Here is a 57671-nt window from a genome sequence, read left to right as displayed (position 1 = left end):
GACCCCCATGGGAATGCCGATGACGAGCGCCATCAGCGCCGAGACCATGGAAAGCTCGAAGGTGGCGGGAAAGCGCTGGGCGATGAGCTCCGAGACCGGCTGGCGCAGCTGGTAGGACTGGCCGAAATCGCCCTGCACCGCATGGCCGACGAAGCGGGCGAACTGCACGAAGAAGGGATCGTTCAGCCCGAGCGTCTGGCGCAGCTCCTGGCGCTGCTCGAAGGTGGTGTCCTGGCCGACCATGTTGTTGATCGGATCGCCGACATAGCGAAACAGGGCGAAGGCGATCAGGGCGACGACGAGCATCACCAGGACGGCCTGCGCGGCGCGCTTCGCGATGAAAAGGATCATGGCGTCATCTCAAGCAACGGGGCGCCCGCGCAAAAAGCTGCGGGCCATGGGGCAGGATCGGCCGAAAGCCTCGCACCCGGCCGGGCACCCGGAATGCGGCCGGGTGATCGTCCCGGGAAAAGCGGCGGGGCCGGGAAAAAGGCGGGGCCGGCTCACCTTGCGGCGAGCCGACCGGACGCTCACTTGGCCTTTTCGATCACCACGTCGCGCAGATCGATGACGTCGTCGGCGCGCTGGGCGACGCTCACCCCGTCACGCACGCCCCAGGACAAAGGCTGCTGGTGGATCGGCAGATAGCCGACATCGTCCTTCAGAAGCGTCATCGCCTCGGTGATCATCTCCTGGCGCTTGGCCTGGTCGGTCTCCGAGACGATCTTGTCGGTCAGTTCGTCGATCTTCGGATTGGAATAGTGGCCGTAATTGAACTGGCCCTGGTTCTTTTCCGTGTCGAAGGTGGCGACCAGATTGAACAGCGCATTGTGCGCGTCGAAGGTCGAGGGCGTCCAGCCTAGCAGGTAGAAGGAGGTGTCGTTGCCGCTCTGGGGCGAGACCTTGGCGAAATACTTCGATTTCGGCTGGGCGTTGAGATCGATCCTGATGCCGACGCGGGCGAGCAGCCCGGCGACTGCCTGACAGATCAGCGCGTCGTTGACATAGCGGTTGTTCGGGCAGTCCATGCCGAGCTCGAAACCGTCCGGATAGCCGGCTTCCTCAAGCAGCTTCTTGGACTTTTCCGGATCGTATTCGTAGGGCGTGTTGAGCGATTTGACGAAACCGTTGATCTGCGGGCCGATGAGTTCGCCCGCCGGCTCGGCGGCGCCGCGCATGATCTTCTGGTCGATGACTTTGAGATCGATCGCGTGGGCCATCGCCTCGCGCACCTTCTTGTCCTTGAGCGGGTTCTTGCCCTTGACGCTGGAATACAGGAGCTCGTCGCGGAACTGATCCATGCCGAGGAAGATGGTGCGCGCGTCCGGCGCGTGCAGGATCTTCACGCCCTTGGCGTTTTCGAGCCGGTTCCAGTCCTGAAGCGGGATCGGCCAGGCCATGTCGAGTTCACCCGAGATCAGCGCCGCGGTGCGCGTGGCGTCCTGGCTGATCGGCGTGAAGGTGACGTCGGTGACGTTGGTCGGAATGTCCTTGTCCCAATAGCCGTCGAAGCGTTTCAGCGTCGATTTCACGTCCGGCTGGCGCGAGACGAGCTCGAACGGGCCCGTGCCGTTGGCGTGCTGGGCGGCGTAGGTGGAGTTGTCGTCGCCGGCCTTGGGGCTCGTCGCCTTGGTGGCGTTGTGCTCCTCGGCCCAACCCTTGTCCATGATGTAGAGATAGACGACCTCGCGCGGGAAGATCGGGTTCGGTTCGGGCGTGGTGATGTCGATCGTGTGGTCGTCGATGACCTTGATGTCCTTGATCTTCTGGCCGTAGCCCTTGAAGTCCGAGCCTTCCGTCAGCGAGCGCTTCCAGGAAAACACCACGTCCTCGGCCGTGAAGTCCTGGCCGCCGTGAAACTTGACGTTCTTGCGCAGGTTGAAGCGCCAGGTGTCCGGCCCGGTCTGCTTCCAGTCGGTCGCAAGGCCCGGCTCGATCTTCATGTCCTTGTCGTAATGGGTGAGGCCCTCGTAGATATTGCCGAGATAGCCGATGGTGAAGGTCTCGTTGAGGCCCATCGGGTCGAGGGACTGGACGTCGCCCTGGAAGGCGTAATGGAACGGCTCGGCCCGCGCCGCGCCTGAGGCGGCAAGAGCGAGAGCTGCGGTTCCGGCCAGGAGGAACAGGGTCTTCATCGGCAATCTCCGTTGCTTCAAGGGGTCGGTGTCAGGTCGTCCAGTCGGGCCCGTTTGCGGGGCCTTCGTCAGGGGCATTTTCCTTCGGACATCGGTTCGGGAATCCCGTGTGCGATCCCTGTTCGGAAGCAGGGGGCGGCGCGTCAGCGCGCGATCGGCATGGCGGTCTCGACGAGTCTCGCCCAGTAGGAGCAGCCGATGGGAATGAGCGCGTCGTTGAAGTCGTAGTCGGGATGATGGACGGGGGCCGTGTCGCCCTGTCCGGCGAAGATGAAGGCGCCAGGGCGGGCCTCCAGCATGAAGGCGAAGTCCTCGCCGCCCATCACCGGCGGCGTATCGCGCTTCACATTGGCCGGCGAGACGATTTCGCCGGCGATCTCGGCAGCGAAATCGGTCTCGGCCGGGTGATTGACCACCACGGGATAATGGCGCTGATAATTGACCTTCGCCTTCGCGCCGAGGGCTGCAGCCGTCATTTCGGCGACCTCGGTGACGCGCTTTTCCATGAGATCGCGGATCGCGGGCTTCAAAGTGCGCACGGTGCCGCCGAGGGTGGCGGTCTGGGGGATGACGTTGAACGCCTTGCCGGCATGCATGGTGGTGACGGACAGGACCGCCGATTCCACCGGATCGACATTGCGCGCGACGACCGTCTGCAGCATCACCATGATCTGCGCGGCGACGAGGGTGGCGTCCACCGCCTTGTGCGGCTTCGCGGCATGGCCGCCGAAACCCTCCACGGTGATCTCGAACTCGTCGGCCGAGGCCATCATCGCGCCATGGCGGATCTCGAAGGTGCCGAGTGCCATGCCGGGCTGGTTGTGGAGGCCATAGACCTCCTGGATGCCGAAACGCTCCATCATGCCGTCATCGACCATCGCCTTGCCGCCGGCGCCGCCCTCTTCCGCGGGCTGGAAGATGAGGGCGACCTTGCCGTCGAAATTGCGGGTCTCGGTCAGATATTTCGCCGCGCCGAGCAGCATCGCCGTATGGCCGTCATGGCCGCAGGCATGCATGGCGCCGTCCGTCTTCGAGGCGTGGGGCAGGCCCGTGGTCTCGTGGATCGGCAGGGCGTCCATGTCGGCGCGCAGGCCGACGACGCGGCCGGAGCCCGTCTCGCGCCCGTTCACCACGGCGACGACGCCGGTCCGCCCGACGCCCGTCACCACCTCGTCGCAGCCAAACTCCGCCAGCTTTTCGGCGACGAGGGCGGCGGTGCGATGCACCTCATATTGCAGCTCGGGATGCTCGTGAATGTCGCGCCGCCAGGCGGCGATCTCGTCGGTGAAATCGGCGATCCGGTTTACGATCGGCATGCAAGGTCCCTGTTCTAGCGCGAGAGTTCGGCGATCAGGCGGCGCTGGAACGCCTCGCCCGCGCGCAATTGCGAGATTTCGATGAATTCGTCGGGCGTGTGCCCCTGCGCCATGTCGCCGGGGCCGCAGACGATGGTGGAAAGACCGGCCGCCTGAAACTGCCCTGCTTCGGTGCCGAAGGCGACGACTTCGGCGGTCTCGGTGTCTGTGGCCTCGGTCAGCCGGTGCGCCAGCGCCTCGGCGGCGCCGTTCTCCTCGCCGCGGCAGGGCGGCACGTCGGCATCGACGGTGATCTCGATGCCGCAGGTCGGATCGACGGCCCGCATCAGCTGCGAAAGACGTTCGGCCTCGGCGCGGAAGGCCGCGAGATGAGTACGGGGATCGTCCCCCGGCAGGGCGCGGATGTCCGAGCGCAGCATGGCCTCGCCTGCCGTGATGTTGAGGGCGGTTCCGCCCTTGAGGATGCCGGAATGCAGCGTCGTGTAGGGCGGGTCGAAGCGCGGGTCGCTCGCGCCCTGGCCGGCGGCAAGCGTGGCCATCCGCTCGTCCAGCCAGACGGCGAGCCGCGCCGCATAGGCGGTGGCCGAAACGCCCTTGTGAACGACGCTGGAATGGACCGGCAGGCCGGTGACCCGCGTCGTCAGCGCCAGAACCCCCTTATGGGCGTTGCAGACCGCCATCTTGGTCGGCTCGCCGACGATGACGGCGGAAGGTTCGGGGATCGCCTCGCCCATGGCCGCGATCAGCGCCGGCGCGCCGAGACAGCCGATCTCTTCGTCATATGACAGAGCGAGATGGATCGGCCGTTTCAGATCCGCCGCCAGCATGTCGGGAACGAGGCCGAGCGCGATGGCGAGAAAGCTCTTCATGTCGGTCGTGCCGCGGCCGTAGAGCCGCTCGCCCCGGTGCGTCAGACAAAAGGGATCGTATGTCCAGCTCTGCCCGGCCGCCGGAACCACATCCGTATGTCCGGACAGGACGACGCCGCCCGGCACCTTCGGCCCGATCGTGGCGAACAGGCTGGCCTTCCGGCCGTCGGCGGAGGCAACCCGGGTCGCAGCGATGCCGGACCCCGAAAGCGTCTCCTCGACATAGGCGATGAGATCGAGATTGCTGGCCTCGGAGACCGAAGCGAAGCCGACCAGCCTTTCCAGATGGGATTGTGTCGGCGGTGCCGTCGTCAAGCGGTCGTGCCTCCCTGGCAAGGCGCCGCCATCACGCGAACGCGCATAACGGCGCAAACCGTCCGTAAGAGACTGATATGGTTGCGTCGAAGCGCTGCGATGTCAACTGCCTCATTGGTGTGCCAACATTAAATCTGCCTTCCTTGAAGGCATTCCCCAGCGGCATTCGCTTGGCAAGGCAGGCGGCGGCGCGGTGAAGGCGTTCGCCGCGCTCGAACGGGCCCCGCCGCTGCCGGATGCAGCGGGCGAGCCGGGGTTTTCCGGCTTGCCGGCGAGGGCTCAACCGTCCTTGTAGTAATAGCTGTAGCCGTTGAGCGCCGGGGCGCCGCCGAGATGGGCATAGAGGACCTTCGAGCCCTCGGGAAAGAAGCCCTTCCTCGCCAGGTCGATCATGCCCTGCATGGATTTTCCCTCATAGACCGGATCGGTCATCATCGCCTCGGTGCGGGCGGCAAGGCGGATTGCGTCGTTGGTCTCTTCGCTGGGCACGCCATAGGCGGGATAGGCGTAATCGGGATTGATGACGATCTCGGCGTCCTCGACCTTGCGGCCGAGTTCGACCAGCTCGGCGGTGTTGTCGACGATCTGGCGCACCTGCGCACGGGTCTGATGGGGCGTTCCCGACGCGTCGATGCCGATCACCTTGTCGGCGCGACCATCTGCGGCAAAGCCCACGACCATGCCGCCGAAGGTCGAGCCGGTGACGACGCAGACGACCACATAGTCGAACTTGAAGCCGAGCTCGGCTTCCTGGGCGCGCACTTCCTCGGCAAAGCCGACATAGCCGAGACCGCCATATTTGTGGACGGAGGCGCCGGCTGGAATGCCATAGGGCTTGCCGCCGGCATCGCGAACCGATTGCAGCGCGTTTTCCCAGCTTTGCCGGATGCCGATGTCGAACTCGTCTTCGACGAGGCGGGAGTCCGCGCCCATCAGGCGCGTCAGCAGGATATTGCCGACCCGGTCGTAGACGGCGTCGTAATGGGGGACCCATTTTTCCTGGACGACCACACATTTCAGCCCGAGCTTGGCCGCCGTCGCCGCGACCATGCGCGTGTGGTTGGACTGGACGCCACCGATGGAAACCAGCGTGTCGGCCCCCGAGGCGAGAATGTCGGGCACGATGTATTCGAGCTTGCGCAGCTTGTTGCCGCCAAAGGCAAGGCCGGAATTGCAGTCGTCGCGCTTGGCATAGACGTCGATCTTGCCGCCGATCGCCTGGCTGAGGCGCGGCAGATGCTCGATCGGGCTCGGCCCGAATGTCAGGGGATAGCGCTCGAATTTTTCCAGCATGGCAGCGTCTTTCGGATTGCGGGAGAACGATCCCCGGAGGCTAGCATTACCGGCCCGAAAGGTGCTTTCGTATTTGCGCGTGATATTGTCATAATCAGCGCCTGATCCGGCTGTAATTCATCAACATCCTCGCACTCGCCGTCCCGTTAAGAAAGAATCTTTCATGGACGCCATCGACCGCATCGATCTGAACATCCTGCGGGCCCTGCAGGCCGACGGGCGCCTTTCGAACGCCGATCTGGCGGCGCGGGTGAATGTCAGCCCGGCAACCTGCCACCGCCGGACCCAGCGATTGTTCGAAGAGGGCTGGATCGCCTCCGTGCGCGCCGAGGTCGATCCCGAACGCGTCGGACTCGGCGCTGTGGTGATGGTCGGCGTCGTTCTCGACCGATCGACGCCTGAAAGCTTCGCGGCATTCGAGGCCGCGATCGGGGAACTGTCCGTCGTCCTCGACTGCCATCTCGTGGCCGGCGACTTCGACTATCTCCTGAAGATAAGGGTCCGCGACATGGCCGACTTCAACAGGCTGCACGGCAATACGCTGATCGCCCTGCCGGGGGTGCGGCAGACCCGGACGTTCTTCGTCATGAAGGTCGTCAAGGATTCCCACCCTCTGGCATTTTAGCAAAGCGTCAGACGTCGCCCCATGCGGTCTTTATCCCCCCTGTCGGAGCGAGGCCGATCGCCTTGCTTGTTCGGGGCCGTGATGGATGCTTTGCGCGAGGAGCGACGCCGCGGGGATACGGAAGGGCGATATGCTCGTTGCATGACCGCAAACGGCGCGTCATCGGGGAAGCGTCGAGGCCGGCTCTTTCCCTGCGGCGCAAAACCGTGAGAACCCGGCGAGCCGGTCACGATCCTGATGGCGTTGGATTGTCGGTGGGAGGAGCCCACCACCGGATCGACGGCGATCCAAACGCGGGGACCGCTAAGCGCACCCGGCTCATTTCGAATCTTCGCTGAAGACAGTTTCGCAAGCTTCAGGGGGGATAAATGGTACTTTTCTGACTGCGACGCTCCAAAGCGAATGAATCGCTTCTAAGCCCCAAGCGGGCGCGCCTTCGGCAGCTAAGGGTGGTTTGCGGACTGTCCGCTTGCGAATGGAGATGGCAGATTGCTGACGTTCAGTCCGCCCTTGCCCCACAGCAGTTTCCTTTGATATTCCGATCTCGGCTCGCGTGACTGACGCTGAAGATGGAACACCATCGGGGAGCACGAGCAGATCGCGCCGCGCGTCTGGGCATAATTCTCTGGCCCCTGGAGGATGCAAATGCCCGAACTCCATTCCCTGCTCGGTTTCGCGCTGATCTCGCTCGGCATGGTCCTGACGCCCGGACCCAACATGGTCTATCTGATTTCGCGCTCGATCTGCCAGGGACAGGTGGCGGGGCTGATCTCACTCGGCGGCGTCGTGCTCGGCTTCGTCTTCTACATGGTCTGCGCGGCTTTCGGCATCACCGCTCTCCTGCTTGCTGTGCCCTACGCCTATGACGCGATCCGCTTTGCGGGCGCTCTCTACCTCCTGTGGCTCGCCTGGCAGGCGGTCCGCCCTGGCGGACGCTCGCCGTTCCAGGTCAAAAATCTGCCCGAGGACAGCCCACGTAAACTGTTCCTGATAGGCTTCCTAACCAACCTCTTGAACCCCAAAATCGCGGTCATGTACCTGTCGCTCCTGCCGCAGTTCATTGATCCGGCAAGCGGAAGCGTTCTGGCGCAGTCGCTCGTCCTCGGCGCGACGCAGATCGTCATCAGCATGTCCGTCAACGCGATGATCGCTATCTCAGCCGGGTCGATCGCTGTGTTCCTCATACGTCGTCCGTCCTTCGCGGTCGTCCAGCGTTGGGTCATGGGAACCGTGTTGGCCGCCTTGGCTGTCAAAATGGCAACGGAAGCTCGTCGATAGGCTGCTTTCACGAAAGTCCGAATCTAGTCTGATCGTCCTGGAAGGGTCGACAGGCGACATAGGTCGCGTGAAGAACCGTATTTTCGATCTGCGGCGAAAGCTTCTCAGCGGATATGTTCGAGCTTGAGCCCGTTGATCTTCACCTTCTTCCATTCCCGGTCTGCGGTCAGAACCGTCGCGCCCAAACTGAGACCGAGCGCCATGCAACTGCGATCGCCAAGACCTCGCCCGTACTGCGTTGTTCGCGGGGCAAGCATGCCGGAGGCGTAAGCCGCAGCCTCGTCGTGACCGCGAACATCGAGGCGAAGATCGTCGAGAATCTCGTGGATTTCATCGCCGGTCATCCCGACCAGCGCCAGTTCCTTGACCACCTCCTGCAGGTTCACTGCAGAGACCACCCCATTGCCGATGTGAGGCAGAACCTGATCGGCACCTTTCTCATTCCGGATAAAAGCGAGGATGGCCGATGCATCGAGAACGACGACTGCCATTAGCTGTTCTTCGTCCCGCTGGCCGCTTCCTCGGTAGCAGCTTCGGATCGCCGTTCAGCGAGGAAATCGTCGACCGTCCGCTCCGACTTGGCATAACGCTTATAAAGCTCCTGCGCGCGCAATGCTCCGTGCTGAATCGGCGTCAGACGAAGTTCGTCACCTTCGACGGTCGCGATCACTTTCGTGTCTCCGGACAATCCCATAGCTTGGCGTATCGCCTTCGGAAGAACCATCCGCCCATTGGCCCCAACTCGAAGATCGACTGATTTGCTCATTTTGAACCTATCTCAGAATCGCAAACAGAAAAAATGGCAGAATGGTTATAATGTCAAAAACGCGAGATACAGACAATTTCAAACTGCCACGGGCATAAGTGACCGTTTATGAGCGGCTACTCGGACGATCGCGCATAAAACAGCCCTTCAAGATTTTGAGCTTGCGCAATAGATTGCAGGCCGTTTTTGATGCAGTCTTGCCTCTCCATCGCGCTCCTTTTCGAGGGCCTTCAGGCTCTCGCTCGCGGCACCCGCGGCAACGGCGCTCCGGCGGGCCTCGCTCTTGGCGGTGGCCAGGGCTTCGTCCCGGGACATGTTCGAGAAGACCTGATCGACCTCGCCGGAAACCTGCGCCATGGCGGCCGAGGGCGTTGGTGACGCCTGCATTCTCGACCCGCAGCGCCGCCGGGCCCGCATGTCGAAGAGCAGATGCGCGCCCTCGAACGCCACCCGAAGCAGACTTAGCGCGAGGCGATCGCGCTAAGCTGTGGCGCGCGCATCTGGCCCACAAGCAGCGCAACACATCCGCCGCCCGCAGCCATCTGCAGGCGGAGCTAGAGCGGGATATGATGAGCTTCACTCACCCTCCCGCTCTCTCCTTCTGTCGGGGCATGATCTTTTCCGAAAACCGGTTCCCGCTTTTCGCGATCATGCTCTTGACCCGCCGCCATTCGCGTCGGGCTTGCCGGGGGTCTGTCTGGCGTCGTGGCTCCGTGGGTGGCCGATCAGGCGCTACAAACGGCGCAAAGGCCGATCACACGTCCTGACGCGCTCTCGCCTCACAGCCCCTCGGGCCGGGGCTGCAGCGGCGGCTCGACCTCCGGCGGGATGGGGCAGATATACGGCTTCTTCGCCAGCCGCGCCCGGTGGTCGGCCTGGGCCCGTTCGAGGAGTTCCGGGTCCCGAAGCAGGTCGACGGCGGTGCCGGCCATCACCTTGGCCGCCCAGGTCAGGCCCTTATAGGCAGCGCCCGCCTTGCCCTGGGCGGTGATCTGCCAGGAATGGCCGGGGGTGCCGATGGCGTGGGTCGCGACCCGCGCCTGCACCGTTGGCACTTTCCATGACACGTCGCCGACATCGGTGGAGCCGATCATCGGCTCGCCGATCTGGTCGAGCGGCACGATGAAGTCGCAGAGCGGCTGGTTCTCTTTCGGCTCGACGCCGCAGCGATTGTAGTCGCTGACGATGTCCTCTTCCGACAAGGTCGCCTGGATCTTCGCGGCGAATTCGCGGTCGGCCTCGTCGAAGGCCACCGGGCCGAGCCGTTCCATGTTGGCGTGCATCGCCTCCTCCATCGGCGTGTTGCCGAGGAGGTTGGAGACCGCCGAGAGGATCTTCACCTCGACCTCGGTCTCGGTCATCATCGCCGCGCCCTTGGCGACCTTGATCACCCGCTCGTTCAAAGCCTTCATGCCGTGAATGTCGAGGGCGCGGACCGCATAGCGCACCTTCGCCCGGCCCTGGACGACGTTCGGCGCGATGCCGCCGGCATCGATCATCGCGTAATGGATGCGCGCCGAGGACGGCATGTGCTCGCGCATGTAGTTGACGCCGACATTCATCAGCTCCACGGCATCGAGGGCGGAGCGCCCGAGATGCGGCGCGGCGGCGGCGTGGCTCGACCGGCCGGTGAAGGTGAAGTCGATCCGCGTGTTGGCGAGCGACAGCGCCTCGTCGACGCGGGTGAGCGAGGCCGGATGCCAGGTGATCGCGGCATCGACGTCGTCGAAGATGCCGGCGCGCACCATGAAGGCCTTGGCGGCGCCGCCCTCTTCGGCAGGGCAGCCGTAATAGCGTACCGTGCCGGGCTGGCCGGTTTCCTTCAGGTAGTTCTTGAAGGCGGTCGCGGCGAGAAGCGCGGCCGAGCCGAGCATGTTGTGGCCGCAGCCATGGCCCTGGCCGTTGCCGGGAAGCGGCCGGAACTCTGCGACATTGGCTTCCTGGGAAAGGCCCGGCAACGCGTCGTATTCGCCGAGAAAGGCGATGACGGGACCGCCTTCGCCCGCCTCGCCCATGACGGCGGTCGGGATCCCCGCCGGCCCTTCGGTGACGGTGAAGCCCTCCTCCTGCAGCATCTTCAGATGCTCGGCCGAGGAGCGGTATTCGGTATAGGCGATTTCGGGCATGCCCCAGATACGGTCGCTCAGCGCCTCATAGGCTTCGCGGCGGGCTTCGACGTGATCCCAGATCGGTTCGGAATTGGCCATTCTCAATGTCCTGCGGGTTTGATGATGCGGAGGCTCGCCCCGCGACTTGAAAGGGGGCGGTTCAGGCAGCGGTGCTGGCCGCGCCCTCGTCGTTGAGGTGACAGGCGGAGAAGCGGCCCGGCGCGACTTCGCGCAGCGTCGGCCGCTCCGCCTTGCAGCGGGGATGAGCATGCGGGCAGCGGGGGTGGAAATGACAGCCCGGCGGCGGGTTCATCGGCGAGGGAATTTCGCCCTTGATCGCCGAATACTGCTTCTTCTTCGTCTCGAAAGTCGGAATCTCGGCGACCAGCGCTTGGGTATAGGGGTGGTTCGGCCGGGCCATCAGATCCTCGGCCGTGCCGAGTTCGACGAGACGGCCGAGATACATCACGGCGATACGGTCGGAGATGTGCTCGACGACGCCGAGATCATGGCTGATGAAGAGATAGGTGAGGTTGAGCTCTTCCCGCAGCCGCATGAAGAGGTTGAGAACCTGGGCCTGGATCGAGACGTCGAGGGCGGCGACCGACTCGTCGCAGACGATGAAGTCGGGTTTCACGGCAAGCGCCCGGGCAATGCCGATGCGGGCGCGCTGACCGCCGGAAAACTGGTGCGGGTAGCGCCGCCGGACGCTCGGATCGAGGCCGCAGCGCGACAGGATGTCGTCGACATAGGCCGCCGTCTCCTTGCGCGGGACGATGCCATGGACGCGCGGCGCCTCGCCGACGATCTCGTCGACCCTGAGGCGCGGGTTCAGCGAGGACATCGGGTCCTGAAACACCATCTGGATCTTCAAGGCCGCCTCGCGCGCCGCGGCGCCGGTGAGTGACGCGACGTCCGCGTCACGGAAGCGGATGTGGCCCTCGCTCGGCGTCGTCAGGCCGGCGACCATGCGCCCGAGGGTGGACTTGCCGCAGCCGGACTCGCCGACGAGGCCGAGCACCTCGCCACGCCCGATCGAGAGGCTGACGCCGTCGACGGCATGGATCGCCAAAGGCTCGATCTTCGAGCCGAGGAAGCGCGCGGTGCGCTCGGCGACGTCGAGCTCCTTGACGAAGCGCTTCGAGACGGCATCGATTTCAAGGATGGGGGTCACGAGGCCAGCGCCTCCCGTCGCTCATCGAGGTGCGGATGAAAGCACCGTGCCGCGCGACCCGGCAGAAGCGCCCCAAGCGGCGGCTCCTCCTGGCAGGCGGCGTCGGCCCGCGGGCAGCGCGGACGGAAGCTGCATCCTTCCGGGAGATTGAGCAGCGACGGCGTCGTTCCGGGGATCTGCGCCAGCAACGCGCCGTGCTTCTGGCCCTGGGGCACGCTGGCGATCAGCCCCTTGGTGTAGGGGTGAAGCGGCGCCTCGATGACCCTGCCGGTCTCGCCGGTCTCGATGATCTTGCCGGCATACATCACCGCCAGCTGGTCGGCGAGGCCGGAGACGACGGCGAGGTCATGGGTGATCCAGATCATCGCCAGGCCGGTGTCGGCGCACAGCTTCTGCACTTCCGAAAGGATCTGCGCCTGGATGGTGACGTCGAGGGCCGTCGTCGGCTCGTCGGCGATGATCAGATCCGGCTCGTGCAGCAGCGCAATTGCAATGGCGACGCGCTGGCGCATGCCGCCGGAAAACTGATGCGGATAGCTCTTCAGCCTCTCGTCCGGAGAGGCGATGCCGACCCGCGCCAGCGCCTCGCGGCACCGCTCCAGCGCGCTCTTGCGCGAAATGCGCTCATGCGCCAGCACCGTCTCGACCATCTGGGTGTCGATGCGCAGAACCGGATTGAGCGTCATCATCGGATCCTGAAAGATCATCGCGATGCGCTTGCCGCGAAGGGTGCGCATCATCGGCTCGCCGCCCTTCACCAGATCCTCGCCGTCAAAGACGATCTTTCCCGAGACGATGCGGCCGGGCGGATCGACGAGACCGAGCAGCGAGAAGCCGGTCACCGACTTGCCCGATCCGCTCTCGCCGACGAGACCGAGGATCTCGCCGCGATCGAGCGAGAAGGAAACGCCGTCGACCGCCTTGGCGACACCGTCGCGGGTGAAGAAATGGGTGGCGAGATCTTCCACCTGAAGCAGCGTCATGTCTGGAGCCTCGGATTGAGGACGTCGCGCAGCCGATCGCCCACGAGATTGATGGCGATGATGGTGGCGACGAGGGCGATGCCGGGGAAGATGCTCACCCAGTAGCGGCCCGAAAGGAGGTAGTCGTAGCCATTGGCGATGAGAAGGCCGAGCGAGGGCTCGGTGATCGGCACGCCGACGCCGAGAAAGGAGAGCGTCGCCTCGAGCGCGATCGCCTGGGCGATCTGCACGGTGCCGACGACGATGAGCGGCGGCACGCAGTTCGGCAGAAGGTGGCGGAACATGATCCGCCGGTGCGACAGCGCCAGGCAACGGGCGGCGTCGATATAGTCCTTGCGCGTCTCGACGATCGCCGAGGATCGCACGGTGCGGGCGTAATAGGCCCATTGCACGATGATCAGCGCGATGATCACCTTGTCGATGCCGCGGCCGAAAAGCGCCAGCAGGATCAGCGCGATGAGGATCGAGGGAAAGGACAGCTGCAGATCCACGACGCGCATGATCAGCGTGTCGACCTTGCCACCGAGATAGGCGGCGGTCGTTCCCGCGGCGACGCCGATGGCAATGGCGAAGGCAAGCGACACGGTGGCGACGAGAAGGCTGATCCTCAGGCCATAGGCGATCGCCGAAAGCATGTCGCGGCCCTGTTCGTCGGTGCCGAGCCAATAGGTGCCGCCGGTCGCAAAGGATTCCGAGCCGGGCGGCAGACCGCCGTCCATGATGTCGAGCTGGGCGAGGTCGTAGGGGTTCTGCGGCGTGATCCAGGGGGCGAGGATTGCGATCGCGGCAATGGCGAGGAACAGGACCAGGCCGAGGACCGCCAGTCGGTCCTCGCAGAACTCCCGGGCGATCCGCATCGCCGGGCTCTCGAGAGCCGGCGCGCGCTTTGCTTCTGCCGGCTGCTTCACCGGCGGCTCGGCCTTTTCAGAAAGGCCCATGGCGGCTTCGTCACTCATGCGTCGACCTCCGACAGGCGCACCCGCGGGTCGAGCAGCGAATAGATGACATCAACGACGAGGTTGATGGTGACGATGATCAGAACGGTCAGCATCAGATAGGCGACGATGACCGGCCGATCGAGAAGATTGATGGAATCGATCAGGAGCTTGCCCATGCCCGGCCAGGCGAAGACGGTTTCGGTGACGATGGCAAACGCCACCATCGAGCCGAGCTCCAGGCCGATGATCGTCACCACCGGGATCAGGATGTTCTTGAGGATGTGGACGAGAACGATCCGGCGCGACGAGAGGCCCTTTGCCCGGGCATATTTCACGTAATCCTGCAGGCAGACCTCCCGGGTATTGGCGCGGGCGAGGCGGATGACCAGCGACATCTTGAACAAGGCGAGATTCATCGCCGGCAGGATGAGGTGCTTCAGGCCGTCGAGGGTGAGGAAGCTGACGCGGATGCCCAGAACCTCCACCGTCTCGCCGCGCCCGCCCGCCGGCAGCCAGCCGAGCAGAACGGCGAAGATCAGGATCAAAAGCATGCCCTGCCAGAAGTTCGGGAGAGAGAAGCCGAGGATCGAGCCCGCCATGATCGATCGCCCGCCGATCGAATTGGGCTTCAGACCCGCGAGGACGCCGAGGGGGATGCCGATGGAGACCGACAGGACGAGGGCGACCAGCGCCAGTTCCATCGTCGCCGGCAGTCGTTCCAGGATGATCTGCATCGCGGGTCGGCCGTAGACGAAGGAGATCCCGAGATCACCGTGCAGCGCATTCCAGACGAAGATGCCGAACTGTTCCCACAAAGGCCGGTCGAGGCCGAGCCGCTGCATGGTCGCGGCGATCTGGGCCTGGGTGGATTCCGGGTTGATCAGGATGTCGACGGGGTTGCCGATGGCATAGACGCCGACGAAAACCAACACCGCCATCGCAGCGATGGCGACGAGGCTCTGTCCGAGGCGTCGCACGAGATAGACGATCATCCCGCTCTCCGATCTGCGCCGCAATCCGGCGTCTGCGAATGCACTGCAAACTCATGGGAGCCGGCGCCCGGAAAACCGGGGCGCCGGCACGGTCATCACTCGGAGGCGGGCTTCACTTCGGCGGCGATGGTGTACTGGTCGACGCGGGGCTCGTAGCTCAGCCCCTTCTTCATCGCCCAGACCGTCTGCTCGTAATGCAGCGGGATGATGCCGTAGTCGTCGAGCACCATCTGCTCGGCCTTCTTCAGGAGATCCTCGCGCTTGGTGTCGTCGATGGTCGACATCGCCTCGGTCAGGATCTTGTCCATCGCGGGGTTGGAGTAGCGCCCGGCATTGGTCGGCCCCATGCCGGTCTCCTTGTCGTAGGTCGCGACGAGGGACTTCAGCGGCGAGGACATTTCGCCCGTGGACGCGCCCCAGCCGGCGAGATAGATTGGGAATTCCAGCTTGTTGCGCCGCGAGAAGAACTGGCTCGCCGTCACGGCGTCGACCTTGGTCTTGATGCCGATCCGGGTCAGCATCTGGGCGATCGCCTGGGCCACCTTCTCGTCGTTGATGTAGCGGTCGTTCGGCGTTCCGAGGGTAATGCCGAAACCATCGGGGTAGCCGGCTTCGGCCAGAAGCTGCTTGGCCTTTTCCGGATCGTAGCCGTCGGGCTCGCGGCCATTGGTGCCGAACATCGGCGGGGGCAGCAATTCACCGGCGGCCTTGGCATAGCCACCCATGATCCGGTCGACGATCGCCTTGCGGTTGATCGACAGCGAGATCGCCTCGCGCACCCTCTTGTCGAGCAGCGGGTTCTTGCCGTTTGTGCCGGTGATCGAGGGAGCCTTCTCGTCCTGCTGATAAAGATGCAGGTAGATGATGCGGTTCGACAGGGCGTCGATGATCTTGAAGCCGGCGCCTTCGATGCGCGGGATGTCCTGGATCGGCGGCGACTCGATCATGTCGACATCGCCGGACAGGAGCGCCGCGACGCGCGGCCCGGCGCTGCTGATCGGCCGCATCGTCACCGTGTCCCAGGCCGGAGCCTCGCCCCAGTAGCCGTCGAACTTGGTCAGCACCAGCTTGCTGCCGCGCACGAAGCTGTCGAGCTTGTAGGGCCCGGTGCCGACGGCGATGTCGGGCGAATTGAAGGCCGGCGACTGGGGCACGTCACCCATGCCCTTGCATTTGCCGTCCGGCTTGTAGGTCACGGTCTTTTCGGCGCCCAGGGCATCGGCCGAGACGATCGGCAGGCTGGCCATGTCGGTCGGAAGCAGCGGGTTTGCCGATGCCGTCTTGACCACGACGACATCGTCGCCCTCGGCGGTAACGTCGCTGATCGCGCCGGTATAGATCGTAAAGGGCGACGGAGAGTTCTGAACCAGCGGCACCCGGCACAGCGTGTAGATCACGTCGCGGGCGGTCAACGGGCTGCCGTTCTGGAACTTGACGCCGTCGCGCAGAGTGAAGCGCCAGGTGGTGTCGTCGCTCGCCTCCCACTTCGAGGCGAGGCCGGGCTGCAGGCGCTGCACCGCATCCTGCTTGGTCAGACCCTCGAAGATGTTCTCCAGCACCTGCGCATTGGTCGCGAGGTTGTGGAATTGCGGGTCCATCGACGTCGGCTCGGACTTCAGCCCGATCGAGAGATCGGCGGCCATTGCCGGCGTCAGCGACGTGGCGGCGACAAGGCTGGCGATCAACAAAGCTGGTCTGACGTTCATTCAAATATCCTCTCTGAACATCCATTCCGGGGCCACGGACCGCGGCGATCGAATGCCGGTGCGGCGTTGGCTTCCACGCTATTATGCGGTAATCGGAAGTCAATATGAAAATACTATGCATGATGATTATACTATTTGCATAGCGAGTCATCGAATGAGGCACATGCGTAAAATTGCGGCACCGCACGCCGAAGGAGAGGGCCGGACCGACTTCACGCTGCGCGAGCTCGAGGTGCTGCGGGCCCTCGTCCAGAGCGGCAAGGCGACGGTCGCCGCCCAGCGTCTCGGCATGTCCCAACCGGCTGTCAGCCGCGCTCTCTCACAGCTCGAAGCAACGCTCGGACGGCAATTGTTCGAGCGCTCGGGCGGCCGCCTCGTTCCCAATGCCGAAGCCTTGTCGATCAACGAACAGCTCGGCCCGGTCTTCGCGGCGCTCGCCCGCATCGCCGACCGCTCGCAGGCCGAACGCCGCTCGCACACCGGCTCGTTGCGGATCGCCGCTCCGCCGACCATCGCCCACTGCTTCCTGCCGAGCCGCCTCGCGGCGCTCACCAAGGACAATCCGGAGCTCGAGATCGTCTTCGACGTGATCTCCTCCGACAGCCTGATCAGCAGCGTCGCCGAGGCGCAGTACGATGTCGGTCTCACCGACGCCCAGCCGGCCCATGAAGGCATCCGCACCGAGCTGCTCCTGGCAACGACCGGCATCTGCGTCCTGCCCGCCCGCCACCGCCTGACCGATCTCGACGTCGTGCGCCCGGAGGATCTGGAGGGCGAGCCCTTCATCGCGCTCACCCGCCGCCATTCGGCGCGCGTCGCCGTGGACAGGATTTTCGAGCGGGCGGGCGTTCGGCGAAAGATCGTGATCGAGACGGCGACGAGCGTCTCGGCCGCCGAATTCGTCCGCGAGGGCCTCGGGGTTTCGCTGATGAACCCGTTTCCGATCGCCCATCAGCTGGGTCGCGGCATCGTCGTCCGCCCGTTCGAGCCGAGCATCCCCTTTCGCGCCAACTTCCTCACGCCGGCGGACCGTCCGCCCTCGCCCGCGACGCTCGCCTTCATCGAAACGACGCGGGCAAGCCTCGAAACCGGCCGCACCACGCCTTTGAGCGGCGGCAATCACCAGACCGATCCATCCGGAGACTGACATGCCAGCGCTCAAGAGCCGCGATATCCTCGCCGATCTGGTGGGGTTCGACACCACCAGCCGCAATTCCAATCTCGCGCTGATCGATCATGTCGCGGACTATCTCTCCGGCTTCGGCATTTTATGCGAGCGGATCTTCGACGAGACCGGCGAAAAGGCCAATCTCTTCGCGACGATCGGACCGGCGGATCAGCCCGGCATCGTCCTGTCCGGCCACACCGACGTGGTTCCGGTCGACGGTCAGGACTGGACGAGCGAGCCCTTCCGCCTGATCGAGCGCGACGGGCGGCTCATCGGCCGCGGCGCCTGCGACATGAAAGGCTTTCTCGCCTCGGCGCTGGCGGCGGTCCCGGCGATGGTGGCGGCAGACTTGAAGCGGCCGATCCACCTCGCCTTTTCCTATGACGAGGAGGTCGGCTGTCTCGGCGTCATCAGGCTGCTCGAATGGCTGGGAGAGCAGGCCGTGCGGCCGCAATACTGCATCGTCGGGGAACCGACCGGGATGGAGGTCGTCGTCGCCCACAAGGCGAAGCGCTCGATGCGTGTCACCGTTCGCGGCCGCTCCTGTCATTCCTCCCTCTCGCCGCAGGGCGTCAACGCCGTCGAATACGCCGCGATGCTGATCGTGAAACTGCGCGAAATCGGACGCCGGCTCGCCGAGGCGGGATCTCGCGACCCGGCCTATGACGTTCCCTACACCACGGCCCATACCGGCGTGATCGACGGCGGGCAGGCGCTGAACATCGTGCCCGATCTCTGCCGCTTCGACTGCGAATTCCGGGTCATGCCCGACGAGGACGCCGACGCGCTGGTCGCCGAGTTCACCCGCTATGCCGAGGAGGAACTCGAGCCCGAGATGCGCCGCATCGCCCCGGAAGCTGCGATCGACATCGCCATGATGGCTGCCTTTCCGGGCATCGACACAGCCCCCGACGGCCCGCTCGTCACGGTCGCAAAACGCCTTGCCCGCTCCAACGGCCATGCCAAGGTCGCCTACGGCACCGAAGCCGGACGGTTCAACGCCATGCTGGGGATCGAGACCGTCATCTGCGGCCCCGGCCATATCGCCCAGGCTCACAAGCCGGACGAATATCTGGAGATCGCCCAGCTCGACCGATGCGACGCGTTTCTGGCCGATCTCGTCGACTGGGCGACGGCAGACTAGCGCGGTGAGAGCCGGCTGACCCGGGAGATGATGGACACCGGCGTGTCGCACCGTTGTCCCTGCGACGCGAATACCCCGGCTCGTTCTTGAGCCGTTGGTCTTCAAGCCCGGCGCGGACGGGGTGTCTTGCGCCGGGCGGCGAGTTCGAGGTCGCGCGCGAGCGGTCCTACATCCGCCCCTTCCAGGGCACGAAGCGCCGCTCGATGGCCCGCATGACCATGTCGAAGCCATAGGCGATCGCGGCGATGACGATGATGCCCATGATCACCGTCGCGGTCTGCAGGAACTGCGAGGCGGTCAGCACCATGTAGCCGAGGCCCTTGGTGGCGGCGACCATCTCGGCGGCGACGAGGGTCGTCCAGCCGAAACCGATGCCGATGCGCATGGCCGTGAGGATCTCCGGCAGGGCCGAGGGCAGGATCACGTGGCGCATCACCTGCCAGCGCGAGGCGCCGAAGGAATAGGCCGCATGGATCTGTTCGATCGCCGCAGAGCGCACGCCCGATTTCGCCCCGAGCGCCACCGGCGCGAACACCGACAGGAAGATCAGCAGAACCTTCGACGTCTCGCCGATGCCGAACCAGATGATCATCAGCGGCAGATAGGCGAGCGGCGGGATCGGCCGGTAGAATTCGATCGGCGGGTCGAAGATGCCGCGGATCGTCGGGCTCATGCCCATGGCGAGGCCGAGCGGCACGCCGACGATGCAGGCGAGGACGAACGCGCCGAAGACGCGGGCGGCGGAGATGCCGGCATGTTCCAGAAGCGAGGTGCCGGTGAAACCGTTGGTGAGGACGTCGACGAACTTCTGGAAGATCGCCTGGGGCGAGGGCACGAAGAGCGGCTTGACCAGCCCGAGCGCCGTGACCGCCCACCACACGGCGAGAAAGACCAGGATGGTCAGGATGCTCAGGGTGATGGTCTCGCCCTGTCCGGGCACGCCATAGGTCTCGCCGGGCTTGGTCGGACGGCTGCGCACGAGCTGCTGGAAGCCACTGCCGACGGCGGCCCGCCAGCCGGTCGGGGCGGCCGGTGCGTCCTTGCTCTGCGTCTCGGCGTCGTTGGGGCGCGCGATGCTCATGCGGCTTCCTCCTCGTCGGCGAAGATGATCGCGAGAACCTTCTCGCGCAGGGCGATGAAATCGCCGGACGCCTTGATCGACCGGGCCGACTGCCCGTCGCAGAAGCGCCGCGAGAAGGGCAGGTCGAACATGTGGGCGATGCGGCCGGGACGAGGCGACATGACGACGAGCTTCGTCCCCATGAACAGCGCCTCCTCGACGCTGTGGGTGATGAAGAAGACGGATTTTTCCGTCTCGCTCCAGATCTTCAGGATCAGCTCCTGCGCCCGCTCCCGGGTCAGGGCGTCGAGCGCCCCGAGCGGCTCGTCCATCAGAAGCAGCTTCGGATCGCAGGTCAGCGCCCGGGCGATGCCGACCCGCTGCTGCATGCCGCCGGACAGGGAATAGACCGGCGAGGTCTCGAAGCCGGACAGGCCGAGAAGCGCGATGAACTTTTCGGCGACCGCGTAACGCTCCGCCTTCGAGGATCCCTGGAGCTTGAGGCCGAAGGCGACATTGTCGCGCACGTTCAGCCAGGGAAGGAGAGCGTGTTTCTGGAACACCACCGAGCGATCCGCCCCCGGTCCGTTCACCGGCGCGCCATCGAGCAGGATCGCCCCCGACGACGGCGACAGGAAGCCGGCGATGAGATTGAGAAGGGTGGACTTGCCGCAGCCCGACGCGCCGAGCGCCACCGTGAAGTCGCCGGGCTCGATCGACAGCTCGATCTTGCGCAGGGCCTCGACCGGCGCCCGGCCGTCGACGGCGGGAAACTCGACCGATGCCTGTCGGATCTGGAGTGCCATGACAAATCTCCTTCGATCGTCTGCGGACCCCTTGCCGGGTCCGGAGAGTGATGCGTCGAGTGGATTATTTCGCGGCGGCCTTGGCGTATTCGTCGGTGACGAAGGGCGAATAGTCCTTTGCCACCGTGTCGATGCGGTTGGCCGATTTGAGGAACTCGGCCGTCGAGGCGATCGCCGCCGCGCCCTTTTCCCCGAGCCAGCCGCTGTCGATCTGCTCTTTTAGGGGCAGGAAGGTGTAGCCGGACAGGACCGCCGGCACCTGATCGGGCGCCGCGCCCGTGCGCTCGGCGATGATCTTCACCGGCTCGCTGTCGGCCGTCCATTTGGCCGGGTCGGCGAGATAGGCGCCGTTGGCCTCGGCCATCGTCTTGGTGAAGGCGATCATCGCGTCCTTGTGCTTTTCGGCGAAATCCTTGTTCACCACCCAGGCGTCGAAGGTCGGATAGCCCCATTCCGCCGTCTGGTCCGCGCCGACCAGCCGCGTGCCGTCCTCCAGGAGCTTGCCCTGCGCCGGCTCCCAGACGAAGCCGGCGTCGATCGCGCCCTGCTGCCAGGCGGCGACGAGCTGATCGGGCGACATGTTCATGATGGTGACGTCGCCGGCGTCGATTCCGGCATGCTTCAGCGCGCCCATCAGCGAGAAATGCGAGGTCGAGCCGATCGGCACGCCGATACGCTTGCCCTTCAGATCGGCCAGCGTCTTGATGCCGGAGCCGTTGCGCACGATCAGCGATTCCGCCGTGCCGATGACTTCGGCGACCATGAACATCTGAAGGTCGACGCCCTGCGTCGCGGCGATCGCCAGCGGCGACGAGCCGAGTTCGGCGACATTGACGTCGCCCGACGCCATGGCGGCGATCACGTCGGTGCCGGCGGAGAACTTGCGCCAGTCGATCGTCCAGCCGGTCGCGGCCTCGAACTTCTTGTCGGCGGCGGCAACCTGATCGGGCGTCGGATTGCCGAAATGCCCGACGATGACGGTCTCCTGGGCCCCTGCCACCCCTGCGGACAGGCTGGCCATTGCTAGGCTGGCTGAAAGGACGGCTGCAAGCTTCTTCAACATTGTCATCTCCGATGCTGGAATGGATGGGTGCGCTGTCCGCCGGGCGGATCTTGTTGTGCGGTCGTCGGTTCCAGTCTCTGAGCAACAAGCAAATCGCGTGCCGCCAGAAAAACTGATGCCGTCATTCCTCCCCGATGAAGCCGGACCGATCGATCAGACGGCGGTCGCGGCTGCCTCTTCTTTCGCCGGGCCATGAACCTTCAGGTCACGATCCGCGCCGAATGCATCCTTGAAGTGCATCGATGTGCTCACTTCCTTTGCCTGTATGCGAATTGAACATCCGCTCGGCTTGTCGCTAAGGTGCTGGCTGACGGCATGTGTCATCCGGTCCGGGGTCGAAGCCATGATAGAGATCGAGGAGACCAGCCTTGCGGCGCCGCTCGACGGGTCGAAGCCGCTGCAGCGGCAGATCCAGGAGCGCATCGTCGCTGCGATCCTGCGCGGTGCGATCGCCTCGCACGAACCGCTGCCGGCGACCCGCGTTCTCGCCCGCCAGCTGCAGGTCTCGCGCAACACCGTGACCCTCGTCTACGAGAAGATGGCCGAGGACGGCTATCTCGTCTCCGTCGGCCGCCGCGGCTTCTTCATCGACGAGCGCTTCCTGCGCCAGCACGAAAAGGCTGCCCGCACGGCGTCGCGCGAGGCGGGAAGGGCCGAGGCGCCGGACGCTGGCCTGTGGACGGGGCGCATGCGCCTTCGCCCGACGCTGCAGCCCAACATCCGCAAGCCCGACAACTGGCAGAGCTTCCCCTATCCCTTCATCTACGGCCATGCGGCGGCCGATCCCGTGTCGATCAGCCGATGGCGCGACTGCATCCGCCAGGCCGGACGGGCCGAACATCTCGGCCAGCTGATGAACGATCTCGTCGATGCCGACGACCCTCTCCTGATCGAACAGATCATCCGGCGCATCCTTCCGCGCCGCGGCTTTCGCGCCGGCAAGGACGAGATCCTCGTCACCATCGGCTCCCAGAACGCCGTCTATCTTCTCTCCCGCCTGTTCTGCGGCCCCGGGGTGAAGGTCGGCTTTGAAAATCCCGGCTATGTCGACGCCCGCAACATCTTCACCCTCGACGGCGCCGAGATCGTCGATCTGCCCGTCGATGCCAGCGGCGCGCGCCCCGATGCGCGGCTCGAGGGCTGCGGCCTCGTCTATGTGACGCCGAGCCATCAGGCGCCGACCAACGTCACGATGACGATGCAGCGGCGGCTGGTGCTTCTGCAGGCGGCCGAGCGCCACGACTTCCTCATCCTCGAGGACGACTACGAGCACGAGCTGAACTATGTCGGCCCCCGCCAGCACGCGCTGCGCGGCTATGACCAGAACGGCCGCGTCCTGCATGCGGGCAGCCTGTCGAAACCCGTCTTTCCGGGTTTGCGACTGGGCTTCATCGTCGCTCCGCCCGACGTCATCACCGAGCTGCGCGCCCTGCGCCGGCTGATGTTCCGCCACCCTTCCGTGCTCGATCAGCGCGCCATGGCGCTGTTCATGTCCGAGGGGCACTACGATGCCCACATCCGGCGTCAGCAGGGCCTTCTCGCCAGGCGCTGGGCGACGATGCTGAGCGAGATCGAGCGGCAGCTGCCGGACTGCACGGTGACGATGACCACCGGCGGATCGGCGCTGTGGATCCGCCTGCCGGAGGGGATCGCTGCGGCCAGATTCCAGGCCGAGGCGGCCAGCCGCGGGGCGGCCGTCGAGGTCGGCGACATTCACTTCCGCGAGCCGGGAGCCGAGCATAATTTCCTGCGTCTTGGCTACGGCCCGATCGAGAACGCTCAGATCCCCGCCGGCATCGCCGTCTTGCGCCAGGCGCTGGATCACTGCCTTGCGGAACGGGACCGGTGCCGGTCCCCGGCAGCCGCTCCGGGCGGACAGGGAGGCGGCCCCGACGCTCAATGAAGCTCGGTCCGGCCGAGAACGCGGCGCAGGATGTCGGCCATCTGCTCCAGCTCGGACTGGCTCGACACGAAAGCCGGCGCGACGATCAGCGCATCGCCGGTCGCCTTGACGTGAAGGCCGGCGTCGAACAGCGCGCGCTGCACCTGTGAGCCTTTGAGGCCGGGCGTTTCTGCCGGTTTCAGCTGGATGCCGGCCATCATCCCGTAACCGCGAAGATCGGTGACCTGGGCGAGGTTGCGCAGCCCGAAGATCAGATCGAGAAAGACCGGCGAGAGGGCGCGCGAGCGCTCGAAGAGCTTTTCGCCCTGATAGATGTCGAGGGCGGCGAGCGCGGCGGCGCAGGCGACCGGATGGGCCGAATAGGTGTAGCCGTGGAAGAGCTCCGGCCGGTCGGTGTCGCCGGCGGCGGCAAACACCGTCTCCTGAATGGCCGCGGAGGTCGCGACCGCGCTCATCGGCACCGCCCCGTTGGTCAGCGCCTTGGCCATGGTCATCAGATCCGGCGTCACTGCGAATTCTTCGGCGGCAAAGGCCGATCCGGTGCGCCCGAAGCCGGTGATGACCTCGTCGAAGATCAGCAGCAGCCCGTATTTGTCGGCGATCGCCCGCAGCCGTTCCAGATAGCCCTTCGGCGGCACGATGGTGCCGATCGATCCGGCGATCGGCTCGACGAAGACGCCGGCGATCGTCTCGGCCCCGTAGTTGCGGCAGATTTCTTCCAGATCGTCGGCGAGATCGGCGCCGGTCTCCGGCTGGCCCGGCGTGTAGCGCTGGTCCTCGCGCCAGGTGTGGCGCATGTGGACGACGTCGCAGGTGACGCCGGCGAATTCGCGGCGGTTGTTGACCATGCCGGCGAGCGAGGTGCCGCCGAGATTGACGCCGTGATAGCCCCAGTTGCGCGAGACGAAGCGGTTGCGCTGGCCCTCGCCTTTGGCCCGGTGGTAGCTGAGGCAGATCTTCATCGCGCTGTCGACGGCTTCGGAGCCGGACGAGGCGAAGAACACCCGGTCGAGACCCTCGGGCAGGATCTGCGAAAGCCGCGTCGCCAGCTCGAAGGAGACGGGCGCGGCCCTTTGGAAATGCGGGGTGTAGTCCAGCGTCATCAGCTGCGCGTGGACCGCGTCGGCGATTTCGCGCCGGCCATGGCCGGCAGGGGTGCAGAACAGGCCCGACGACCCGTCGAGAACGTCGTTCCCCTCGGGGGTGAAATAGTGGACGCCCTCGGCCCTCGCGAACATCTGCGGCGTCTCGCGGAACGCCCGGTTGTTGGTGAAGGGCATCCAGTGATTTTCGAAATTCGTCTGTGTGGGCTGCATCAATGGTCCCTCGGCTCTCGTTTCGCCCAAGCTGGACCCGGCGCCGGGGCGAGCGAAAGAGCCAGGGAAAAATGTCGATGGGTCCAGCGCTGGCTCTATCGATGACGGGCTCTGGACCTGTCCAACGGTGCTGCGGCGCGTGATGCTATGCGCCGATTCGACGGAGCCGCCCCTTGCCAGCCGACCTCATCTACGCGTTGCCGATCATCGTCGCCGCCGCGGTGGTGCGCGGCGCGACGGGTTTCGGCTTCTCGCTCGTCGCCGCCCCCCTGTTGTCGCTGTTCTGGTCGCCGGACTTTGCCACCGGCATCGTCCTTTGCCTCGATCTCGCCGCGACCGTCATGCTCGTTCAGGGCGGCATCCTTGCCGAGCTCGAGCGGGGCGACGCGCTGCTGCTCGGGGCCTCGGCCCTCGGGGGCGCGGTGGCCGGCGTCTTTCTTCTCAGCGCCCTGCCCCACGGCCCGGCCCTCGTCGGCCTCAATCTCGCGGTATTCGTTTCGGCCCTCGCCGCCATGCGCAAGGTGAGCTGGCGCTGGCTCGACAGCCGTGGCGCGGCATCCGGAGCGGGCTTTCTCACCGGCGCGATGATCGGCGCCTTTTCGGTGGGCGGCACGCTGATCGTCGCCTGGCTGATGGCGAGCCGGCGCAGCCCCGGCCAGTCCCGCGCCCTGCTGACCGTCGTCTTCGCCGTGACGGACATCGGCGCTATCGCCTTTCGCGCCGGGCTCGGCCTGTTTCCCGCCTCGAGCCTTCCGGCCGTCGTTGTGATGCTGCCGGCGGTCGCAGCCGGGATCGTCGTCGGCAGGCGCCTCTACGGCCGGATCAGCGCCGAGACATGGAAGCGTGCCGTGGCCTGGCTTTTGATGCTTCTGGCGCTGAGCAGCCTCGCCAGCATGGCCTTGCCGGCCTCCGCCGCGCTATCGCAGGCCGCATCCCTTGCTTCCTTCATTCTCCCGGAGACATCATGACTGCAACGATCCTCATCACCGGCGCCTCCTCCGGCTTCGGCGCGGCGACCGCAAGGCGCTTTGCGAAATCCGGCTGGCGCGTCGTCGGCACCGGGCGGCGGGCCGAGCGGCTCGAGGCCCTGCGCGGCGAAATCGGGGACGCCTTCGTCCCGGCGGTCTTCGACGTCACCGACGAGGCGGCGATGGAGGACGCCCTCGGCCGGTTGCAGCCGCCCTTCTCGCAGATCGACCTTCTCGTCAACAATGCCGGCCTCGCCCTCGGCACGGCGCCGGCGCAGGAAAGCGACGTCGCCGACTGGAAGACGATGATCGCCACCAACGTCACCGCCTTGACGGTGCTCACCCATCGTCTCCTTCCCGGCCTGATCGAGCGGCGCGGCGCGATCGTCAATCTCGCCTCGATCGCCTCCAACTGGCCCTATCCGGGCGGCAACGTCTATGGCGGCACGAAGGCCTTCGTCCAGCAGTTCACCCGCGGCCTGCGCGCCGATCTCCACGGAACCGGCGTGCGCGTCACCTCGATCGAGCCCGGTCTTTGCGAGAGCGAATTCACCATGGTGCGCACCGGCGGCAACCAGCAGGCCTATGACGTGCTCTACGAGGGCGCGAACGCCCTGCAGCCGGAGGACATCGCCGAGACGATCCACTGGGTGGCGAGCCAGCCGCCGCATGTGAACATCAATCAGCTCGAGCTGATGCCCGTCAGCCAGAGCTGGGGGCCGCTGCGGGTGCATCGCGAGCCGTAAGCGGCGCCTTTCGCCTCAGGCCGGGGGCAAGAAGCGACAAACGCCCTTGCCTTCGCCAGCCAAGGCGCCGAAAGGACATCGTCGCCGACCGCGCAAAAAGGATCGAGGATCACGATGTCATACGTCTTCACGCCAGCGCCCGTTCCCGCCCTCGCGGTGCGCGGCACGGACGCGACCTTCCCGGTGCGGCGGGTCTATTGCGTCGGGCGCAACTATGCCGACCATGCCATCGAGATGGGCCATGATCCGGACCGGGAGCCGCCGTTCTTCTTCCAGAAGAACCCCGACAACCTGACCACGGAGAGCACCTTCCCCTATCCGGGGCGGACATCGGACGTTCATCACGAGATCGAGCTGGTCGTGTGTCTGGGAAACGGCGGGGCCGACATCGCGGCTGAGAACGCGCTCGACCATGTCTTCGGCTATGCCGTCGGCCTCGACATGACCCGCCGCGATCTCCAGTCCGTCGCCAAGAAGATGGGCCGCCCCTGGGAGATCGGCAAAGCCTTCGAGAAGTCCGCGCCGGTCTCGGCGGTGGTTCCAGCCGCCAAGATCGGCCACCCCGCCGAAGGCGCGATCTGGCTCAAGGTCAATGGCGAGATCCGGCAGGAGGGCGATCTCAACCAGATGATCTGGAAAACCGCCGAGGCGATCTCCTATCTCTCCGGCCTCTTCACGCTTTCCGCAGGCGACGTCATCATGACCGGGACGCCGGCGGGCGTTGGCCCGGTGGAGAGGGGCGACAGCCTCCAGGGCCATATCGACGGCGTCGGCGATCTGACCGTCACGGTCTCCTGAAGCATGGCCGGAACGGGCGGAACGGGTCCGGGTCCGGAAAGCCCCCGATAGACCGGCGGGGGTGGCCACGCGTCACCCGCGCCACACCTTTGCTGCAAACGCCGTCGCCGGGCCGCCCGAGCCCGGGACGAGCGACAGCAGAAAGGCTTTCCAATGGGCAAACGCATCGTCTTCACCGGCGGCACCGGCAAGGCCGGGCGCCACGTCGTCCCCTATCTCGTCGACAGGGGACACCGCGTTCTCAACGTCGATCTCGTGCCGCTCGACCATGAGGGCGTCGATAACCTCACCGCCGACGTCACCGACAGCGGCCAGATGTTCAACGCGCTCTCCTGCCATTTCAACACGGACGAGTTCGCCACCGGCGAAGGCCCCGCTCCGATCGACGCGGTCGTTCATTTCGCCGCGATCCCGCGGGTTTTGATCAGGCCGGACAACGAGACCTTCCGGATCAACACGATCGGCACCTACAACGTCATCGAGGCGGCGGTGAAGCTCGGCATCCGCAAGATCATCATCGCCTCGTCGGAGACGACCTATGGCGTCTGCTTCGCCGAGGGCGACAAGGATTTCCACCACTTCCCGCTGGAGGAGGACTACGACATCGACCCGATGGACAGCTACGGCCTGTCCAAGGTGGCGAACGAGAAGACCGCCCGCGCCTTTGCCATGCGATCGGGCGCCGACATCTATGCCTTCCGGATCGGCAATGTCATCGAGCCGCACGAATATGATCGGTTCAAGGACTTCGTCGCCGATCCGATGTCGCGCAAGCGCAATGCCTGGAGCTATATCGACGCGCGCGATCTCGGCCAGATGGTGGATCTCGCCATCGCCAGGGACGGCCTCGGCTTCGAGGTGTTCAACGCCACCAACGACACCATCACCGCGACGATGCCGACGGCCGAATTCCTGAACAAACACTGCCCGCAGATCCCCGTGACCCGCGAACTCGGCGAATACGAGGCGCCGCTGTCCAACGCCAAGATCCGCAAGGTTCTCGGCTTCAGGGAAGAGCACAACTGGCGCAAATATGTCGATCTGTGAGCCGGCGGCTCGAAGATCCTCGCTGCGCCGTCACTCCCGGAAGGCGCGCGAGAAGCTGTCGGTGACCGGCTGGGTGAGGTAGTCGATGAAGCTGCGGTCGCCGGTTTCCACATAGGCCTCCACCGGCATGCCGGGGGTGATCTCGTCGGCCGAGATGCCGGCGGGAAGAGGATCGTTCAGCCGCAGCCGCGCCCGGTAATATCCCTCCTGCGTCTGCTGATCGACGAGACGGTCGGCCGAGACGTAGGAGACCGTGCCGTCGGCGGTCGGCGTCGTGCGGGCGTTGAGCGAGGTGAAACGCAGCCGCGCCACCTGGCCGGGCCGGATCTGGGCGATGTGCTGGGGGTTGAGGCGGACCTCGACGACAAGGTCCGCCCCGGTCGGCAGGATCTGCATCAGCGTCTCGCCGGGCCGGACCACCGAGCCGACGGTGTTGACCGACTTGGCGACGATGATGCCGTCGGCGGGAGCCCGGATCGTCGACCGCGAGAGAACGTCCTCGGCGGTGCGCAGCTGCTCGCTCATGTCGGACAGCTTCGAGCGCACGTCGTTGAGCTGGGTGACGGCGGTCTCCACCCGCTGGCTTTCGAGCCGCGCCGCTTCCTGATCTGCCTGGGAGATGTTGGTCTTCGAGGCGAGCAGGCTCGAGACGACCTGCCCGAGCTGACCGACGAGATCGGCTTCGGCCCTGACGAGCTGGGTATATTCGGAGCGGTTGGTGAGGCCCTTGTCGAGCAGCCGGCCCTTGCGGGTGGTTTCCTCCCGCACGACCGCGATCTGGCGCTCGATCGCCGATCTTTGGGCGCTCATGCCCTCGGCCTGCTCCTTGAGGGCTTTCACGCGCTGCACCATGATCGAGCGTTCCTGGTGATGGCGGGCGAGCCGGGCGGAAAACTCTCGTCCCTGCTCGTCGAGGAGATCGGAGACGTTCGCGGTTCGCGCCATCGATACGAGGTCGGCGGGAAAGATCAGCGTCTCGTCGCCGTCGCGCTCGGCCGCCAGTCGCGCGGCCCTCGCCCGAAGCCCGATGATCTGATGGTTCAGCCTGTCGCGCTGTGAAAGTGCCGCCGTCCGGTCGAGCTCGATCAGCGGTTCGCCGGCGGTCACGCGCTGGCCCTCGGTGACGTCGATCTGCCTGACGATGCCGCCTTCGAAATGCTGGATCGACAGGTTCTGGCCGGCGGCCGCGACGACACCGGGCGCGACCACCGCGCCGGCGATCGGTGCGAGCCCCGCCCAGGCGCCGAAGCCGCCGATGAAGGTCAGCCCGACGACGATGCCGGCGACGCTCATCAGCCGGGTGCCGGTCGGAACGCCCTTCGTCCAGCTCGGCTTGCGCCCGTCAGCGCCCGGCTTTGCTGCCGGGTGGGCCGGCGTTCCTCCCGCCGTGGTCATATCTTTCATCGTCTCGATCTCCGCCTTCTTCCCGGCGCCTGCCCAAGGCCGGGTCCAATCCTTGCCCCCGCCGCGTCATCGCGCAGGCCATCGTTTGCACCGACCACCGCTTCTGTCCGGGCCGTCGTCACGGCCCGGGCTGAGCCGGTTTCGCCGTCCCGGCAGCGACGGTGGCGACCGGCGCCAGCCGGCCCCGGACCATCGGGGTAACCGTGCCCGTTGCCGCAGCGGGCGTTGCCGGGCCATGGCCCGTCCTTGCGCCCGCCGGCGCCTTCGGCACACTGACCGGGCTCGGGCCGGCCTGCGTGCTGCGAAACCGCTCGGCCTGGCGTTCGAACACCTCGTCGCGGCGGCCGAAATCATCCACCGCTCCGTCGCGCAGAACGAGGATCCAGTCCGCCTGCTCGGCGACCTGCCGGCGCTGGGTCACCAGAAGCACCGTCACCGCCTGCTCCTTGGCGTGGCGCAGCGCCCGGTCGAGCGCCAGGTCGCCATCGGTGTCGAGGCTGGCATTCGGCTCGTCGAGGACGAGGATCTTCGGATTGCCGAAGAAGGCCCGTGCGAGCGCGATGCGCTGGCGCTGGCCGCCGGAGAGCTTCATTCCCATCGGCCCGATCACGGTGTCGTAGCCCTGCGGCAGCTTCTGGACGAGATCGTGCACCTCGGCCATCTTCGCGGCGGCGATGACGGCGTCGTCGCCGGCATTGGCATCGAAGCGGGCGATGTTCTCGGCCACGGTGCCGGGCAACATCTCCACCTCCTGGGACAGATAGCCGACATGGCGGCCGAGCGCCTCGCCATCCCAGTTGGAGACATTCGCGCCATCGACCCTGACGGCCCCGGTCCGCAGGTCGACACCGCCGACGAAGGCCCGCATCAAGGTCGACTTTCCGGCGCCGGACGGGCCGATGACGACGCAGCAGTCGCCCGCCGGCACCTTGAAGCTGATGCGTTTCAAGACGGGATCGGTGCTGCCCGGCGGAACCACGACGACCTGATCGAACATCACCTCGCCGCGCGGCTCGGGCAGCATCGTCTTGTCGGCCCGCGCCGCACGCACGGCATCGACGCCCTTCTTCAGCCGCGACAGCGCCTTGCGCGCATCGACGAAGCCTTTCCAGCCGCCGATCACCTGATCGATCGGCTGCAGCGCCCGTCCGGAGATCAGCGAGGACGCGAAGATCATGCCTGCGGTCATCTCGCCGGTAATGACGAGATAGCCGCCATAGCCGAGAATGGCGATCTGCAGCCCCATGCGCAGGAAGCGCGAAAGGCCGGTGAAGATCGCGTTGCGGCTGTTCAGCCGATCCAGCGCCTGCAGCGATCCGGCATGCCGCCGGCCCCAATGTTCGATGGCGTTGCCGACCATGCCCATGGCCGAAAGGCTCTCGCTCGACCGCGCGAAGGCCTGCGCCGAAAGCGTTGCGGTCATCGAGGCTTCGCCGAAGGTGCCCGCAAGACCGCTCGTCGCCCACTGATTGGCAAGAGCGACGAGAGCAAGCAGCACCGCGCCGCCGAGCGTCAGCCAGAACAGGCTGGGATGAATGAGATAGAGCATGCCGATGAACAGCGGCATGAAGGGAAGGTCGAGATAGGCGAGAAGCGCCCGGCCGCCGACGAAGTTGCGGACCGTCGCCAGATCGCGCAGCGGCTGGACGTCGCCGAGACCGGCGCGCGGCGACTTCAGGGCGGCGATCATCGCGTCGGCGCCGTTTTCGGTCTCCAGCCTTGCGCCGAGCCGGCCCGCGATCATCGAGCGGATCGCGTCGAAGGCGCCGAGAAGCATCAGCGCGGCAACGGCGATCATCGAAATGTAGACGAGCGTGTCGAAGGAAGCCGAAACCAGCACCCGATCGTAGATCTGCAGCATGTAGATCGGCTGCACGAGGAGCAGCAGATTGACGACGAGCGTGAAGAAAAACAGAACCGACAGCGTTCCTGCAGCCCTAGCGAACATACGACTTGTCTCCTCGACCATGCGCGGCTTCGAGCCGGCAGCGCCACTCTCGCCCTGCCTTGCCTGCCAGCTCCTGCTTTTACCGCCCCGTCACGTCCGAAATGGCAGACCGCCGGCGCAAAGGCTCTCCCCCCGGATGATATCGTGGGAGTCTTTGTTCACACCACATATGAAACTATCCTTTGGTCAACCTTACGAAATGACCTGCCGTAATCGGGCTGCAAAGGCAAGGCGCGCCGACAAAGCCAAGCAATCACAATGCCATGATACGGCCGCCACACGGGGGCCTGCGTGAACGCGACGGGCCGAACGGACCTCCGGTCGTTTCTCGCCAGCGAAGGATCGGGGCGGCCGGGTGCTGCGCTTGTGTGAAAGTCGTCGCATCAAGCCGTTTGAAGCGCCCGGCGCCCTGATGCTAAGACGGCGCCCGACCCGATAAAATTCCTACGGAGAATTCTCATGGCCCTGAAGCCCAAGGACGCGCCGGATCTCGGCCGGTTCGACTGGGCGGACCCGTTCCGCCTGTCCGCGCAGCTTTCGGAGGACGAGCGCATGCTCGCCGAGGCGGCCGCCGATTTTGCCGAAGCCCGCCTTGCCCCGGCCGTCACGGAGGCGGCGCGCGACGAGCTGGTCGACCCGTCGATCTTCCGGGCGATGGGCGAAATGGGCCTTCTCGGGGTGACCGTTCCGGAAGAATATGGCGGCATCGGCGCGTCCTACGTCGCTTACGGCCTCGTCGCGCGCGAGGTCGAGCGGATCGATTCGGGCTACCGCTCGATGATGTCGGTGCAGTCCTCGCTGGTGATGTATCCGATCTATGCCTATGGCACCGAGGAACAGCGCCGGCGCTATCTGCCGAAGCTCGCTTCGGGCGAATTCATCGGCTGTTTCGGCCTGACCGAGCCCGACGCGGGCTCCGATCCGGGCGGCATGAAGACCACCGCGCGGAAGACCGACAACGGCTATGTCCTCAACGGCTCGAAGACCTGGATCTCCAACGCCCCGATCGCCGACGTCTTCGTCGTGTGGGCGAAATCGGAGGCCCATGGCGGCAAGATCAAGGGCTTCGTCCTCGAAAAGGGCATGGCGGGACTGTCGGCCCCGAAGATCGGCGGCAAGCTTTCCCTGCGTGCCAGCGTCACCGGCGAGATCGTCCTCTCGGACGTCGAGGTGTCGGAAGACGCGCTGTTGCCGAATGTCGAGGGGCTGAAAGGCCCGTTCGGCTGCCTCAATCGGGCGCGCTACGGCATCTCCTGGGGCGTGATGGGCGCCGCCGAAGCCTGTTTCCACGCAGCCCGCCAGTACGGCCTCGATCGCAAGCAGTTCGGCAAGCCGCTCGCCCAGACCCAGCTTTTCCAGAAGAAGCTCGCAGACATGGAGACCGAGATCGCCCTCGGTCTGCAGGCCTCGCTGCGGGTCGGCCGCCTGATGGACGAGGCGAATGCGGCGCCGGAGATGATCTCCATCGTCAAGCGCAACAATTGCGGCAAGGCCCTCGACATCGCCCGGCAGGCCCGCGACATGCATGGCGGCAACGGCATCTCCGAGGAATACAAGGTCATGCGCCACATGATCAATCTGGAGACCGTCAACACCTATGAGGGCACCCACGACGTCCACGCGCTGATCCTCGGCCGCGCGATCACCGGCCTGCAGGCTTTCGTGTGATGCCGGAGGCGCCGCTCCAGGGCCTCAAGGTCGTCGAGCTCGCCCGCATCCTCGCGGGACCCTGGATCGGCCAGACCCTGGCCGATCTCGGCGCCGAGGTGATCAAGGTCGAGGCGCCGGAGGGCGACGACACCCGTACATGGGGGCCGCCCTTCATCGAGCGCGAGGGCGAGGAGCGGCCGACGGCGGCCTATTTCCACGCCGCCAACCGGGGCAAGCGCAGCTTCGTCTGCGACTTTAGGAACGCAGTCCAGCTCGAAGCGCTGAAAGCCCTGATCGACGAGGCCGACATCGTCGTCGAAAACTTCAAGGTGGGTGGGCTCAAGCGCTTCGGCCTCGATTACGACAGCGTCTCGGCCCGCAACTCGCGCCTCGTCTATGCCTCGATCACCGGCTTCGGCCAGACCGGTCCCGAGGCCGCAAGGCCGGGCTACGACTTCCTCATCCAGGGCATGTGCGGGATCATGGATCTGACAGGGGAACCGGCGGGCGAGCCGCAGAAGATCGGCGTCGCCTGGATCGACATCCTCACCGGGCTCTACGGCGCCATTGCCGTTCAGGCGGCGATCATCGAGCGCCAGCGCTCGGGCCTCGGCCAGCATGTCGATCTGGCACTGCTCGACTGCGGCGTCGCGGCGCTCGCCAACCAGGCGATGAACGCGCTGGTGACGGGCAACTCGCCGAGACGCATGGGCAACGCCCATCCCAACATCGTGCCCTATCAGGTGTTTGCGGCCAAAGACGGCCACCTCATCGTCGCCTGCGGCAACGACCGACAGTTTGGGGCGCTCTGCCGGGCGCTCGATCTGGGCGGCCTTGCCGCCGACCCGGCCTTCGCCACCAATCCGGCACGGGTCGCGAACCGCGAGCGGCTGACGGCCCTCCTTTCGCCCGCCATCGCCCGGCAGGACCGGGCGGAGATCATCGCCGCCCTCGAAAAGGCCGGGGTTCCCGGCGGGCCGATCAACACCGTCGCCGAGGCTTTGTCAGAACCGCAGATCGCCCATCGCGGGCTGAGGATCGAGGCCGGCGGCGTGCCGGGCCTGCGGACGCCGATCGTGTTTTCCAGAAGCGAGCTGGCGACGGACACCCCCGCTCCCGCACTCGACCGTGACCGCGGCATCGAGACCGCCCGGTTCGGCGCATGAGGCGCGGGCGATGATCGACCGCCGGTCATGCTGACGCTCAAGCAGATCGAGATCGTCCGCGCGGTGATGGTCAGCGGCTCCATCGCCGGCGCGGCGCGGCTCCTCAATGTCAGCCAGCCGGGCATCAGCCGGGCGATGAAGCATATCGAGGGCTCCCTCGGCATCCGCCTGTTCAACCGCGAGGCCGGGCGCTACGTGCCGGCGCCCGAGGCCGGCGCGATCTTTTCCCAGATCCAGGAAATCCACCAGCAGGTCGCCAATCTGCAGGAAGCGGTCGGTCGGCTGGAGCGCGGCAAGGAGGTGGAGCTGCGGATCGGCTCCGTCCCCTCGATCGCGCAGGGCATGATGCCGCGGGCGATCGCCGCCCTGCGCCGGCGCTATGCCGATCTGCGGATGAATGTGGAGATCCTGAAGATCGAGGAAGCGATCGACTACATCCTCATCGGGCGCGGCGAATGCGTCGCCATGAGCTACCGGCTCGACCATCCCTCGATCCGCTTCGAGCCTCTGGCGAGCGGCCATCTGGTCTGCGTGACCCCGACCGGGCATCCGCTGGCGCAAAGGCGAAGCGTCAGCGCGCGTGAAATCGTCGCGCATCCGCTGATCGGCATCGAGCCGACGGACCCTTATGGCCGGATCATGGCCGAGATCTTCGAGCGCGAGAGCCTGCCCTACGACGTCATCATCAAGGCGCGCTTCGGCTCGACGGTCGCGGCACTCGTCGCCCAGGGGCTTGGTATCGCGGTTCTCGACGTCTTCACCGCAGCCGACCTGCCGCGTGACCGGCTGGCCGTCGTGCCGATCGCCGAAAACACCCGTTTCGAGACCTTCGTCGCCTCGCGGGCCGGCGCGGTTCTGTCCTCCTTCGCCCAGCGCTTCGTCGAGGATCTCGGCCGCGAGATGACCAGCGTCGCCGCCGCGCAGGCCGGCGATACGCATAACACGAAGGCATAGCTGAGGGGCAATTTGGTATTTGCGTTATTGCTCGCCGGATGAAAATGTGCGCGCCCAGGATGCCGCGAGTCGGGTGGCGGCGTCGCTTTGGAGGACACCCGACGACTTTTCAGGGAGGCCAATCTTGAAATTGACCGCACTCATTGCGACCGCGCTCGCCGCGACCGTCGCTTTCAGCGTTTCGCCATCGCTTGCCCAGGACTATCCGACCAAGGAGATCCAGGGGATCATCCAGTGGGGCGCCGGCGGCTCGACCGACACGGTGATGCGCGCCGTCACCCCCAAGGCGGAAGAGGTTCTCGGCCAGTCGATCGTTTTGCAGAACGTCACCGGCGGCGTCGGCGCCATCGCGCTCAACAAGGTGGCGAGCGGCAAGGCCGACGGCTACACGCTTCTGATGGGCGCGGAAAACCCGCTGCTCTACAAGGTGATGGGCCTCGGCACCAAGGACTATTCGGACTTCGTGCCGATCGACATCCTCGCCCGCGGCACGCCGATCCTCGTCGCCCGCCCGGACGCGCCCTTCGACGACTACGCCTCGATGATGACCTATATCAAGGAGCATCCGAACGAGGTGAAGTTCGGCTCGACCGGCCCCGGCGGCGTTCCCTCCGTCGTCACGGCGATGATCGAGAACGCCGAGGGCAAGCTGCCCGTCACCTTCATTCCCTATGACGGCGACGGCCCGGCGCTGACGGCGCTGCAGGGCAAGGCGATCGACGTCATGCCGGCGGTGCTCGGCGCCGCCATCGAGGGCGTCAAGGCCGGCAAGATGAAGCCGCTGGCGATTGTCGCCACCGAGCCGGTCGAGCAGCTGCCGGACGTCAAGCCGATCACCGAGTCCAACGAGAAGTTCGCCAAGTTCCTGCCCTGGGGCCCGTTCTTCGGCATCTTCGCCCCGAAGGGCACGCCCGAGGATGCGGTTGCCAAGCTCGAGGACGCCTTCAAGCAGGCGGCCAACGAGGACAAGTTCAAGCAGCTGATGGCAAACCGCGGCTTCATCCTGATGAACGTCAACGGCACCGAGGCCGAGGACTTCATGACGAAGTGGCAGCAGAACACGACGTGGCTCCTGCAGGATGCCGGCCTGACCAAGAAGTCGCCGGAAGAGTTCGGCATCGCCAAGCCGGAATGACATGACGGGAGGGCGCGGCGGGGAACGTCGCGCCCTCGTTTGGTTTGGGGGGACGGGCCGGAGCGTCTTCCGGTCAGCTCAGCGCCGGGGAACCCCCCTCTGGGCTGCCGCCCATCTCCCCCACAAGGGGGGAGATCAGCAGCACCGCCGTCCCACGAACATCTGTGACGTCCATGCCGGCACACCGTCGATCTTGAGGATGGCGCCGCCAGACGTTTCCGATCTCCCCCCTTGTGGGGGAGATGCCCGGCAGGGCACAGGGGGGTGCCTCGGCACTGCCCCGGACGGCGAGGCACACCCCCGTCCGCGACAGATCGCATCGACCAGAATTATCGGGAGGATTTCAGCCATGGCTGCCAGACGCGCGCGCCGCCCCGGAGAGGCGGTGTTCACCGCCCTTCTCCTCGTCGCCAGCCTGTTTCTCCTGTGGTCCGCCTATGGCATATCGGGCTTTGAATCCCTGAGCTCGCCCGGCGCCGTTCCCATGGCGACGACGCTCGCCATGGTCGTGACGGCCGCGATCGTGCTTTTCAAGACCGCCCGCGCGCCCGCCGCCGAGGGCGAGAAGCTCGGCCGCGACGTGCTGCCGCCGGCGGTGGCGATCTTCGCGGTCATGCTTCTCGCCTATGCCGTGCTTCTGGAGCCGCTCGGCTTCCTGCCCACATCGCTTCTCTTTCTGGTGCTGGCGATCAAGCTCCTGTCGAAAGGCTCCTGGCTTCATGCCGGCGCCATATCGCTGCTCAGCCTGTTCCTCATCTACGTCCTCTTCCGCATCGTCTTCACCGTCCTGATGCCGGCGGGCATCGTGCCTGAAGGCGAGATCCTCTCCTGGATCCGCAACGTCACGGGCGTGAGGTTCTGAGCATCATGGAAAATTTCCTCGCCTTCTTCACCGTCTTCACCCATCCTGAGCTCTTCGCCCTCGTCGCGCTGGGCACCTTCGCCGGCGTCTATGTCGGGGCGATCCCCGGCCTCTCCGTCACCATGGCCGTGTCGATCCTCATCTCCTTCACCTTCTCCTGGGACGTCCTGCCGGCCATCGCCCTGATGATCGGCATCTATATGGGCGGCGTCTATGGCGGCTCGCGCACGGCAATCCTCCTCAACATTCCCGGCGCCCCGTCCGCCATCGCCACCGCCCTCGACGGCTATCCCATGGCCCAGCGCGGCCAGGCCGGCGAGGCGATCGGCATCACCACGGTGATGAGCTTCATTGGCGGCTTCGTCGGCATCGCCGTTCTCGCGGCCGCCGCGCCCTTCGTCTCGAATTTCGCCCTCTCCTTCCAGCCGCGCGACTACATGCTGCTCGCCGTGCTCGGCCTGCTGCTGGTGGGCTCGCTCGCGGGTGAATCGCTGGTCAAGGGCATCTTCTGCGGCGCCCTCGGCCTGATGCTCGGCACCGTCGGCATGGACCCCCTCACCTTCACCCAGCGCTTCACCTTCGACCTGCCGCTGCTGCAGTCGGGCATTTCCTTCATCGCGGTGATGATCGGCCTGTTCGGCGTGTCGGAAGCCCTGTCGCAGCTCCACCATGTCGACAAGACGGCGGTGCGCCAGAAGATCTCGCGCATCGTGCCTTCGCTTTCGACGGTGAGGAAGCATCTGCCGCTGTCCCTGCAGACCTCGAGCCTCGGCGTCCTCATCGGCGCCCTGCCCGGCACCGGCGGCGACATCGCCGCGCTGATGGCCTACGACCACGCCAAGCGCGTCACCCGCAATCCGGAACGCGAATTCGGCGACGGCGCGATCGAGGGTCTCGTCGCGCCCGAGACCGCCAACAACGCGGCCGTCGGCGGCGCCTTCATCCCGATGATGACGCTCGGCATCCCCGGCGACGCCGTCACCGCCATCATGATCGGCGCCCTGTTCATCCACGGGCTCAACCCCGGCCCGATGCTGATGGTCGAGCAGCCGGACATGTTCTGGTTCATCGTCGGCGGCCTGGTGCTCGCCAACTGCTGCATGCTGCTCTTCGGGCTGACCGGCATCAAGCTCTTCGTCAAGATCGTCGAGATGCCGCGCGCCGTCCTCGTGCCCTTGATCATGCTCTTGTCGATCGTCGGCGCCTATGCGGTCAACAACTCGATCACCGACGTCTACTGGATGCTGGGCTTTGGCGTCTTCGGCTATTTCCTCAAGCTCTACGGCTATCCGCTCGGCCCGATCATCCTCGGCGTCATCCTCTCGCGCCTTCTCGACGACAACTGGCGCCGGGCGATCCTCTCGGAACGCGGCAGCCTGGAAGGCTTCTTCATGGGGATCCTGACGAGTCCCCTGTCGCTCGTGCTCTTCCTCTCAGTGATCTTCATCTTCGTCTCCCAGACCCCGCCCTGGAAGCGCTGGCGCAAACGCCGCGAGGCGCTGAGGGCGAAGATCGATCCGGCCAAGCCCGCAAGCGAGGAGAGTGTCTGATGAGCGGATTGTGCTCAAACGTGGCGGCGGTTCGCCCCCCTCTGCCCTACCGGGCATCTCCCCCACAGGGGGGGAGATCGACTCTGCATGGACGCAGCGGCCAATCTCCGACGTTTGAACTTGCGCGGCGCAGACGGTTCGAGAACCAGTGTGCAAAACCGCCGATCTCCCCCCTTGTGGGGGAGATGTCCGCCCTTCGACAAACGCTCAGGAGGGCAGAGGGGGGTCGCCGAACATGAACTCCGACCTTATCGTCTCCTCCGCCCTCGGCACCCCGAAAACCCTCACCCTCGGCCTGATCGGCCAGGGCATCGCTCTGTCGCGGACGCCGGCGATGCAGGAGGCCGCCGGCGAGGGACACGGTTTTCGCACCGTCTACCGGCTGTTCGACACCGGCACGATGGCGAGCCCGCCGCCTCTGCCCGATCTCCTGAAGGCGATGGAGCTGACCGGCTATGCCGGGCTCAACATCACCTATCCCTACAAGATCGCCGTGACCGAGCATCTCGACGAACTCGGCCCCGAGGCCGAGGCGTTGGGAGCTGTCAACACGATCGTGTTCCAGAACGGAAAGCGCATCGGCCACAACACCGATCTCGGCGGCTTTTCCGACAGCTTCGCCGAGGAGATGGCCGGGGCGAAGCGACGGCGCGTCCTGCAGATCGGCGCCGGCGGCGCGGGGATGGCGGTCGCCTTCGCCCTTCTCGAGAACGGCGTCGAGGAACTCTGCGTCTTCGATATCGACCGGCTGCGGGCCGAAAGCCTCGTCGCCGCCGCCGCCGCGCGTTTCGGCGCGGATCGCATCCGCCTCGTCCATGATGTCGAGGGCAGCTATGACGGTATCGTCAACGCCACCCCCATCGGCACCGACAAGCGGCCGGGCGTCCCCTACCCCGTCGAGCGGCTGAACCGGGATATGTTCGTCGCCGACGTGAACTATTTTCCGCTGGAGACGGCATTGGTAAAGGCGGCCAGGGCGGCGGGCTGCCGGGCGATGGGCGGCGCCGGCATGGCCGTCGGCCAGGCGGTGCGGTCGTTTCAGCACTTCACCGGGCTCGAGGCCGACCGGGAGCGGATGATGGCGCGGTTTCTGGCGCTGGGGGCTTGAGGGGTGAGGGTGGCGCGGCACCCCCCTCTGTCCTGCCGGACATCTCCCCCACAAGGGGGGAGATCAGTCTCGCACAGACCCTCCCGCCAGACGTCGAAGGCTGACACTCGCGCCATCGCCGCAATCGGCGCGGCGACATTTGCAGCTGCCGATCTCCCCCCTTGTGGGGGAGATGCCGGCAGGCAGAGGGGGGTGCTGCGCGACATCCAAGGCAAGAACACCGCCCTCATTGAGACGGACCCCCCCACCCAAGGAGCCACCCCATGAAAACGGCGATCGCGACGGTTTCGATCTCGGGCGACTTCACCGAAAAGCTCGCCGCCATCGCAAAGGCTGGCTTTTCCGGCATCGAGATCTTCGAGAACGACTTTCTCGCCTTCGACGGCGGGCCCCGCGAGGTCGGCCGGATGGTGCGTGACCACGGCCTCGAAATCTCGCTCTACCAGCCCTTCCGTGATTTCGAGGGCATGCCCGAGCCGCAGCGACAGCGCGGGTTCGACCGGGCCGAGCGCAAGTTCGACGTGATGGAGGAGCTCGGCACCGACCTGATGCTCGTCTGCTCCAACGTCTCGCCCATCTCGCTCGGCGGCATCGACCGGGCCGCCGCCGACTTCGCCGAACTCGGCGAGCGGGCGCAAAAGCGGGGCCTGAAAGTCGGCTACGAGGCGCTCGCCTGGGGCCGTCACGTCAGCGACCATCGCGACGCCTGGGAGATCGTGCGCCGCGCCGACCATCCCGCCGTCGGCCTCGTCCTCGACAGCTTTCACACGCTGGCAAGGGGCATCGATCCGGAAACGATCCGGCGCATCCCCGGCGACAGGATCGCCTTCATCCAGCTCGCCGACGCGCCGAAGATCGACATGGATCTCCTCTATTGGAGCCGGCATTTCCGCAACATGCCCGGCGAAGGCGATCTCGACGTTCCCGCCTTCATGCGCGCCGTCATGGCGACGGGCTACACCGGCGTCGTCTCGCTGGAGATCTTCAACGACCAGTTCCGTGGCGGTTCGCCGAAATCGATCGCCATCGACGGCTACCGCTCGCTGATGAACCTGATGGACGGCGTGCGCCGCGACGAGCCGGGCGTTGCGATCGACATTCCTGACATGCCGCCGCGCATCGAAGCCGGCGGCATCGAATTCGTCGAGTTCACCGCAGACGAGGCCGAGGCCGAGGAGCTCGGCGGGCTTTTCACCGCCATGGGCTTCGCCAAAGCCGGCCAGCACGTGACGAAGGACGTCACCCTCTATCGCCAGGGCGAGATCAACCTCGTCGTCAACACCGAGCGCGAGGGCTTTGCCCATTCGGCCTATCTCGTCCACGGCACCAGCGTCTGCGACATCGGCCTGAAGGTCGAGGACGCGGAAGCGACGCTGACGCGTGCCCGGGCGATGAAGGTCGAGCCCTTCGAGCAGCCGGTGGGGCCGGGCGAATTGAAGATCCCGGCGATCCGGGGCGTCGGCGGCGGGCTGGTGCATTTTCTCGATGCGACGAGCGACCTCAGAAACGTCTGGGACGTCGAGTTCCGCACCGCGGAGCCGGTCGAGGCAAGCGGAGACGCCGGCCTCACCCGCATCGATCATCTCGCCCAGACGATGAATTACGAGGAAATGCTGACCTGGGCGCTGTTCTACACGGCGATCTTCGAGACGAGGCGCACGCCCATGGTCGACATCGTCGATCCGGGCGGCCTCGTCAGGAGCCAGGCGATCGAGACCGCCGACGGGGCGCTGCGCATCACGCTGAACGGGGCCGAAAACCGCAAGACGCTGGCCGGCCACTTCATCGCCGAAAGCTTCGGCTCGTCGGTCCAGCACATCGCCTTTCAGACCGGCGACATCTTCGCGACGGCCGAGCGGCTGAAACAGGCCGGGTTCCGGCCGCTGGCGATCAGCCAGAACTACTATGACGACCTCGAAGCGCGGTTCGGCCTCGAACCCGACTTCGCCGACCGGCTGAGAGCGGAAAACATCCTCTACGACCGCGACGGCGAGGGCGGCGAGTATTTCCAGCTCTATAGCCCGAACTATGGCGAAGGCTTCTTCTTCGAGATCGTCGAGCGACGCGGCGGCTATGACGGCTACGGCGCCGCCAACGCCCAGTTCCGCATCGCAGCCCAAAAGCGCAGCCTGAGACCGCGCGGCATGCCGCGAGGCTGAGGCGGGCAAGCCACATGCGTCACGTTTCGGGCGCCACGTTCCAGCCTCACCGCCGGGGGCGAGCCGGATGATCCGCGATGAAAGAGTGGCCGCCAACCCCAAAGCCTCGTCATCCCGGCCCCCGAGCCGGGACCCATTCCTCTGCATCGACGTCGCCTCTCCGGTGCAGACAAATCAGGCAGTCGGCACACCGCCGCCGCGGCAACGGGTTCGGCGGTTTGGAATGGATCCCGGGTCAAGCCCGGGATGACGAAGCGGTGAGGAGCGCGGTCGCTCCGACCGCCGCCGTCGTGGCGCTTGGTTGCGGTGGGCCACGTCCGAGATACGAACATCGAGCGCGGCTGCAAGCCACGCTTGGAGCCAGCGGCCCGATTGTCCAAATTGTCGAAGTTGACACTTTCCCCGCCCCGCCTCATATTCCTGCCATGAGCAACGCCTCCCTCGCCCCCCTCCCCTTGGACGATCTGTCCGACGCCTTCGCGCCGGATGCCCGGGCGCGCGCCATCTTGCGCGGGCGCCGGATGCTGCGCGAGGATCTGAAGAGCGCCGGCGGCACCTATGATCTTGGCGAGGTCTGCGAGCTTCTGGGAGCGATCTCCCGGCAGGCGGTCGACAAGAAGGTGCGCGAGGGCGCGCTTCTCGCCGTTCCCGGCCCCGGCAATCGCCGGCGCTATCCGACCGTCCAGTTCGATGGCGAGGGCCGGCTGGTGAAGGGGCTGCGCGAGGTGCAGGCGGCGCTGCCGACCGACAATCCGTGGATGGTCCTGAACTTCCTGGTCAATCCGGACGCCCGATTGGGGAACCGGCCGCCGGTCGCGCTGCTCCGGCAGGGCCGGATCGGCGAGGTGGTCGAGGCCGCGAGGCGGTTGGGCGAACAGGGGGCTTGAGCCCGCCGCTGCCACCGGCCGATTTCGCCAGCGGCGAGCCGAATGTCGTCCGGCTGGCGGCGGAAACGGATCTGCACCGCTTCTACACCGCCATCCACCACCCGGTGCATTACGACGTCTCGCTCATGGGGCGGCTGAACGCGCCGGACGGCTCCTATGGCGTGCTCTACGCCGCGGCGGCCCGCGAAGGCGCCTTCGCCGAAACCTTCCTGCGCAGCCCGGGCCGCACGCTGCTGGCCGGCGATTTCATTGCCCGCAAGGCTTATGTCCGGCTGCGCATAATGCGCGAGCTGCGGCTGGTGCAGCTTCACGGCAACGGGCTTGCCCGGATCGGCGCGACGGCGGAAGTCACCCATGGCGGCCTGCCCTACGATGCGCCGCAGGCCTGGTCGGCGGCGATCCACGCCCATCCGGGACAGTTCGACGGGATCGCCTATCGCGCCCGCCACGACGACGGCCAGATCGCCTACGCGCTGTTCGACCGAGCGAGCAATGCCGTCCAGGTGGCCGCACGGACCGCCAATCTCCAAACGAGCTGGTTCTTCGGCCTCCTCGACCATTACGGCGTCGGTCTCGCACCCTGATCCGCCGGCACATGCCGGCAGATCCACGCGCTCATTCCGCCGGTGCGACCTCATGCTGCTGCCGGCCCTTGCCGCGGCGGCTGCGGACCCATTCGGTGACGCTCATCACCAGGACGTAGAACAGCGGCACGAAGAACACGCCGAGCACCGTCGCCGCGATCATGCCGCCCATGACGCCGATGCCGATCGCCCGCTGGGCGCCCGAGCCCGCGCCCGTCGCGATGGCGAGCGGCGTGACGCCGAGGATGAAGGCGAAGGACGTCATCAGGATCGGCCGCAGGCGCATGCGCGCGGCGTGCAGCGTCGCCTCGATCAGCTTCTGGCCTTCCTTCCTGAGGTCCTGGGCGAATTCGACGATCAGGATGGCGTTCTTGGCCGCGAGCCCCATCGTCGTCAAAAGCCCGACCTTGAAGTAGATGTCGTTGTCCTGGCCGGTCAGATAGGCCGCCAGCACCGCGCCGAAGACGCCGACGGGCAAGACGAGGATGACCGAGAAGGGGATCGACCAGCTCTCGTAGAGCGCGGCGAGGCAGAGGAAGACGACGACAATCGAGATCGCGTAGAGCGACGTCGACTGCGAGCCCGACAGCCGCTCCTGATAGGACTGGCCGGTCCAGGCGACGGTGAAGCCGCCATCGAGCTTGGAGACGAGTTCCTGCATCCGGTTCATCGCCTGACCGGAGCTCAGCCCTTCGGCCGGGGAGCCCTGAATCTCGACCGCCGAGATGCCGTTGTAGCGCTGGCGCTGCGGCGCCCCTTTGGTCCAGCTCGTCTTGGTGAAGGCCGAGAACGGCACCATCTCGCCGGAATCGTTGCGAACATACCAGCGATTGATGTCGTTCGGCGTCATGCGGAAGGGCGCATCGGCCTGGACATAGACCTTCTTGACGCGGTCCTTGTTGAGGAAGTCGTTGACGTAGCTGCCGGCCCAGGCGGTCGAGAGCGTCGTGTTGATGTCGGAAACGCTGACACCAAGCGCTCCGGCGAGGCGATCGTCGATGTCGATCTTGAACTGCGGCTGCTGCGACTGGCCGCTGCGGCGCACGGCGGACAGCTGGGAGTCGGAATTGGCCTCGGCGATCAGCTGGCCCGTCGCCGCCTCGAGCTTGTCGTAGCCAACCCCGCCCGTATCCCTCAGATACATGTCGAAACCCCCGGCGGTGCCGAGGCCGCGAATGGCCGGCGGCGACAGCGCGATCACCGTCGCGTCGCGGATCTGCGAGAACGCCCCCATCGCCCGGCCCGCGATCGCGCTGGCGGCGGCGGAAGCGGCGGTGCGATCGTCGAAATCCTTCAGCTTGACGAAGACGAGGGCGTTGTTCTGCCCCGAGCCGGAAAAGGAGAAGCCGAGCGCGGCGAAGACGCTGGCGACGTTGGCCTTTTCCTTGTCGAGATAATATTGCTCGACCTGCTGCACCACTTCCTTGGTGCGCTCGTTGGTGGCGCCGGGCGGCAGCTGGATCATGGTCATCAGGACGCCCTGGTCCTCTTCCGGCAGGAAGGAGCTCGAAAGGCTCGAAAACACGTACCAGGCGCCGCCGCAGATCAGGACGAAGACGACGAGGAGCGGCAGCGGCCGCCGCGAGAAGGTCCCGACCCCGCCGACATAGCCGTTGGTCAGCTTCGAGAAGCCGCTGTTGAAGCCGCGAAAGAAGAAATTCTTGCGCTTGCCGTGGGTGGGTTTCAGGATCGTGGCGCAGAGCGCCGGGGTGAGCACGATCGCCACCAGGACGGAGAGCAGCATCGCCGAGACGATGGTGATCGAGAACTGCTGGTAGATCACGCCGACCGAACCGCCGAAAAACGCCATCGGCAGGAACACCGCCGAAAGCACCAGCGCGATGCCGACCAGCGCGCCAGTGATCTCCTGCATCGACTTTTCCGTCGCCTCCAGCGGCGAAAGCCCCTCCTCCGTCATCACCCGCTCGACGTTCTCAACGACGACGATGGCGTCATCGACGAGGAGGCCGATGGCCAGCACCATGGCGAACATCGTCAGCGTGTTGATCGAGTAGCCGGCGACGGACAGGACGCCGAAGGTGCCGAGTAGGACGACGGGCACGGCGATCATCGGGATCAGCGTCGCCCGGAAGTTCTGGAGGAAGACCAGCATTACCACGAAGACGAGGGCGATCGCCTCGAACAGCGTGTGATAGACCTTCTCGATGGAGAGCTCGACGAAGGGCGTCGTATCGTAGGGATAGACGATCGAAACGTCGGCAGGCAGCGTCGATTTGAGGTTGTCGAGGGCGGCACGCACGCCTTCGGCGGTGTCGATGGCATTGGCGCCGGAGGCGAGATTGACGCCGAAACCGGCCGCCGGATAGCCGTTGTAGCGGGCCGAGGAATTATAGCTCTCGGCGCCGATCTCGACCCGCGCGACGTCGCCGAGAGTGACGAGCGAGCCGTCGCTTTCGGTCTTCAGGATGATCGAGCGGAACTGCGCGGGCGTCTCGAGCTGCGACTGCGACGTCACCGTGAAGTTCATCTGGGCGGTGGAGGTCTGCGGCAGCGCGCCGAGCTGGCCGACCGAGACCTGAGTGTTCTGGGCCTCGACCGCACTGGTGACGTCCGCCGGCGTCAGCTGGAACTCGGCGAGCTTGGCCGGATCGAGCCAGATGCGCATCGCATAGCCGGAACCGAAGACGTTGAGATCGCCGACGCCTTCGACCCGGCGCACCGGATCTTCCAGATTGGTGGAGATGATGTCGGCAAGGTCGGTCGAGGTGTAGTTCCGGTTGGTCGACGTCAGGGCCGCGACCATGAGAATGCCCGAAGACGACTTGGTGACGGTAACGCCCTGGCTCTGGACCGCCTCGGGAAGCTGGGCCTCGACCTCCGAGAGCTTGTTCTGCGCCTGCACCTGGGCGATGTCCGCGTCGGTCCCGGTCGCAAAGGTCAGCGTGATCGTCGCCTGGCCCGAATTGGTCGAGGAGGACGACATGTAGATCAGATTGTCGAGACCGGTCATGTTCTGCTCGATGACCTTGGTCACCGAGTTCTCGACGGTCTCGGCGCTCGCCCCCGGATAGGTCGCGGAGATCGACACGGACGGCGGCGCGACGTCCGGATACTGGGCGATCGGCAGCTGGTAGAGCGCCAGCGTGCCGAACAGCATGATGCCGATGGCGATGACCCAGGCAAAGACCGGGCGGTGGATGAAGAAGCTGGCCATCAGCGCCTACTCCCCGCCGCCGTTGGCGGTGCCTGCGCTCTTGTCGCCACCACCGGATGCCGCTTCCGGCTTCTGTTCGGCGGCGGTGGCCTGCCCCGCCTTCGTCTGTGTCGCCTGGGACGTCGTCGCCTGATCGCCGTCGCTCGCTTTCGCAGTTTCGGCGGACGTCGCCTTGCCGTCGTCCGCCCCGCCCTTTGCCGAGGCCGGCGACTGGTCCTGGTCCGAGGCCTGCTCGACGAGGCCGTCGTCATTGACGGTCACGGCGACGGGCGTGACCTTGGCGCCGTCGCGGATCTTCTGCAGCCCGTCGACGATCAGCTTGTCGCCCTTCTCAACGCCCTTGGTCACCCACCACTGATTGCCGATGTCGGTCGAGATTTCGAGCACCCGCGTCTCGACCGTGCCGTCCTCCTTGACGAACATCGCCGTCGGCTCGCCCTTGGCATTGCGCGAGACCGCGCGCTGCGGCAGCAGGAAGCCGTTCTCGTCGACCGCAAGGCGGATGGTGCCGCGCACATACATGCCCGGCAGCAGGACGTTTTCGGGATTGGGAAAGCGCGTGCGCACCGTGAAGCTCGAGGTCGTCTCGGAGACATACTGATCGGCCGCGTCGATCGTCCCCGTCTCGGGATAGGACGAGCCGTCGGCGAACTGGATCTTGACGACGGCCTTGCCCGGATTTTCGGGCCCGACCAGCGCCTTCACCCCGCCGCGACGGATCTGGTCGCGGAACTTCATCAGATTGCCGGAGGATTCGGTGAAATCGACATAGACCGGATCGATCTGGCGGATCGTCGCGAGCGCGTCGGTCTGGTCGGCGGTGACGAGATTGCCGGGCTCGGTCGGATCGGTGCCGACGCGTCCGGTGATCGGCGCCTCGATGGAGGTGTAGTTCAAATTGAGCTGGGCGGTCTCGAGCGCAGCCTGCGCCACCGCCACGTCGGCCTTGGCCTGAAGATAGGTCGAGCGCGCGGAATCGCGGTCGGACTGGCTGATGACGTCGTTCTTTCCCAGATCCTGATAGCGCTGATATTGCAGCTGCGCCGTGGTCAGGGCCGCCTGGTTCTTTTCCAGCGTCGCCTTCGCCGAATCCACCTCGGCCTTGTAGGAGCGATCGTCCAGCTTGTAGAGGACCTGGCCCTTCTCGACCTTGGTGCCCTGTTCGAACAGCCGCTCGGTGATCAGTCCGCCGACCTGCGGACGCACCTGCGCCGTCTGGAAGGAGACCACGCGTCCAGCGACATTTGCGGTGATGGTCACCGGCTGCGGCTCGACGGTGACGACGCCGACCTTGGTGGGCCCGGCTTGTCCGCCAGGCGCGCCGCCTGCGCCCTTTGCGGCAGAGCCGCCCGAGCCTTCGGAGCCGCCGCTGTCGGAACAGGCGCCCAAAGCTGCAAGGACGATCACGAGCGCGGCAAGCGGAGCAATGCGACGAAACGGAGCGGGTTTCGCACCCGTTTCTAGCTGGGGTCGTCTCATGCAGCTCTTCTCCATGCGCGGTTGCAGCCGCCGGCTTGACGCGGCGACGACGAGCGCTCATTTGATGCATCATTGCATCTCATGCAAGGAAGAAAGAATGTCACACCCCGGCCATTGCGAAATCGTGAATGCGTTTCATCACCTGCACGGGGCGGTGATGTCTCACGTTTTCCCGCACATGGCACGGTTCCTGAAAGGCCAGGACATTTCCTTCCAGCATCTCGTGGCGATGTTCAGGATTCGTATCGAAGGGCCGCAAAGCGTCGCTGCGATCGCCAAGGAAGTGGAATTGACCCACACGGCGGCAAGTCGTCTGGTCGATCGGCTCGTCAAGGCCGGCCTTCTCGACCGGGCCGAGAACCCGGAGGATCGCCGGCAGAAACGTTTGACCCTGACGCCGAAAGGGTTTGCCCTGCTCGAGGAGTTTCCGGCCGTCACCCTGCGAAGCTATCAGGCGATCCTCGCGAAGCTTCCCGAAGACGTGCTTGCGCAGCTCTCCGGCCCAATGGCCGAATTGTCCGCGTTCATCCCGCCGCCTCCCCCTCCCGCGGAGCGCGAGGGGTAAGGCACCGCCGGCGAGCGGGCCGTGCGGAGCTGTTATCGCGACCGGCTCCTGCCGCTGACCCCGGTTTTCCCTGACTTGTCCCGGCCCTCGCCTGCCCGGCTTGCAGCACCCGCTCGATGCCCGACAGGAGCAAGTTGCGCCCGGCACAAGCTTGCGCGAGGATTGCGCCGCTTGTCCTGCCGCTTGACTCGACTCACCGGCTTGACCATCGTCCCATTTACGGAAAACAAGCGTCGATCCATCTTCAGGGCGTAACAAAAGTCGAAGCCCGCAGCTCTGTTGGTCGAACGTCGTTCCGGGCGATCGCCGGCAGGGTGTCACCCGTCTTGCCGCGACTCGCGCCGAGGCCGGGCTCGACGATGGAGCCCCCGCCCACCCGGCCGACCATGGCCGGCTTCGACGGGAGAGGACGAGAAAGGCGCTTGCCATGACGAGTGACGAGACCGGCCCCGCCGACGTGGCGGGCCGAACGAGGGAAGAGACGCAAAAGGTGGCAAAAGCGGCAAAGGGAGCGACTCCTGCAGCGATCGGTCCGGCCGACGAGGCGATCGCGCGCGACGCGGAGCTGTTGTCGGCGCAGCTTTCCCAGATGCGCGAGCGGCTGTTTCCGCCATCGGCCAAGAAGGCGCTGCGCCCCTTCACCTCAGGCGAAGCGGCCAAGCTGATCGGCGTTTCGGACGGCTATCTGCGCCAGCTGTCGATCTCCGGCGAGGGCCCGCAGCCCGAAACCGGCGCCGGCGGGCGGCGCTCCTACCGCCTCGAGACGATCAACGCCCTTCGCGCCTATCTCGCCGCCCAGCACGAGAAGGGCAGCCCCAAGGCGCGACAGTATCTCAAATGGCGCGAGCCCGGCGAACATCTGCAGATCCTGGCCGTCACCAATTTCAAGGGCGGCTCCGGCAAGACCACCACCTCGGCCCATCTGGCGCAATATCTGGCGCTTGAGGGCTACCGGACGCTGGCCATCGATCTCGATCCGCAGGCCTCGTTTTCCGCGCTTCTGGGCTATCAGCCCGAGCTCGATCTTTCGGGCAACGACACGCTTTACGGCGCGATCCGCTACGACGAGATGCGCCGTCCGCTCGCAGAGATCCTGCGCCCGACCTATTTCGACGGCCTGTCGCTGGTGCCCGGCAATCTGGAACTCCAGGAATTCGAGCACACGACGCCGCGCCAGCTCGCCGAGCGGGGGACGGCCGAAGATCTGCCCTTCTTTGCGCGGATCGGCGCGGTGATCGCGGAAGTCGAGGCCGATTTCGACGTCGTCGTGATCGACTGCCCGCCACAGCTTGGCTTTCTCACCCTCGGCGCGCTCTGCGCGGCGACCTCGGTCGTCGTCACGGTCCATCCGCAGATGCTCGACGTCGCCTCGATGAGCCAGTTCCTGTTCATGACCGCCGATCTTCTGGCGGTGGTGCGCGAATCGGGGGCCGAACTCGGCTTCGACTTCCTGCGCTATCTCGTCACCCGCTACGAGCCCCATGACGGGCCACAGGCCCAGATCGCCGGCTTTCTGCGCGCCCAGTTCGGCGACCGGGTGCTGACCAACGCGATGCTGAAATCGACGGCGATCTCCGATGCCGGCCTCACCAAGCAGACGCTCTACGAGGTCGGCCGCGAGAACTTCACCCGCGGAACCTACGACCGCGCGATGGAGTCGCTCCAGGCGGTCAATGGCGAAGTCGAGGAACTGATTCGCGCGGCCTGGGGGCGGCAGAAATGATGATAAGTTTTTCTTCGGCAGGCCTCGCCTCCCTCGCCTCCGGCGCTTGTAAAACGCCAGCCGCCGCAATCGCTTGCGGCGGTTTTTCGGTGCCGGAAACGGCCGGTCGAAAGGCGCGATCGGCAAAAACTTATCCCCACCCCCTTCGCCCGGGGCCATCATGCCGGGCGCGCCGCGGCATGGGGCCGTCGGCGCAGCGGACGGGCAAGGCCAAGGAGGGCTCGCAATGGTGAAACGCAAGGATGCGCTGCGCGCGCTTCTGTCGGGGGACGCCAAGGCCGGCGATCACACGGCGAAGGACGGCGATATCCCGGCTCTGCCCGGCACCGAAGCGGACGGGGCGTCCGGAGCAGGGCCCGCCATGCCGGGTGCTGCGCAAAACCCCTCGCCTGCACCCTCTCCTGCCCCGGCGCGCGACCACGCCCGCTCCGGCGCGATCAACGCCATGCGGGCGTCCTGGGGCGAGCTGCAGAAACAGGCGGATGCGGCAAGGCAACTGCGTGAGGAGGCGATGAGCGGCGGCCATGTGATCCTCGTCGATCCGCAGATGATCCTGCCCTCGCCGGTGGTCGACCGGCTGTCGCGGGCCGGCGAGCTCGATCCCGGCTTTGCCGGGCTGAAAGCCTCGATCGCGGCCGACGGCCAGAGCGTGCCGGTGCTGCTTCGCCCCCATTGCGACCCGGCCAAGGCGGAAGAGGGTCTGTTCGAGACCGCCTATGGCCATCGCCGGGTTCGGGCGGCGCGCGATCTCGGGCTGAAGGTCCGGGCGATCATCCGCCCTTTGTCCGACGACGAACTGGTGCTGGCGCAAGGGCGGGAGAACGCCGAGCGGCGCGATCTCAGCTTCATCGAGCGGGCGTTCTTCGCCAAGGGGCTGGAAGCGCGCGGCTTCTCCCGCGAGACGATGCAGTCGGCGCTCGGGATCGACAAGTCCGAGCTGACGAGGCTCCTGCAGGTGGCCGAGCGCATCCCCCACGCGATTGCCCGGGCGGTCGGCCCGGCGCCCAAGGCCGGGCGCCCCCGTTGGGGCGAGATCGGCGAGACGCTGGCAGACATGCCGGGCAAGGAGCACGCGCTGGAGTTCGTCCATAGCGGCGAATTCCAGTCGCTGGCAGATTCCGACGAACGGTTTGCCGCGCTCTACAAGCACATGCAGCGCGGCGCCAAGGGGCGGAAGCCCGCCGGCGAAAAGACCGTGAAGAGCGAAGACGGGGCAGTGCTGGCGCTGGTCAAGACCGGCCCGCGCGCGCGCCCATCGCTCGCCTTTCAGACCGGCGACGGCGCCGCCTTTTCGGATTTCGTCGCAGCAAGGCTGCCCGACCTCTACCGCGCCTTCAAGGCGCAGGAGGCCGAAGCCGAAAGCGACCCACCGGCCTGAACCGGCCGAACGAGTTTCACCGCCCCGGCGGCCTCAGGGTCGCGCGGGGCACGATGCGGCAGCAAACGGAGACGCGAAACCGGCAAAAGAAAAGGCCCCGAAGCGGGAGCCGCAACAGGACCTGATCTCAAAGACTAGACACCTTTCGATCTAGGCCCTTCCGACTCACTCGTCAAGCATCACTGCGGTTTCCCGCCACGGGTCCGGTTTGCCTCGCGCAAGGAAGCGACACGTGACGGAACAAGGATGGCGTGCGCCCGGCGCACGCAGGGGGCTCGACCGCGAAGCGGCGTTCGGGCCAGCGATCACTCATGCCCAGATGACGGCGTCGGCCGAAACCGGCAACGGCGGGTCCGGCTATGATGGGCCGACGCATCCGGCGGACGACTGCGCTGCTGATGAAGAGTCGGCGTGCCAGGCACCCTCACCGATCTTCACCGCCAGAGCGGCGATCTGGCGGGAATTTCATGCCGGAGCGATCTCGCTGAGCGAAGCCGAACGGCGCTCGCGCGAGATCGGTGCCGGTCTCGATACGGTCGCAGCTGCATTGTCGCCGGTTGCAGGCAAGGCGAAAGGCCTGGCTCATCCGCCAGCCGCGCGGCCGAGAGCCCTCCGTCCGGCGCCGCGGGCCTCGCGGCAATATGCCAATGCGATCGCCACGACCGCGATGCGCGACGACCGGCTGACGCCTGGCGCCAAGGCGCTGCTCGTGGTCCTGCGCGCGCGCTGCGGCAAGGGCCGGGTGACGGCTGCCGCCAAGGCGACGCTGGCGGCGACCATGCATCGCTCCTCACGCACCATCCGCCGTTATCTGATCGACCTCGAACGCTTCGGCTACATCGCCTCGCGCATCCGCAAGACGGCGAGGGGATTTCACACCGGTCTCGTCATCACGCTGACCGACAAGGTGCTTCCCTTCTTCGCCGATCATTCCGGCCTCGCCGCCTGGCTCTCCGAGGCGCCGGAGCGCCAGACCATCCCGTTCGAGCCCTTCGCCGCGACGAGCCGGGCCGGGCGCTCCGCCGCCCTCGCACCATCGCACGCAGCGCTGCCCGGCATGACCCGAGCAACGCCGCCGGACCGGCGTTTGCAGGGTATGACACCTCTGTCATCCAACAACCAATTCCATCAAGATTCTCTCTTGCAGGATAGATTTGGCCGGGAGAGACCGGGCGGCATTTGGGGCAAAAGAAGCGGATAAGGCTTCTCAGGAACTGCGACCCACAGCACTGATGCAAAAACCGACGGTCATGGACCAACCGAGTGAGGGCGCTTGTCCGAAAGGCGCGTGTCCCTGTCGGCCGTTGACAGCTGCCAACGCCAACAGCATCGCGTCTGATGCAACGCAACCGCGCCCGCCGCGACGAAGAGAGGCTCGCGGCACATCGTCCCGATCCGCGCGCAGGCCCGAGTTACCCAAGAGCGCGCAGGATGGGCGCTCGCCCATGGGCTCGTTGGCAGCTGTCAACGAGGTCCAGATGCGCCCGTGAATGATCGATGCAATCCACGGGCAGGGATCGTCTGCTCATCCAGACCGGGCCCTGACAGCTCGCGCATCAAAGCTTTTCAGCCGCGGGAACGCCTGCGGACGGGAAGCGCAGATCAGACCGGTCGCTACATTTCACCTCGGTGAGGCATTGCTCATCGAAAGACAGCGCGCGCGAAGCCAGTTCGCAGCGATCGTCCTTGCGATCTTGCGCCATAAGCACGGCCCCTCGCAATCAGACCCGACCGGACGCCATTCAGTGCGACCTCCGCGATGGTCGCGAAACTGAAATTTCTCTTGGCATGACGACGCGCGCTCTCCATTGCGGCCGATCGGCTCGGCCAATGAACCGCACCGACCAGCAGAACAGCAAGAGATCAGAATGGGCGCTAATTGCGAGCAAAGCATTCGCCCCCGAACCACCGAGGGAACAGCAATTTCCCAATAGTTCCCGCCGCTTCGCGATTTCATGGCCAAGTGACGCAACTGCCGTTTTGAATGAATTCGGAAATTGTGGCGGAATTGGCACTTTACTTCTCGGATTGACCATTCGTAATTTTCCCCCATTGCAACAACAAGCAAGTGACTCGCAGTGATCGAGGTTTCACTGCGTCCCTGCAGGACGATTGACCGGGAAGATCCAAAACCGCGGATGGATGATCCGCGCGGATCGTCCATGCCCTTTGGGCCGGTTCGAGAGACGGAGCGCGGGAGCCGAAGGGCATCTGCTCCATGACAAGGCAACGGCGCCTGTTTGCGGCGGCGTTTGGGATTTCAGCTTGGCGGTGTCGCCGCGTCAGCTGCGATGCGCCTGCACTGTTTTTTCGTGCGTCAATGTCGAGGGGGAGCGCATCATGCGCAAATGCAAGCGAGGGATCCGGCCCGGTCCGGCCTCATCAGGCGGAGGCGGTCGGACCGTTGCGGCGGCCGGAGAAGCGACCGCGCAAATGACGGGCCTTCGGCGGTGGTCGCGGGCGCTGAAACGGCTGTCCGCCGGATCGCTTCTCGCCGCGAGCCTTGCAGTGGCGCCTGGTCCGGATGCCTTTGCGCAATCGGCCGCGACCACCTCGGCCGAACCCAATGTCGCGCCCCGCGCCGATCCGGCGACGCTCGCACAAATTCAGGCACGGCGCGACGTCCTGTTTGCCAGGATGCTCGCCAATCCCGGCGATCTCGACACGGCCTTCGAATATGCCGCCCTGTCCTCCCAGGCGGGTGATCTGGAAGGCGCGATCGCGACACTGGAACGCATGCTGATCTTCGCGCCGGGCCTGCCGCGGCTGCAGCTCGAGCTTGGCGTCCTCTACTACCGGCTCGGCGCTTACGAGACCGCAAAGACCTATTTCGACGGAGCCATCTCCGGACCGAACGTCCCCGAACCCGTCCGGGCCAAGGTCGAGACCTATCTGGCGGCGATCGACGACAATCAGGCGATCGACACGTTTTCGGGCGTGATCGTCTCCGGCCTGCGCTGGCAGTCGAACGCCAATGCCGCGCCGGGCGATTCCCGCATCCGGCTGAACGGCGTCGACTTCCTCCTGGATGGCTCGGCGCTCGGCAAGTCTGACACGAACGGCTTCGTCGCGGGCAGTTTCCGCTATTTTCGCGATCTCGAGAACCAGGGCGACCGGCTGGAAGCGACGCTGAAGACCTATGGCGCCCTATACGCCGATCAGGACGATCTCAACACCGGTCTCGCCGAGCTGACGCTCGGTCCCGTCTTCGATCTTCAAAGGTTCAGGATCGACGGGGCCTCGCTCGGGCTTTACGGCATTCTCGGCGGGGTGGTGCTCGGCGGCGATCCCTATCTCGCCACCGCCGGCGTCGGGTCCAATTTCGTCAAGCTGCTCGACCGGCGGACGCGGCTCGTCGTCAATGGCGAATACCGCCACGAGAATTTCAAGGACTCCGACCTTCGGCCGACGGTCTCGGACCGCACCGGCGACCGCTTCATCGGCTCGGTCGCGATCCAGCATCAGTTCTCGCCGGCCTTCATCGGCTTTGCCTCGCTCGGCGGTGACCGGCGCGACGCCGATGTCGGCTATGACAGCGTGACCGAGGTCAACCTCTCGGTCGGCGGCAGGCTGAACTTCGCGGCCCCGATCGCAATGCCGACGAACGATCCGTGGACGGCTGGGATCACCCTTGGCTACGTCCATCGCGACTATGACGATCCCGACCCCGTCTTCTCAACGAGCGCCGCGCAGGAGACCGAGGAGGGCTTCGTCGAGGGCACGCTGGAAGTGCCGATCCGCGACAACTGGTCGGTCCAGGCGGCGGCGAGCTATCGCGACGTGCGTTCGAACTACGACCTCTATTCCTACGACAATGTCAGCACCTCGCTCGGCATCGCCAAGCGCTTTTGAGGGAGTTCGCCATGCGTCTGTTTTCCACGCTTTTGACGACCGTCCCGCTCGCGGCCTTCGTCGCGGCGCCGGCCCTGGCGCAGTCCGTCGGCGTGACGTCGGCGGTCAACCAGTCGGCGACGGGGACGCTGCCGGTGCGCACGATCAGCCTCGGCGACAACGTCATCTATAACGAGCAGATCACCACCGACACGATCGGCCTCGTCCAGATCCTCCTGAAGGACGGCACCGCCTTCACCATCGGCCCGCGCTCGCAGATCACCATCGACCGGTTCGTCTACGATCCGGGGGCTGGAACGGCTGAGATCGCCGCGACCATGACCCGCGGCGTCTTCCGCTTCATCGGCGGCAAGACGTCGAAGACCGCGAATGGCGTGACCCTGAACACGCCGGTCGGGACGGTCGGCGTGCGCGGCGCGGTCGTCGATCTCGATCTCGGCGGGGGAGGGGCGCTGACGACCCGCGGCGCCACCTGCCCCTATCCGCAACATATCGACCTGATCTTCGGCAACGAACTGACGGTCTCGGGCGGCGGCGGAGCGCCGCAGCGGGTCTACAAGCCCGGCTATTCGGTCGTGACAGGCGGCGGATCGCGGGGCGTGGTCAGGACACCGCCCGAATGCACCTCCTCCATCCAGCTGGCCCTGTCCGGGCGCCCCGGCGCCAATGGCGGCTCCTCCCGCCAGCCGACGGACGCGATCGTCGTCGCGAGCAATGTCGCCGAGACCAATTCCGCCGTCGCGCCGGCCTTCAACAACCCGCCGACGCCGACCCCGCGCCCCGAACCGCCGACCGAGGCCGCAAACGAGATCGTCGCCGACGCTTCCAAGGACGAGCTGCGCGAGGACGTGGTGGAGGGAACCGGTGGCGGTGAGCTTCGTACCATCCCCGTCCGGGTGCTGACGCCGAATACGAGTTTTTTCAATACGAGCGATCCCGGCAGCGCGGGCATCCTCGGCGGATCACCGCAATTTGACGAAGTCGCTGCGCTGGAGGGACGCCCGGATGCTTCCACGGCGACGGGCGAGGTGCAGCAGGGCACATTGACGCTTCCCATCTATGACGACGCCGGCTTCACCACCCGCCAGATCACGGCGTCCAGCGGAGCGAGCCTTGCCGGCCAGTCGCTGACCGGCGTCGCCTATTCCGGCATCGGTGGCTTTACGACCTATCTCCTGTCGATCGCGGGTGATCTCGGCCAGCCCGTCTATGCCATTCGCGGCACGCCGATGGCCGACACCAGCCTGTTTCGAAACGGTGACATCCGGACCTATTCCTTCACGGTCGATCCGCGCGAAGCCATTCCGGTACCTTTCATGGACGATGTCGGACTGGACTATTCCAACGCCGCCATCACGGATGTGGCCGTCGTCGAGGGATCGGGCGGCGATTCCAATCCACGGCTTTTGCAAAGCTGGCTGGTGATCGACGGGGAGGGGGCCAGTCAGACGAGCGGCGTCGGCGTCAATATCGGGTCGTTCTTCGAAGGGGGCGACGGCGCTTTGCAGTTCAACTCCGGCTCCGGCAGTGGCCGGCGCGGCAGCTATCGCACGGCGAGCGCCGCACCCTCGTCGT

General features: G+C 65.9%; 48 protein-coding genes, 1 pseudogene and 1 riboswitch (1 of these 50 running past the window's edge). Of the genes and pseudogenes, 26 read left to right on the top strand and 23 right to left on the bottom strand.

The features are described 5' to 3' along the window. From J6595_RS19250 to J6595_RS19230, 5 genes are all read right to left on the bottom strand, one after another. A protein-coding gene (locus J6595_RS19250; protein ID WP_209596773.1) for an ABC transporter permease crosses the window boundary here: on the bottom strand, nucleotides 1–351 show its 5' portion. The gene continues 621 nt to the left of window position 1, outside the view; 351 of the gene's 972 nt are visible here — the first part of the coding sequence; the start codon lies at nucleotides 349–351; the stop codon falls past the left edge of the window. Nucleotides 352–530: 179 nt separating this feature from the next. Beyond that, nucleotides 531–2135: an ABC transporter substrate-binding protein gene (locus J6595_RS19245; protein WP_209596771.1), complete on the bottom strand. Its 1605-nt coding sequence runs from the start codon at nucleotides 2133–2135 to the stop codon at nucleotides 531–533. 143 nt (nucleotides 2136–2278) lie between these two features. Then, nucleotides 2279–3451 (bottom strand): M20 aminoacylase family protein, encoded by a 1173-nt coding sequence (locus J6595_RS19240; RefSeq protein WP_209596768.1) that lies wholly within the window; start codon nucleotides 3449–3451, stop codon nucleotides 2279–2281. A gap of 14 nt (nucleotides 3452–3465) precedes the next feature. Next, complete coding sequence (argE, locus tag J6595_RS19235; protein ID WP_209596766.1) at nucleotides 3466–4635, bottom strand: acetylornithine deacetylase; 1170 nt, start codon at nucleotides 4633–4635, stop codon at nucleotides 3466–3468. 279 nt (nucleotides 4636–4914) lie between these two features. Beyond that, nucleotides 4915–5928 (bottom strand): 1-aminocyclopropane-1-carboxylate deaminase, encoded by a 1014-nt coding sequence (locus tag J6595_RS19230; protein WP_209596764.1) that lies wholly within the window; start codon nucleotides 5926–5928, stop codon nucleotides 4915–4917. A 163-nt stretch (nucleotides 5929–6091) separates the two neighbouring features. On the opposite strand from J6595_RS19230, the gene J6595_RS19225 reads away from it, so the two are divergent. Both J6595_RS19225 and J6595_RS19220 read left to right on the top strand, forming a co-directional pair. Continuing rightward, nucleotides 6092–6553: an Lrp/AsnC ligand binding domain-containing protein gene (locus J6595_RS19225; protein WP_209596762.1), complete on the top strand. Its 462-nt coding sequence runs from the start codon at nucleotides 6092–6094 to the stop codon at nucleotides 6551–6553. A 543-nt stretch (nucleotides 6554–7096) separates the two neighbouring features. Next, a riboswitch (ZMP/ZTP riboswitch) is annotated at nucleotides 7097–7177 on the top strand. A 21-nt stretch (nucleotides 7178–7198) separates the two neighbouring features. Further along, nucleotides 7199–7831, top strand: coding sequence for a LysE family translocator (locus J6595_RS19220; RefSeq protein WP_209596760.1), 633 nt, complete (start codon nucleotides 7199–7201; stop codon nucleotides 7829–7831). A 104-nt stretch (nucleotides 7832–7935) separates the two neighbouring features. Here J6595_RS19220 and J6595_RS19215 read toward each other — a convergent pair whose 3' ends face one another. The 9 genes and pseudogenes from J6595_RS19215 to J6595_RS19180 form a co-directional block, all read right to left on the bottom strand. Further along, nucleotides 7936–8322: a type II toxin-antitoxin system VapC family toxin gene (locus J6595_RS19215; protein WP_209596758.1), complete on the bottom strand. Its 387-nt coding sequence runs from the start codon at nucleotides 8320–8322 to the stop codon at nucleotides 7936–7938. Next, nucleotides 8322–8597: an AbrB/MazE/SpoVT family DNA-binding domain-containing protein gene (locus J6595_RS19210; RefSeq protein WP_209596756.1), complete on the bottom strand. Its 276-nt coding sequence runs from the start codon at nucleotides 8595–8597 to the stop codon at nucleotides 8322–8324. The genes J6595_RS19215 and J6595_RS19210 overlap by 1 nt, the downstream gene beginning before the upstream one ends. A 213-nt stretch (nucleotides 8598–8810) precedes the next feature. Continuing rightward, nucleotides 8811–8997 (bottom strand): annotated as a pseudogene (locus tag J6595_RS22890) (hydantoinase/oxoprolinase N-terminal domain-containing protein); the annotation flags it as partial. A gap of 379 nt (nucleotides 8998–9376) precedes the next feature. Next, nucleotides 9377–10804 (bottom strand): M20 family metallopeptidase, encoded by a 1428-nt coding sequence (locus J6595_RS19205; RefSeq protein WP_209596755.1) that lies wholly within the window; start codon nucleotides 10802–10804, stop codon nucleotides 9377–9379. A 61-nt stretch (nucleotides 10805–10865) separates the two neighbouring features. Further along, on the bottom strand, nucleotides 10866–11879 hold the full coding sequence (locus tag J6595_RS19200) for an ABC transporter ATP-binding protein (protein WP_209596753.1): 1014 nt from the start codon (nucleotides 11877–11879) through the stop codon (nucleotides 10866–10868). Then, on the bottom strand, nucleotides 11876–12862 hold the full coding sequence (locus tag J6595_RS19195) for an ABC transporter ATP-binding protein (RefSeq protein ID WP_209596751.1): 987 nt from the start codon (nucleotides 12860–12862) through the stop codon (nucleotides 11876–11878). Before J6595_RS19195 ends, J6595_RS19200 begins: the two co-directional genes overlap by 4 nt. Next, nucleotides 12859–13818 carry an ABC transporter permease gene (locus J6595_RS19190; protein WP_425342181.1) on the bottom strand — a complete coding sequence of 320 codons (960 nt, stop codon included), beginning with the start codon at nucleotides 13816–13818 and terminating at the stop codon, nucleotides 12859–12861. Before J6595_RS19190 ends, J6595_RS19195 begins: the two co-directional genes overlap by 4 nt. Continuing rightward, nucleotides 13815–14792, bottom strand: a complete 978-nt coding sequence (locus tag J6595_RS19185; protein WP_209596749.1) for an ABC transporter permease — start codon at nucleotides 14790–14792, stop codon at nucleotides 13815–13817. Before J6595_RS19185 ends, J6595_RS19190 begins: the two co-directional genes overlap by 4 nt. Before the next feature lie 95 nt (nucleotides 14793–14887). Then, the gene (locus J6595_RS19180) at nucleotides 14888–16498 is read right to left on the bottom strand and encodes an ABC transporter substrate-binding protein (protein WP_209596747.1); all 1611 of its coding nucleotides are present in this window, start codon (nucleotides 16496–16498) and stop codon (nucleotides 14888–14890) included. 163 nt (nucleotides 16499–16661) lie between these two features. On the opposite strand from J6595_RS19180, the gene J6595_RS19175 reads away from it, so the two are divergent. Beyond that, nucleotides 16662–17645 (top strand): LysR substrate-binding domain-containing protein, encoded by a 984-nt coding sequence (locus J6595_RS19175; protein ID WP_209596745.1) that lies wholly within the window; start codon nucleotides 16662–16664, stop codon nucleotides 17643–17645. A 1-nt stretch (nucleotide 17646) separates the two neighbouring features. After that, nucleotides 17647–18810 carry an acetylornithine deacetylase gene (gene argE / locus J6595_RS19170; RefSeq protein WP_209596743.1) on the top strand — a complete coding sequence of 388 codons (1164 nt, stop codon included), beginning with the start codon at nucleotides 17647–17649 and terminating at the stop codon, nucleotides 18808–18810. Between the two features lie 166 nt (nucleotides 18811–18976). Here the strand turns inward: argE (J6595_RS19170) and J6595_RS19165 are convergent, their stop codons facing one another. The 4 genes from J6595_RS19165 to J6595_RS19150 all read right to left on the bottom strand — a co-directional run bounded on the left by J6595_RS19165 (nucleotide 18977) and on the right by J6595_RS19150 (nucleotide 22084). Then, the gene (locus tag J6595_RS19165; RefSeq protein WP_209596742.1) at nucleotides 18977–19891 is read right to left on the bottom strand and encodes an ABC transporter permease subunit; all 915 of its coding nucleotides are present in this window, start codon (nucleotides 19889–19891) and stop codon (nucleotides 18977–18979) included. Beyond that, nucleotides 19888–20676: a taurine ABC transporter ATP-binding protein gene (locus tag J6595_RS19160; RefSeq protein ID WP_209596741.1), complete on the bottom strand. Its 789-nt coding sequence runs from the start codon at nucleotides 20674–20676 to the stop codon at nucleotides 19888–19890. Before J6595_RS19160 ends, J6595_RS19165 begins: the two co-directional genes overlap by 4 nt. Nucleotides 20677–20740: 64 nt before the next feature. Then, a complete protein-coding gene (gene tauA / locus J6595_RS19155) occupies nucleotides 20741–21739 on the bottom strand; it encodes a taurine ABC transporter substrate-binding protein (RefSeq protein ID WP_209596739.1) in 999 nt (332 codons plus the stop codon). A 153-nt stretch (nucleotides 21740–21892) separates the two neighbouring features. After that, nucleotides 21893–22084, bottom strand: a complete 192-nt coding sequence (locus J6595_RS19150; protein WP_209596737.1) for a hypothetical protein — start codon at nucleotides 22082–22084, stop codon at nucleotides 21893–21895. Here J6595_RS19150 and J6595_RS19145 point away from each other — a divergent pair. Beyond that, nucleotides 22083–23642, top strand: coding sequence for an aminotransferase-like domain-containing protein (locus J6595_RS19145; RefSeq protein ID WP_209596735.1), 1560 nt, complete (start codon nucleotides 22083–22085; stop codon nucleotides 23640–23642). The two genes, J6595_RS19150 and J6595_RS19145, sit on opposite strands and share 2 nt — an antisense overlap. Here J6595_RS19145 and aptA read toward each other — a convergent pair. After that, nucleotides 23636–24958, bottom strand: coding sequence for an omega-aminotransferase AptA (aptA, locus tag J6595_RS19140; RefSeq protein WP_209596733.1), 1323 nt, complete (start codon nucleotides 24956–24958; stop codon nucleotides 23636–23638). The two genes, J6595_RS19145 and aptA, sit on opposite strands and share 7 nt — an antisense overlap. Nucleotides 24959–25131: 173 nt before the next feature. Between aptA and J6595_RS19135 the strand changes: the two genes are divergently transcribed. The 4 genes from J6595_RS19135 to J6595_RS19120 all read left to right on the top strand — a co-directional run bounded on the left by J6595_RS19135 (nucleotide 25132) and on the right by J6595_RS19120 (nucleotide 28517). Further along, on the top strand, nucleotides 25132–25926 hold the full coding sequence (locus J6595_RS19135) for a sulfite exporter TauE/SafE family protein (RefSeq protein ID WP_209596731.1): 795 nt from the start codon (nucleotides 25132–25134) through the stop codon (nucleotides 25924–25926). Beyond that, a complete protein-coding gene (locus J6595_RS19130) occupies nucleotides 25923–26672 on the top strand; it encodes an SDR family NAD(P)-dependent oxidoreductase (RefSeq protein WP_209596729.1) in 750 nt (249 codons plus the stop codon). Before J6595_RS19135 ends, J6595_RS19130 begins: the two co-directional genes overlap by 4 nt. 114 nt (nucleotides 26673–26786) lie before the next feature. Continuing rightward, nucleotides 26787–27470, top strand: a complete 684-nt coding sequence (locus J6595_RS19125; protein WP_209596727.1) for a fumarylacetoacetate hydrolase family protein — start codon at nucleotides 26787–26789, stop codon at nucleotides 27468–27470. A gap of 153 nt (nucleotides 27471–27623) precedes the next feature. Continuing rightward, a complete protein-coding gene (locus J6595_RS19120) occupies nucleotides 27624–28517 on the top strand; it encodes an NAD-dependent epimerase/dehydratase family protein (RefSeq protein WP_209596725.1) in 894 nt (297 codons plus the stop codon). Between the two features lie 30 nt (nucleotides 28518–28547). Here the strand turns inward: J6595_RS19120 and J6595_RS19115 are convergent, their stop codons facing one another. Further along, nucleotides 28548–29921 (bottom strand): HlyD family type I secretion periplasmic adaptor subunit, encoded by a 1374-nt coding sequence (locus J6595_RS19115; protein WP_209596723.1) that lies wholly within the window; start codon nucleotides 29919–29921, stop codon nucleotides 28548–28550. A gap of 118 nt (nucleotides 29922–30039) precedes the next feature. Then, on the bottom strand, nucleotides 30040–31869 hold the full coding sequence (locus J6595_RS19110; protein WP_209596721.1) for a type I secretion system permease/ATPase: 1830 nt from the start codon (nucleotides 31867–31869) through the stop codon (nucleotides 30040–30042). Nucleotides 31870–32328: 459 nt separating this feature from the next. Here J6595_RS19110 and J6595_RS19105 point away from each other — a divergent pair, with 459 nt between their 5' ends. From J6595_RS19105 to J6595_RS19060, 10 genes are all read left to right on the top strand, one after another. Then, a complete protein-coding gene (locus J6595_RS19105) occupies nucleotides 32329–33537 on the top strand; it encodes an acyl-CoA dehydrogenase (RefSeq protein WP_209596719.1) in 1209 nt (402 codons plus the stop codon). Then, the gene (locus J6595_RS19100; protein WP_209596717.1) at nucleotides 33537–34685 is read left to right on the top strand and encodes a CaiB/BaiF CoA transferase family protein; all 1149 of its coding nucleotides are present in this window, start codon (nucleotides 33537–33539) and stop codon (nucleotides 34683–34685) included. Before J6595_RS19105 ends, J6595_RS19100 begins: the two co-directional genes overlap by 1 nt. A gap of 27 nt (nucleotides 34686–34712) precedes the next feature. After that, nucleotides 34713–35639, top strand: a complete 927-nt coding sequence (locus J6595_RS19095) for a LysR family transcriptional regulator (RefSeq protein ID WP_209596715.1) — start codon at nucleotides 34713–34715, stop codon at nucleotides 35637–35639. A gap of 124 nt (nucleotides 35640–35763) precedes the next feature. Next, entirely contained in the window at nucleotides 35764–36774 is a 1011-nt protein-coding gene (locus tag J6595_RS19090; protein WP_209596713.1) for a Bug family tripartite tricarboxylate transporter substrate binding protein, read from the top strand. Nucleotides 36775–37123: 349 nt separating this feature from the next. Further along, nucleotides 37124–37636 carry a tripartite tricarboxylate transporter TctB family protein gene (locus J6595_RS19085; RefSeq protein WP_209596711.1) on the top strand — a complete coding sequence of 171 codons (513 nt, stop codon included), beginning with the start codon at nucleotides 37124–37126 and terminating at the stop codon, nucleotides 37634–37636. 5 nt (nucleotides 37637–37641) lie between these two features. Continuing rightward, complete coding sequence (locus J6595_RS19080) at nucleotides 37642–39186, top strand: tripartite tricarboxylate transporter permease (protein ID WP_209596709.1); 1545 nt, start codon at nucleotides 37642–37644, stop codon at nucleotides 39184–39186. A 235-nt stretch (nucleotides 39187–39421) separates the two neighbouring features. Beyond that, nucleotides 39422–40294: a shikimate dehydrogenase gene (locus J6595_RS19075; RefSeq protein ID WP_209596707.1), complete on the top strand. Its 873-nt coding sequence runs from the start codon at nucleotides 39422–39424 to the stop codon at nucleotides 40292–40294. Between the two features lie 263 nt (nucleotides 40295–40557). Further along, nucleotides 40558–42453 (top strand): bifunctional sugar phosphate isomerase/epimerase/4-hydroxyphenylpyruvate dioxygenase family protein, encoded by a 1896-nt coding sequence (locus tag J6595_RS19070; RefSeq protein ID WP_209596706.1) that lies wholly within the window; start codon nucleotides 40558–40560, stop codon nucleotides 42451–42453. A gap of 425 nt (nucleotides 42454–42878) precedes the next feature. Further along, nucleotides 42879–43340, top strand: coding sequence for a hypothetical protein (locus tag J6595_RS19065; RefSeq protein WP_209596703.1), 462 nt, complete (start codon nucleotides 42879–42881; stop codon nucleotides 43338–43340). Beyond that, a complete protein-coding gene (locus tag J6595_RS19060) occupies nucleotides 43337–43924 on the top strand; it encodes an RES family NAD+ phosphorylase (RefSeq protein ID WP_245198860.1) in 588 nt (195 codons plus the stop codon). The genes J6595_RS19065 and J6595_RS19060 overlap by 4 nt, the downstream gene beginning before the upstream one ends. Before the next feature lie 31 nt (nucleotides 43925–43955). Here J6595_RS19060 and J6595_RS19055 read toward each other — a convergent pair whose 3' ends face one another. Together J6595_RS19055 and J6595_RS19050 are read right to left on the bottom strand one after the other, a co-directional pair. Beyond that, entirely contained in the window at nucleotides 43956–47099 is a 3144-nt protein-coding gene (locus tag J6595_RS19055; protein WP_209596701.1) for an efflux RND transporter permease subunit, read from the bottom strand. 6 nt (nucleotides 47100–47105) lie between these two features. Continuing rightward, nucleotides 47106–48578 (bottom strand): efflux RND transporter periplasmic adaptor subunit, encoded by a 1473-nt coding sequence (locus J6595_RS19050; RefSeq protein WP_209596699.1) that lies wholly within the window; start codon nucleotides 48576–48578, stop codon nucleotides 47106–47108. A gap of 97 nt (nucleotides 48579–48675) precedes the next feature. On the opposite strand from J6595_RS19050, the gene J6595_RS19045 reads away from it, so the two are divergent. The 7 genes from J6595_RS19045 to J6595_RS19015 form a co-directional block, all read left to right on the top strand. Then, complete coding sequence (locus J6595_RS19045) at nucleotides 48676–49143, top strand: MarR family winged helix-turn-helix transcriptional regulator (protein ID WP_209596697.1); 468 nt, start codon at nucleotides 48676–48678, stop codon at nucleotides 49141–49143. A 427-nt stretch (nucleotides 49144–49570) separates the two neighbouring features. Next, entirely contained in the window at nucleotides 49571–50866 is a 1296-nt protein-coding gene (repA, locus tag J6595_RS19040) for a plasmid partitioning protein RepA (RefSeq protein ID WP_209596695.1), read from the top strand. 226 nt (nucleotides 50867–51092) lie between these two features. Then, nucleotides 51093–52244, top strand: a complete 1152-nt coding sequence (gene repB, locus J6595_RS19035) for a plasmid partitioning protein RepB (RefSeq protein WP_209596693.1) — start codon at nucleotides 51093–51095, stop codon at nucleotides 52242–52244. A 232-nt stretch (nucleotides 52245–52476) separates the two neighbouring features. Continuing rightward, a complete protein-coding gene (locus tag J6595_RS19030) occupies nucleotides 52477–53445 on the top strand; it encodes a helix-turn-helix domain-containing protein (RefSeq protein ID WP_342453248.1) in 969 nt (322 codons plus the stop codon). A gap of 629 nt (nucleotides 53446–54074) precedes the next feature. Continuing rightward, on the top strand, nucleotides 54075–54326 hold the full coding sequence (locus J6595_RS19025; RefSeq protein ID WP_209596691.1) for a hypothetical protein: 252 nt from the start codon (nucleotides 54075–54077) through the stop codon (nucleotides 54324–54326). A 351-nt stretch (nucleotides 54327–54677) separates the two neighbouring features. Next, nucleotides 54678–56096, top strand: a complete 1419-nt coding sequence (locus J6595_RS19020; RefSeq protein ID WP_209596689.1) for a surface lipoprotein assembly modifier — start codon at nucleotides 54678–54680, stop codon at nucleotides 56094–56096. Between the two features lie 11 nt (nucleotides 56097–56107). Beyond that, nucleotides 56108–57671: FecR family protein (locus J6595_RS19015; RefSeq protein WP_209596687.1), on the top strand; the 1564-nt coding region annotated here is incomplete at its 3' end.

Source organism: Jiella mangrovi (genome assembly GCF_017815135.1).
Lineage (GTDB): Bacteria > Pseudomonadota > Alphaproteobacteria > Rhizobiales > Rhizobiaceae > Jiella > Jiella mangrovi.
Note: the sequence above shows the minus strand (reverse complement) of the source record. Positions and strands in the feature narration are given on the sequence as shown.

What these genes read in the sequence shown, in the direction of transcription:
- J6595_RS19055 (WP_209596701.1), bottom strand. Translation starts at nt 47,099, where the DNA reads ATGGCCAGCTTCTTCATCCACCGCCCGGTCTTTGCCTGGGTCATCGCC.
- J6595_RS19075 (WP_209596707.1), top strand. Translation starts at nt 39,422, where the DNA reads ATGAACTCCGACCTTATCGTCTCCTCCGCCCTCGGCACCCCGAAAACC.
- J6595_RS19245 (WP_209596771.1), bottom strand. Translation starts at nt 2,135, where the DNA reads ATGAAGACCCTGTTCCTCCTGGCCGGAACCGCAGCTCTCGCTCTTGCC.
- tauA (WP_209596739.1), bottom strand. Translation starts at nt 21,739, where the DNA reads ATGTTGAAGAAGCTTGCAGCCGTCCTTTCAGCCAGCCTAGCAATGGCC.
- J6595_RS19145 (WP_209596735.1), top strand. Translation starts at nt 22,083, where the DNA reads ATGATAGAGATCGAGGAGACCAGCCTTGCGGCGCCGCTCGACGGGTCG.
- repA (WP_209596695.1), top strand. Translation starts at nt 49,571, where the DNA reads ATGACGAGTGACGAGACCGGCCCCGCCGACGTGGCGGGCCGAACGAGG.
- J6595_RS19160 (WP_209596741.1), bottom strand. Translation starts at nt 20,676, where the DNA reads ATGGCACTCCAGATCCGACAGGCATCGGTCGAGTTTCCCGCCGTCGAC.
- J6595_RS19215 (WP_209596758.1), bottom strand. Translation starts at nt 8,322, where the DNA reads ATGGCAGTCGTCGTTCTCGATGCATCGGCCATCCTCGCTTTTATCCGG.
- J6595_RS19230 (WP_209596764.1), bottom strand. Translation starts at nt 5,928, where the DNA reads ATGCTGGAAAAATTCGAGCGCTATCCCCTGACATTCGGGCCGAGCCCG.
- J6595_RS19125 (WP_209596727.1), top strand. Translation starts at nt 26,787, where the DNA reads ATGTCATACGTCTTCACGCCAGCGCCCGTTCCCGCCCTCGCGGTGCGC.
- J6595_RS19085 (WP_209596711.1), top strand. Translation starts at nt 37,124, where the DNA reads ATGGCTGCCAGACGCGCGCGCCGCCCCGGAGAGGCGGTGTTCACCGCC.
- J6595_RS19210 (WP_209596756.1), bottom strand. Translation starts at nt 8,597, where the DNA reads ATGAGCAAATCAGTCGATCTTCGAGTTGGGGCCAATGGGCGGATGGTT.
- J6595_RS19150 (WP_209596737.1), bottom strand. Translation starts at nt 22,084, where the DNA reads ATGGCTTCGACCCCGGACCGGATGACACATGCCGTCAGCCAGCACCTT.
- J6595_RS19195 (WP_209596751.1), bottom strand. Translation starts at nt 12,862, where the DNA reads ATGACGCTGCTTCAGGTGGAAGATCTCGCCACCCATTTCTTCACCCGC.
- J6595_RS19220 (WP_209596760.1), top strand. Translation starts at nt 7,199, where the DNA reads ATGCCCGAACTCCATTCCCTGCTCGGTTTCGCGCTGATCTCGCTCGGC.
- J6595_RS19240 (WP_209596768.1), bottom strand. Translation starts at nt 3,451, where the DNA reads ATGCCGATCGTAAACCGGATCGCCGATTTCACCGACGAGATCGCCGCC.
- J6595_RS19025 (WP_209596691.1), top strand. Translation starts at nt 54,075, where the DNA reads ATGAACCGCACCGACCAGCAGAACAGCAAGAGATCAGAATGGGCGCTA.
- J6595_RS19190 (WP_425342181.1), bottom strand. Translation starts at nt 13,818, where the DNA reads ATGAGTGACGAAGCCGCCATGGGCCTTTCTGAAAAGGCCGAGCCGCCG.
- J6595_RS19020 (WP_209596689.1), top strand. Translation starts at nt 54,678, where the DNA reads ATGACGGGCCTTCGGCGGTGGTCGCGGGCGCTGAAACGGCTGTCCGCC.
- J6595_RS19065 (WP_209596703.1), top strand. Translation starts at nt 42,879, where the DNA reads ATGAGCAACGCCTCCCTCGCCCCCCTCCCCTTGGACGATCTGTCCGAC.
- J6595_RS19100 (WP_209596717.1), top strand. Translation starts at nt 33,537, where the DNA reads ATGCCGGAGGCGCCGCTCCAGGGCCTCAAGGTCGTCGAGCTCGCCCGC.
- J6595_RS19050 (WP_209596699.1), bottom strand. Translation starts at nt 48,578, where the DNA reads ATGAGACGACCCCAGCTAGAAACGGGTGCGAAACCCGCTCCGTTTCGT.
- J6595_RS19205 (WP_209596755.1), bottom strand. Translation starts at nt 10,804, where the DNA reads ATGGCCAATTCCGAACCGATCTGGGATCACGTCGAAGCCCGCCGCGAA.
- J6595_RS19185 (WP_209596749.1), bottom strand. Translation starts at nt 14,792, where the DNA reads ATGATCGTCTATCTCGTGCGACGCCTCGGACAGAGCCTCGTCGCCATC.
- repB (WP_209596693.1), top strand. Translation starts at nt 51,093, where the DNA reads ATGGTGAAACGCAAGGATGCGCTGCGCGCGCTTCTGTCGGGGGACGCC.
- J6595_RS19080 (WP_209596709.1), top strand. Translation starts at nt 37,642, where the DNA reads ATGGAAAATTTCCTCGCCTTCTTCACCGTCTTCACCCATCCTGAGCTC.
- J6595_RS19070 (WP_209596706.1), top strand. Translation starts at nt 40,558, where the DNA reads ATGAAAACGGCGATCGCGACGGTTTCGATCTCGGGCGACTTCACCGAA.
- J6595_RS19180 (WP_209596747.1), bottom strand. Translation starts at nt 16,498, where the DNA reads ATGAACGTCAGACCAGCTTTGTTGATCGCCAGCCTTGTCGCCGCCACG.
- J6595_RS19165 (WP_209596742.1), bottom strand. Translation starts at nt 19,891, where the DNA reads ATGAGCATCGCGCGCCCCAACGACGCCGAGACGCAGAGCAAGGACGCA.
- J6595_RS19120 (WP_209596725.1), top strand. Translation starts at nt 27,624, where the DNA reads ATGGGCAAACGCATCGTCTTCACCGGCGGCACCGGCAAGGCCGGGCGC.
- argE (WP_209596743.1), top strand. Translation starts at nt 17,647, where the DNA reads ATGCCAGCGCTCAAGAGCCGCGATATCCTCGCCGATCTGGTGGGGTTC.
- J6595_RS19130 (WP_209596729.1), top strand. Translation starts at nt 25,923, where the DNA reads ATGACTGCAACGATCCTCATCACCGGCGCCTCCTCCGGCTTCGGCGCG.
- J6595_RS19115 (WP_209596723.1), bottom strand. Translation starts at nt 29,921, where the DNA reads ATGAAAGATATGACCACGGCGGGAGGAACGCCGGCCCACCCGGCAGCA.
- J6595_RS19095 (WP_209596715.1), top strand. Translation starts at nt 34,713, where the DNA reads ATGCTGACGCTCAAGCAGATCGAGATCGTCCGCGCGGTGATGGTCAGC.
- aptA (WP_209596733.1), bottom strand. Translation starts at nt 24,958, where the DNA reads ATGCAGCCCACACAGACGAATTTCGAAAATCACTGGATGCCCTTCACC.
- J6595_RS19110 (WP_209596721.1), bottom strand. Translation starts at nt 31,869, where the DNA reads ATGTTCGCTAGGGCTGCAGGAACGCTGTCGGTTCTGTTTTTCTTCACG.
- J6595_RS19045 (WP_209596697.1), top strand. Translation starts at nt 48,676, where the DNA reads ATGTCACACCCCGGCCATTGCGAAATCGTGAATGCGTTTCATCACCTG.
- J6595_RS19105 (WP_209596719.1), top strand. Translation starts at nt 32,329, where the DNA reads ATGGCCCTGAAGCCCAAGGACGCGCCGGATCTCGGCCGGTTCGACTGG.
- J6595_RS19225 (WP_209596762.1), top strand. Translation starts at nt 6,092, where the DNA reads ATGGACGCCATCGACCGCATCGATCTGAACATCCTGCGGGCCCTGCAG.
- J6595_RS19175 (WP_209596745.1), top strand. Translation starts at nt 16,662, where the DNA reads ATGCGTAAAATTGCGGCACCGCACGCCGAAGGAGAGGGCCGGACCGAC.